56 protein-coding genes and 1 pseudogene (2 of these 57 running past the window's edge) are annotated in these 55105 nt (G+C 60.6%); 25 read left to right on the top strand and 32 right to left on the bottom strand.

Features of this window, described 5'->3' with window-relative positions:
• Positions 1-703, top strand: partial view of a CCA tRNA nucleotidyltransferase gene (locus AC25BC_RS15440; protein WP_012758468.1) — the 3' portion only. It extends 551 nt beyond the left edge of the window; only the last 703 of its 1254 coding nucleotides appear in the window; the start codon falls outside the window, past its left edge; its stop codon occupies positions 701-703.
• On the opposite strand, the gene AC25BC_RS15435 is transcribed toward AC25BC_RS15440, so the two are convergent.
• The 3 genes from AC25BC_RS15435 to hemF form a co-directional block, all read right to left on the bottom strand.
• Positions 704-889: a DUF1059 domain-containing protein gene (locus tag AC25BC_RS15435; protein ID WP_012758467.1), complete on the bottom strand. Its 186-nt coding sequence runs from the start codon at positions 887-889 to the stop codon at positions 704-706. It lies immediately after the preceding gene.
• Positions 890-1003: 114 nt separating this feature from the next.
• Positions 1004-1273: a hypothetical protein gene (locus AC25BC_RS15430; protein WP_012758466.1), complete on the bottom strand. Its 270-nt coding sequence runs from the start codon at positions 1271-1273 to the stop codon at positions 1004-1006.
• 103 nt (positions 1274-1376) lie between these two features.
• Complete coding sequence (hemF, locus tag AC25BC_RS15425) at positions 1377-2288, bottom strand: oxygen-dependent coproporphyrinogen oxidase (protein ID WP_012758465.1); 912 nt, start codon at positions 2286-2288, stop codon at positions 1377-1379.
• Between the two features lie 173 nt (positions 2289-2461).
• Here hemF and AC25BC_RS15420 point away from each other — a divergent pair, with 173 nt between their 5' ends.
• On the top strand, positions 2462-2722 hold the full coding sequence (locus tag AC25BC_RS15420; RefSeq protein WP_012758464.1) for a hypothetical protein: 261 nt from the start codon (positions 2462-2464) through the stop codon (positions 2720-2722).
• Positions 2723-2725: 3 nt separating this feature from the next.
• On the opposite strand, the gene AC25BC_RS15415 is transcribed toward AC25BC_RS15420, so the two are convergent.
• Positions 2726-4372, bottom strand: coding sequence for a Na/Pi cotransporter family protein (locus AC25BC_RS15415; RefSeq protein WP_012758463.1), 1647 nt, complete (start codon positions 4370-4372; stop codon positions 2726-2728).
• Between the two features lie 218 nt (positions 4373-4590).
• Positions 4591-5052: a tRNA (cytidine(34)-2'-O)-methyltransferase gene (locus AC25BC_RS15410; RefSeq protein ID WP_012758462.1), complete on the bottom strand. Its 462-nt coding sequence runs from the start codon at positions 5050-5052 to the stop codon at positions 4591-4593.
• A gap of 385 nt (positions 5053-5437) precedes the next feature.
• Here AC25BC_RS15410 and AC25BC_RS15405 point away from each other — a divergent pair, with 385 nt between their 5' ends.
• On the top strand, positions 5438-7294 hold the full coding sequence (locus AC25BC_RS15405) for an ABC transporter ATP-binding protein (RefSeq protein WP_012758461.1): 1857 nt from the start codon (positions 5438-5440) through the stop codon (positions 7292-7294).
• A gap of 112 nt (positions 7295-7406) precedes the next feature.
• Here AC25BC_RS15405 and AC25BC_RS15400 read toward each other — a convergent pair whose 3' ends face one another.
• Positions 7407-7637 (bottom strand): CopG family ribbon-helix-helix protein, encoded by a 231-nt coding sequence (locus tag AC25BC_RS15400; RefSeq protein WP_012758460.1) that lies wholly within the window; start codon positions 7635-7637, stop codon positions 7407-7409.
• A gap of 162 nt (positions 7638-7799) precedes the next feature.
• Between AC25BC_RS15400 and AC25BC_RS15395 the strand changes: the two genes are divergently transcribed.
• Positions 7800-9713, top strand: coding sequence for an ABC transporter ATP-binding protein (locus AC25BC_RS15395; RefSeq protein WP_012758459.1), 1914 nt, complete (start codon positions 7800-7802; stop codon positions 9711-9713).
• Here AC25BC_RS15395 and AC25BC_RS15390 read toward each other — a convergent pair.
• The gene (locus AC25BC_RS15390) at positions 9669-10601 is read right to left on the bottom strand and encodes an endonuclease/exonuclease/phosphatase family protein (RefSeq protein ID WP_012758458.1); all 933 of its coding nucleotides are present in this window, start codon (positions 10599-10601) and stop codon (positions 9669-9671) included. The two genes, AC25BC_RS15395 and AC25BC_RS15390, sit on opposite strands and share 45 nt — an antisense overlap.
• Before the next feature lie 284 nt (positions 10602-10885).
• Here AC25BC_RS15390 and petA point away from each other — a divergent pair, with 284 nt between their 5' ends.
• From petA to AC25BC_RS15370, 4 genes are all read left to right on the top strand, one after another.
• Positions 10886-11464, top strand: coding sequence for a ubiquinol-cytochrome c reductase iron-sulfur subunit (gene petA / locus AC25BC_RS15385; protein ID WP_012758457.1), 579 nt, complete (start codon positions 10886-10888; stop codon positions 11462-11464).
• A gap of 14 nt (positions 11465-11478) precedes the next feature.
• Complete coding sequence (locus tag AC25BC_RS15380) at positions 11479-12747, top strand: cytochrome b (RefSeq protein WP_012758456.1); 1269 nt, start codon at positions 11479-11481, stop codon at positions 12745-12747.
• A 25-nt stretch (positions 12748-12772) separates the two neighbouring features.
• Complete coding sequence (locus tag AC25BC_RS15375) at positions 12773-13657, top strand: cytochrome c1 (protein WP_012758455.1); 885 nt, start codon at positions 12773-12775, stop codon at positions 13655-13657.
• A gap of 115 nt (positions 13658-13772) precedes the next feature.
• A complete protein-coding gene (locus tag AC25BC_RS15370) occupies positions 13773-14315 on the top strand; it encodes an adenine phosphoribosyltransferase (protein WP_003561340.1) in 543 nt (180 codons plus the stop codon).
• 24 nt (positions 14316-14339) lie between these two features.
• On the opposite strand, the gene AC25BC_RS15365 is transcribed toward AC25BC_RS15370, so the two are convergent.
• Together AC25BC_RS15365 and AC25BC_RS15360 are read right to left on the bottom strand one after the other, a co-directional pair.
• Positions 14340-14807 (bottom strand): MaoC family dehydratase, encoded by a 468-nt coding sequence (locus AC25BC_RS15365; RefSeq protein ID WP_012758454.1) that lies wholly within the window; start codon positions 14805-14807, stop codon positions 14340-14342.
• A complete protein-coding gene (locus AC25BC_RS15360) occupies positions 14804-15295 on the bottom strand; it encodes a MaoC family dehydratase (RefSeq protein ID WP_012758453.1) in 492 nt (163 codons plus the stop codon). The genes AC25BC_RS15365 and AC25BC_RS15360 overlap by 4 nt, the downstream gene beginning before the upstream one ends.
• Before the next feature lie 81 nt (positions 15296-15376).
• Here AC25BC_RS15360 and AC25BC_RS15355 point away from each other — a divergent pair, with 81 nt between their 5' ends.
• On the top strand, positions 15377-16489 hold the full coding sequence (locus AC25BC_RS15355; RefSeq protein WP_128438224.1) for a hypothetical protein: 1113 nt from the start codon (positions 15377-15379) through the stop codon (positions 16487-16489).
• A gap of 72 nt (positions 16490-16561) precedes the next feature.
• Here AC25BC_RS15355 and ychF read toward each other — a convergent pair whose 3' ends face one another.
• Complete coding sequence (gene ychF / locus AC25BC_RS15350) at positions 16562-17665, bottom strand: redox-regulated ATPase YchF (RefSeq protein ID WP_012758451.1); 1104 nt, start codon at positions 17663-17665, stop codon at positions 16562-16564.
• 342 nt (positions 17666-18007) lie between these two features.
• Here ychF and clpS point away from each other — a divergent pair, with 342 nt between their 5' ends.
• Positions 18008-18319: an ATP-dependent Clp protease adapter ClpS gene (gene clpS / locus AC25BC_RS15345; RefSeq protein ID WP_012758450.1), complete on the top strand. Its 312-nt coding sequence runs from the start codon at positions 18008-18010 to the stop codon at positions 18317-18319.
• 11 nt (positions 18320-18330) lie between these two features.
• Here clpS and AC25BC_RS15340 read toward each other — a convergent pair whose 3' ends face one another.
• From AC25BC_RS15340 to AC25BC_RS15320, 5 genes are all read right to left on the bottom strand, one after another.
• Positions 18331-18792 (bottom strand): GNAT family N-acetyltransferase, encoded by a 462-nt coding sequence (locus AC25BC_RS15340; RefSeq protein ID WP_128438223.1) that lies wholly within the window; start codon positions 18790-18792, stop codon positions 18331-18333.
• Entirely contained in the window at positions 18789-19520 is a 732-nt protein-coding gene (pth, locus tag AC25BC_RS15335; protein WP_128438222.1) for an aminoacyl-tRNA hydrolase, read from the bottom strand. The genes AC25BC_RS15340 and pth overlap by 4 nt, the downstream gene beginning before the upstream one ends.
• A 191-nt stretch (positions 19521-19711) precedes the next feature.
• The gene (locus tag AC25BC_RS15330; RefSeq protein WP_012758447.1) at positions 19712-20425 is read right to left on the bottom strand and encodes a substrate-binding periplasmic protein; all 714 of its coding nucleotides are present in this window, start codon (positions 20423-20425) and stop codon (positions 19712-19714) included.
• 25 nt (positions 20426-20450) lie between these two features.
• Positions 20451-22802, bottom strand: a complete 2352-nt coding sequence (locus tag AC25BC_RS15325; protein WP_012758446.1) for an EAL domain-containing protein — start codon at positions 22800-22802, stop codon at positions 20451-20453.
• A 185-nt stretch (positions 22803-22987) separates the two neighbouring features.
• Positions 22988-23596, bottom strand: coding sequence for a 50S ribosomal protein L25/general stress protein Ctc (locus tag AC25BC_RS15320; RefSeq protein WP_012758445.1), 609 nt, complete (start codon positions 23594-23596; stop codon positions 22988-22990).
• Between the two features lie 296 nt (positions 23597-23892).
• Between AC25BC_RS15320 and AC25BC_RS15315 the strand changes: the two genes are divergently transcribed.
• Positions 23893-25977: a putative bifunctional diguanylate cyclase/phosphodiesterase gene (locus tag AC25BC_RS15315; RefSeq protein ID WP_128438221.1), complete on the top strand. Its 2085-nt coding sequence runs from the start codon at positions 23893-23895 to the stop codon at positions 25975-25977.
• A 102-nt stretch (positions 25978-26079) separates the two neighbouring features.
• A complete protein-coding gene (locus tag AC25BC_RS15310) occupies positions 26080-27630 on the top strand; it encodes a hypothetical protein (RefSeq protein ID WP_012758443.1) in 1551 nt (516 codons plus the stop codon).
• A 221-nt stretch (positions 27631-27851) separates the two neighbouring features.
• Here AC25BC_RS15310 and AC25BC_RS15305 read toward each other — a convergent pair whose 3' ends face one another.
• From AC25BC_RS15305 to lgt, 6 genes are all read right to left on the bottom strand, one after another.
• Positions 27852-28784 carry a ribose-phosphate pyrophosphokinase gene (locus AC25BC_RS15305; protein WP_011652946.1) on the bottom strand — a complete coding sequence of 311 codons (933 nt, stop codon included), beginning with the start codon at positions 28782-28784 and terminating at the stop codon, positions 27852-27854.
• 105 nt (positions 28785-28889) lie between these two features.
• A complete protein-coding gene (locus AC25BC_RS15300; RefSeq protein WP_012758442.1) occupies positions 28890-29711 on the bottom strand; it encodes a hypothetical protein in 822 nt (273 codons plus the stop codon).
• A gap of 91 nt (positions 29712-29802) precedes the next feature.
• Positions 29803-30954, bottom strand: a complete 1152-nt coding sequence (locus AC25BC_RS15295) for a M24 family metallopeptidase (protein WP_128405960.1) — start codon at positions 30952-30954, stop codon at positions 29803-29805.
• Positions 30955-30959: 5 nt separating this feature from the next.
• Complete coding sequence (gene pgeF, locus AC25BC_RS15290; RefSeq protein WP_012758440.1) at positions 30960-31754, bottom strand: peptidoglycan editing factor PgeF; 795 nt, start codon at positions 31752-31754, stop codon at positions 30960-30962.
• A 111-nt stretch (positions 31755-31865) separates the two neighbouring features.
• Complete coding sequence (locus AC25BC_RS15285; RefSeq protein ID WP_012758439.1) at positions 31866-32966, bottom strand: class I SAM-dependent methyltransferase; 1101 nt, start codon at positions 32964-32966, stop codon at positions 31866-31868.
• A gap of 16 nt (positions 32967-32982) precedes the next feature.
• On the bottom strand, positions 32983-33831 hold the full coding sequence (gene lgt, locus AC25BC_RS15280) for a prolipoprotein diacylglyceryl transferase (RefSeq protein WP_012758438.1): 849 nt from the start codon (positions 33829-33831) through the stop codon (positions 32983-32985).
• Positions 33832-34032: 201 nt separating this feature from the next.
• Here lgt and AC25BC_RS15275 point away from each other — a divergent pair, with 201 nt between their 5' ends.
• The 4 genes from AC25BC_RS15275 (at position 34033) to AC25BC_RS15260 (ending at position 36364) form a co-directional block, all read left to right on the top strand.
• On the top strand, positions 34033-34293 hold the full coding sequence (locus tag AC25BC_RS15275; protein WP_012758437.1) for an accessory factor UbiK family protein: 261 nt from the start codon (positions 34033-34035) through the stop codon (positions 34291-34293).
• A gap of 389 nt (positions 34294-34682) precedes the next feature.
• Positions 34683-35183, top strand: a complete 501-nt coding sequence (locus tag AC25BC_RS15270; protein WP_003541709.1) for a type III secretion system chaperone family protein — start codon at positions 34683-34685, stop codon at positions 35181-35183.
• A gap of 1 nt (position 35184) precedes the next feature.
• Positions 35185-36012: a pyrroline-5-carboxylate reductase gene (proC, locus tag AC25BC_RS15265; protein ID WP_017994808.1), complete on the top strand. Its 828-nt coding sequence runs from the start codon at positions 35185-35187 to the stop codon at positions 36010-36012.
• A gap of 10 nt (positions 36013-36022) precedes the next feature.
• Positions 36023-36364 (top strand): tRNA-binding protein, encoded by a 342-nt coding sequence (locus AC25BC_RS15260; RefSeq protein WP_012758435.1) that lies wholly within the window; start codon positions 36023-36025, stop codon positions 36362-36364.
• Between the two features lie 13 nt (positions 36365-36377).
• Here the strand turns inward: AC25BC_RS15260 and AC25BC_RS15255 are convergent, their stop codons facing one another.
• Positions 36378-37037: an MBL fold metallo-hydrolase gene (locus AC25BC_RS15255; RefSeq protein WP_012758434.1), complete on the bottom strand. Its 660-nt coding sequence runs from the start codon at positions 37035-37037 to the stop codon at positions 36378-36380.
• Positions 37038-37324: 287 nt separating this feature from the next.
• Here AC25BC_RS15255 and AC25BC_RS15250 point away from each other — a divergent pair, with 287 nt between their 5' ends.
• Together AC25BC_RS15250 and AC25BC_RS15245 are read left to right on the top strand one after the other, a co-directional pair.
• A complete protein-coding gene (locus tag AC25BC_RS15250; protein ID WP_026157437.1) occupies positions 37325-37942 on the top strand; it encodes a DUF1236 domain-containing protein in 618 nt (205 codons plus the stop codon).
• A 183-nt stretch (positions 37943-38125) separates the two neighbouring features.
• Positions 38126-38395 carry a hypothetical protein gene (locus AC25BC_RS15245; RefSeq protein ID WP_003541697.1) on the top strand — a complete coding sequence of 90 codons (270 nt, stop codon included), beginning with the start codon at positions 38126-38128 and terminating at the stop codon, positions 38393-38395.
• 222 nt (positions 38396-38617) lie between these two features.
• On the opposite strand, the pseudogene AC25BC_RS15240 reads toward AC25BC_RS15245, so the two are convergent.
• Positions 38618-38833 (bottom strand): annotated as a pseudogene (locus AC25BC_RS15240) (branched-chain amino acid aminotransferase); the annotation flags it as partial.
• Positions 38834-39117: 284 nt separating this feature from the next.
• On the opposite strand from AC25BC_RS15240, the gene AC25BC_RS15235 reads away from it, so the two are divergent.
• Genes AC25BC_RS15235 through AC25BC_RS15225 form a run of 3 tightly spaced genes read left to right on the top strand, consistent with a single transcriptional unit; the run spans position 39118 to position 41712 of the window.
• Positions 39118-39609, top strand: coding sequence for a MarR family winged helix-turn-helix transcriptional regulator (locus AC25BC_RS15235; protein WP_012758431.1), 492 nt, complete (start codon positions 39118-39120; stop codon positions 39607-39609).
• Positions 39610-40311, top strand: a complete 702-nt coding sequence (locus AC25BC_RS15230) for a response regulator (protein WP_003581129.1) — start codon at positions 39610-39612, stop codon at positions 40309-40311.
• A gap of 24 nt (positions 40312-40335) precedes the next feature.
• Entirely contained in the window at positions 40336-41712 is a 1377-nt protein-coding gene (locus tag AC25BC_RS15225; protein WP_017994806.1) for an ATP-binding protein, read from the top strand.
• A gap of 28 nt (positions 41713-41740) precedes the next feature.
• On the opposite strand, the gene AC25BC_RS15220 is transcribed toward AC25BC_RS15225, so the two are convergent.
• Genes AC25BC_RS15220 through AC25BC_RS15210 form a run of 3 tightly spaced genes read right to left on the bottom strand, consistent with a single transcriptional unit; the run spans position 41741 to position 44313 of the window.
• Positions 41741-42478 (bottom strand): ABC transporter ATP-binding protein, encoded by a 738-nt coding sequence (locus AC25BC_RS15220; RefSeq protein ID WP_128405959.1) that lies wholly within the window; start codon positions 42476-42478, stop codon positions 41741-41743.
• A 4-nt stretch (positions 42479-42482) separates the two neighbouring features.
• Positions 42483-43325 carry an ABC transporter permease gene (locus tag AC25BC_RS15215; RefSeq protein WP_012758428.1) on the bottom strand — a complete coding sequence of 281 codons (843 nt, stop codon included), beginning with the start codon at positions 43323-43325 and terminating at the stop codon, positions 42483-42485.
• A gap of 19 nt (positions 43326-43344) precedes the next feature.
• Entirely contained in the window at positions 43345-44313 is a 969-nt protein-coding gene (locus tag AC25BC_RS15210; RefSeq protein WP_128405958.1) for an aliphatic sulfonate ABC transporter substrate-binding protein, read from the bottom strand.
• A gap of 295 nt (positions 44314-44608) precedes the next feature.
• Between AC25BC_RS15210 and AC25BC_RS15205 the strand changes: the two genes are divergently transcribed.
• The 3 genes from AC25BC_RS15205 (at position 44609) to AC25BC_RS15195 (ending at position 48114) form a co-directional block, all read left to right on the top strand.
• Entirely contained in the window at positions 44609-45382 is a 774-nt protein-coding gene (locus AC25BC_RS15205; RefSeq protein WP_164902982.1) for a cupin domain-containing protein, read from the top strand.
• Positions 45285-45578, top strand: coding sequence for a helix-turn-helix transcriptional regulator (locus AC25BC_RS15200; RefSeq protein WP_409565983.1), 294 nt, complete (start codon positions 45285-45287; stop codon positions 45576-45578). The genes AC25BC_RS15205 and AC25BC_RS15200 overlap by 98 nt, the downstream gene beginning before the upstream one ends.
• Positions 45579-46194: 616 nt before the next feature.
• Positions 46195-48114, top strand: a complete 1920-nt coding sequence (locus tag AC25BC_RS15195) for a HAMP domain-containing methyl-accepting chemotaxis protein (RefSeq protein ID WP_128438219.1) — start codon at positions 46195-46197, stop codon at positions 48112-48114.
• A 281-nt stretch (positions 48115-48395) separates the two neighbouring features.
• Here AC25BC_RS15195 and AC25BC_RS15190 read toward each other — a convergent pair whose 3' ends face one another.
• The 3 genes from AC25BC_RS15190 to AC25BC_RS15180 all read right to left on the bottom strand — a co-directional run bounded on the left by AC25BC_RS15190 (position 48396) and on the right by AC25BC_RS15180 (position 50584).
• Positions 48396-48851: a BA14K family protein gene (locus AC25BC_RS15190; protein WP_017994798.1), complete on the bottom strand. Its 456-nt coding sequence runs from the start codon at positions 48849-48851 to the stop codon at positions 48396-48398.
• 140 nt (positions 48852-48991) lie between these two features.
• Positions 48992-49207, bottom strand: a complete 216-nt coding sequence (locus tag AC25BC_RS15185; RefSeq protein ID WP_003561293.1) for a cold-shock protein — start codon at positions 49205-49207, stop codon at positions 48992-48994.
• A gap of 486 nt (positions 49208-49693) precedes the next feature.
• Positions 49694-50584: a DMT family transporter gene (locus AC25BC_RS15180; protein ID WP_128438218.1), complete on the bottom strand. Its 891-nt coding sequence runs from the start codon at positions 50582-50584 to the stop codon at positions 49694-49696.
• 99 nt (positions 50585-50683) lie between these two features.
• Between AC25BC_RS15180 and AC25BC_RS15175 the strand changes: the two genes are divergently transcribed.
• On the top strand, positions 50684-51154 hold the full coding sequence (locus AC25BC_RS15175) for a hypothetical protein (RefSeq protein ID WP_012758423.1): 471 nt from the start codon (positions 50684-50686) through the stop codon (positions 51152-51154).
• Positions 51155-51158: 4 nt separating this feature from the next.
• Here AC25BC_RS15175 and AC25BC_RS15170 read toward each other — a convergent pair whose 3' ends face one another.
• The 3 genes in view from AC25BC_RS15170 to AC25BC_RS15160 are tightly spaced (at most 59 nt apart) and all read right to left on the bottom strand, a layout consistent with a single transcriptional unit that may run on beyond the window.
• Positions 51159-52301: a PQQ-dependent sugar dehydrogenase gene (locus tag AC25BC_RS15170; RefSeq protein ID WP_128438217.1), complete on the bottom strand. Its 1143-nt coding sequence runs from the start codon at positions 52299-52301 to the stop codon at positions 51159-51161.
• A 59-nt stretch (positions 52302-52360) separates the two neighbouring features.
• Positions 52361-53134, bottom strand: a complete 774-nt coding sequence (locus AC25BC_RS15165) for a class GN sortase (protein ID WP_128438216.1) — start codon at positions 53132-53134, stop codon at positions 52361-52363.
• Positions 53124-55105, bottom strand: partial view of a marine proteobacterial sortase target protein gene (locus tag AC25BC_RS15160; RefSeq protein ID WP_128438215.1) — the 3' portion only. It continues 394 nt past the right edge of the window; the window shows 1982 of its 2376 coding nt (coding positions 395-2376); the start codon falls outside the window, past its right edge; the stop codon is at positions 53124-53126. The genes AC25BC_RS15165 and AC25BC_RS15160 overlap by 11 nt, the downstream gene beginning before the upstream one ends.

Below are 55105 nucleotides of genomic sequence, written 5' to 3'. Positions count from 1 at the left end.
CGAGGGGCTGAAGGCGTGTTCCCTCGCGCGTTCGAAACTGACGACGCTTTCGGCAGAACGCGTCTGGTCTGAGTTGCGAAAGCTGCTTGGCGCCGACGATCCTGGTCGCGCGCTGCTCTGGATGCGGCAGGTGGCGGTGTTGACGGAAATCCTGCCGGAATCGGAACGATGGGGGATCGATGCGATCCCTTCGCTGATCGCCACCGAAAAGGCGCTCGGCTGGACACCCGATCCTTTGCTGCGCCTTGCGGCGATCGTGCCGCCCGATGCCGCGCGCATGGAGGCGCTCGCAGCCCGGCTCAAGCTCTCGAATGCGGAAGCGGCCACTCTCAAGGCCTGGGCCATGGCAGCGCCAGTCAATGACGACATGTCATCGGCGGCTTTCGAACGGTTGCTTTATCGCAACAGCACCGACGGCATCACGACACGGCTGAAGCTGGCACTTGCGGTTGCGCGCGGCAAGGCTGAAAGCGATTTCGACGAAATGGCGCGGTCTGCGCGGCTCAACAAGCTGCTGGATAAGGCAACGCACTGGAAGAAACCACAGTTTCCGCTGAACGGCGGCGACGTGATTTCGGCAGGAATCGCGTCTGGCCCGCGCGTCGGCGAGCTGCTTGCCGGTCTGGAAAACCAGTGGGTGGAGGAAAACTTCGTTACCGACCGGGCGGCGCTGCTCGCCCGGCTCCAGGAACGCGTGCAATAATCAGGCTGCGTTCACCTCGTCGCGGATTCGAGCCTTGATATTATCCACCATGTTCTCGCGGATCGTGGTTTCACCGTGAGCGTCTTTCATGTGTTCAACGGCACGGCGGACCACCTCGGCGTCGCTATCTGCCCGTGTATGCCAGGCGCAGCCCGGAACGAGAGTGCCGCATTCGAAAAGTCGCATGGTCTTCTCCTCTGTTCGAAACACAACGAAGATCGCGATCTTACGCGATTCATGAATGTGCGGGGGGAGGGAAGGTTCCGGCCGGCATCGACATGCCGGCCAGTAAAGGCCGTGTCAGTCGGGCATCGCCCAGGCTTTGTAGGTATCCAAAAGGTGGCCGGGCATGTTGCTGTTGGCGGCCGCTGCTTCGTTCTGCAGCTGTTCCGGCGACTTTCCGCCGGCCAGTTGCAGCTTGACCTGCTCGATGAAGCAGGACAGCGGCAGATCCGAGCCGCTCTTGGTCCGCAGTTTCTCGGCAATGCGCGTCAGAAACTCGGATGTGTCGATCGTGCGGGATGTTTCCTGGACATCCGCGGACGCTGGCGAGCTACTTTGTATCGTCATGACAATCCTCCTCCGATTGTTACGCACATACATATAAAGTTAGGACGCACTGAGTTTTCGTGAAGGTCTATCACCTCGAATTTATCGATGAGATATCACAGTTTCATGGCCAGCGGACGACGGGGGGCAACGAAGAGAGAATGGATTCAACGTTGCCGCCGGTCTTCAGGCCGAAGATCGTGCCGCGATCATACAGCAGATTAAATTCGACGTAGCGGCCCCGGCGGATCAATTGTTCGTCGCGATCGGCCTCTGTCCACAATTTATTGAAGTTGGAGCGGACGATTTTTGGATAGACCATGGCGAAAGCCCGGCCGACATCACGCGTGAAGGCGAAATCGGCGTCCCAGCCGCCGGCTTCCTCGCTTGAATGCAGCCAGTCGTAGAAGATGCCGCCGATGCCGCGGGCCTCGTTGCGGTGTTTCAGGAAGAAATATTCGTCGCACCAGGCTTTGTACGCATCATAATCGGCGACGGCATGATTGCGGCACGCGATCTCCATGGCTTTGTGGAAGAGCTGGCTGTCCTCGTCCTCCTGCGTGCGGCGGCGCGACAGCACCGGCGTCAGGTCGGCCCCGCCGCCGAACCAGCGGCTGGTGGTGACGACCATGCGGGTGTTCATGTGCACCGCCGGAACGTGTGGGTTCACGGGATGGGCGATCAGCGAGATGCCGGAGGCCCAGAAACGCGGATCGTCCTTGGCGCCGGGTATCTGGGCGCGGAAATCCGGGGCGAATTCGCCGTAGACAGTGGAGGTATGGACGCCGACCTTTTCGAAGACGCGGCCTTCCATCATCGACATCCGGCCACCGCCGCCAGCACCATTTTCGCGTGACCAGTCCTTGGCGACGAAGCGGCCGGGCTCCTGGTCGGATAGCGGCCCTTCCAACTCGTCCTCGAGGGCCTCGAAGGAGGCGCAGATCGTATCGCGCAATCCCTCGAACCAATTGCGGGCTGCGGCCTTCTTCTCTTCGATATCGTCAGGCAAGCCGATCGGCAGTTCCGGTCTTTCCATTTACGCCTCCGACGGTCGGCATCTCCATCGGAGGCGACTCGCTCATTCTTCATTCACGCCATGATTAGCAGTTGGTGCTGCATCTCGCCAAGCCGAGGCAAGCACCCGGCGCCTCCAAGATTCGACTCGCAAATCGAGAATTTCGATATTACCTTTTCCGAGGAGGTAGATTGATGAAAAAAGTTCCAGGGCCTCCGTCCTTCGACGGCCTGAAGCGCAGGATAGCGAGACATCGGGCGGAAAATCCCCCGAGCAAGAAAGACCATTTCGTGCGTGAGACATATTGCCTCGGCCTCACGGACGCACGCGCCAAGGCGCGCGAATGGTTCGACGAATATCCGAAAGCCGCTTACTGGACCGAGGTGGAAAGCTGGCGCCAGCTCGACGGCGACCAGATCGAATTCACCATGCGCCGTCTGCCCTCGGCAGACTGACCGTCACTTCGCAGTGGCGCGCACGCGGCTTTCGATCAGCAGGCCGTTTTCATCCATGATCGGATGCGCCACCGAGACGATGTGGGCGTTGAGGCGCTTCAGATCGCGCAGCATGTCGAGATGCAGCGAACTCGTTTGCAGGCTGTCGGCGCGACCATCACGCAGGCGTTCGAGGTGGCGCTCGGCAGACTGCTTCTCCATCCGGCGCACCTCGACCTTCACCTCCATCATCTGGCGCGCCAGATTGAAATCGCGGGTGACGAAGATTGTCTGGGCGACGCGCAGATTGTCGATCGTCAAATCGAACAGCTTGCGCAGTTCCTGATGACCGTCATCGGAAAATTTCAGGCCAAGAGAGATCTTCTTTGCCACCTGCTCCAGCAGGCCCTTCTCGATGATATCGCCCATATGTTCGAGGTTGATCGCATAATCGATGACGACGATCGAGCGGCGGGCGTTCTCGTCGCTGAGACCCTCGCGGCCGAGCTTCGAGAGATAGACCTTCACCGCCTGCTGCAGCCGGTCGACGCGCTCTTCGAGGGTGGATATCTCGGCAAGCTTCGATGCGTCGTTACGCTCGAAAGCTTCGGAGACCCGGATCAGCATCCGCTCGATCAGATCGCCGACGCCGAGCACTTCGCGGGTAGCGCTGGCGAGGGCCACGACCGGCGTCGCAAGCTCCTGCGCATCCAGATATTTCGGCGCGCTATCGGGCTCGGCTTGATCAGGCACCAGCCGGGCCATCAGGGCAGCGAGCGGCCGGGAGAATGGCCAGGCCAGCGCCGCCAGCAGAAGGTTGAAGGCAAGATGCGCGTCGACCGGCAGCTTGGCAGGACCGAAGGGCAGCATTTGGATGAATTCCGCGCCATAACCCGCCAGCGGCAGGGCGATAAGGCAGCCGAGCGTGCGGACGGCGAGATTGCCGAGGGTGACGCGCCGTGCCGAAACCGGGCCGGACAATGTCGCGACGACCGGCGGTATCGCCCCGCCGAGATTGGCGCCGAGTACGAGCACGATGACGAGTTCGGCGGAGACGACGCCGGCCGAGGCGAGCGAGAGGATGAGCACCACCACCGCAAGGCTCGACGAGGACGCGAAGGCAAGTGCTGCCGAGATGATCATCGCCACGGGCAGGGCGTTATCCAGCAGGCCGATGAAGGCGGCGAGTGCGGGGGAAGCGCGCATCGGTTCCGTCGCAAGGCCAAGGAGGTGCAGCGACAACAGCATCAGCCCGATGCCGATCAGCGCCGTGCCGCCGCCCTGGCTGGCGCTGGAACGGCCGCGGTAGAGCACGATGCCGGCAAGAATCAGGAGCGGAGAGAGCCATTCGATGCCCGTTGCGACGATCCAGGCGGTGATTGCCGTGCCGACATTGGCGCCGAGCAGGACGATCTGCGCCATGCGCGGCTTGATCAGGTCACGCTCGACGAAGGAGGCCGTCATCAGCGCCGTCGCTGTGGAGCTTTGCAGCGCGATTGTCGCGACGAGGCCCGACAGGAAAGAACGAAGACCGCCGCGCGTGCCGGTCGCCAGGCCTGTTCTCAGGCGGGCGCCGAAGGCTCTGGATACGCCATCCTTTACCTGCGCGAGGCCGAACAGCAGCAGAGCCACGGCGCCGAACAGGTTGATCATGATGATTGTAGAGTCCATTTTATTGTTTTTATTCTTCTTTCACAGATCTGGAGAAGTGCTGTTTTCCTCACATGACCGTTCCAAACTTATTGGAATCATGGAGGCCAATGCTGAATTTTTGATTGCCCGGCTAATAAATATACGCCGGTTTGACGGATAGACAACGTTATTTTGCGACATATTCCGGAGCGGATCGGCAATTTCGCGGGCTTTTGCTCTGCCAGCGCCGGTGTCCGTCAGGCCCAGACGGTTTGGCGCATCGCCTCGCCGACGATCATCGCGGCGGAGACGGCGACGTTGATCGAGCGCTGGCCTTCGACCATCGGGATCAGTACGCGCGCATCGGCCCTCTCATGCACCTGATCCGGCACGCCGGCGCTTTCGCGGCCGAAGAGCAGGACATCGTCGGGGCGGAAGGCAAGATCGGTGTAGCGCTCCGCAGCCTTGGTCGAGGCGAGGATCAGGCGGCGGCCAGTGGTCAGACGCCACGCCTCGAAGCGGTCCCAGTTGACATGGCGGGTGAGGGCGGCGGCGGCGATATAGTCCATGCCGGCCCGTTTCAGGTTACGGTCGGAGATGTCGAAGCCGGCGGGCTCGATCAGATCGACCGCAAAGCCAAGGCAGGCGGCAAGACGCAGGATCGTGCCGGTATTGCCGGGAATATCCGGCTGATAGAGTGCCAGTCTGAGTGAAGTCATGATGCGCTATCTTTCCGCTTTCACCGCAAAGGGCCTAATGCAACTGTGATTTCGACGCAACAGGGCGCGTTTGGACCCGAAAAGATGAAATATGTGGCAGAACAGGGCTGGAAAATTCCTCATTTTCGCGTTATCGGTGCATATCTTTAATCGCCAGCAAGGAGCGCCAGAATGAATATTTTGCTGTATGTGCGCCTCCTGGCCGTGATGCCAAGCGGTGCGATTTTCCGCCGATAGTGCGGATTTCTTCCCTGAATTTCCTTTTTGATCCATTGTGCGGCTGTTTCAGCCTCGCCCCTTGAACGTTCGGTTCCCATATGTGCTTGCATAGCGCTGGGATGGCGCGAAGCCGGGAGCCGGAACGCTGACGTTTCGGAGCAATTTCATGTTTGGCTGGTTCGAACAGCGACTCAATCCCTTTCCAAGCGAGGACCCCGTCGTCCCGCCGAAAGGTCTCTTTGCCTTTTGCTGGCATTACAGCAAGCCGGCTGCGCCCTGGCTCGGCCTGATGGCCGTGCTGACCGCGCTGATCGCGATCGGCGAAGTGGCGCTCTTCCAGTTCCTCGGCGACATCGTCGACTGGCTGACCAATGCCGACCGCGCCACATTCCTGGAGAGAGAAGGCCACAAGCTTTTCTGGATGGCGGCGCTGGTGCTGATCGGCCTGCCTTTGGTAGCTGGGCTCGATTCGCTCATCATGCATCAGATGATGCTCGGCAATTATCCGATGATCGCACGCTGGCAGATGCACCGCTTCCTGCTGCGTCACAGCATGTCGTTCTTCGCCAACGAGTTTGCCGGGCGTGTCGCCACCAAGGTGATGCAGACCTCGCTTGCGGTGCGCGAAACGGTGATGAAGATCCTCGACGTCTTCGTCTATGTCGTCACCTACTTTCTGACGATGATCATCGTGATTGCGGCAGCCGACTGGCGGCTGATGATCCCGATCCTCGTCTGGCTCGCGGTCTATATCAGCATCGTCGCCTATTTCGTGCCGCGGCTTCGCAAGATCGCGGCGGCGCAGGCGGATGCGCGTTCGATGATGACGGGGCGCGTGGTCGACAGCTATACGAATATCGCGACGGTCAAGCTGTTTTCGCATGCGGGCCGCGAGGAGGTCTATGCCAAGGAAGGCATGGACGAGTTCCTGCAGACCGTGCACAAGCAGATGCGCAAGGTGACGCTCTTCCACATCTTCGTCTACGTGAACAACTGCGTTGCGCTCTTCGTCATCTCGGGCATGTCGATCTGGTTCTGGCTGAACGGGGCGATCTCAGTCGGCGCCATCGCCATCGCCATCGGTCTTGCCATGCGCGTCAACGGCATGTCGCAATGGATCATGTGGGAAGTCTCGGCGCTGTTCGAGAATATCGGCACGGTCTATGACGGCATGGAGATGATGAGCAAACAGCACGACATCGTCGACAAGCCGGGCGCACCCACCCTGACGGCGAAGAAGGGCGCGATCCACTATGACCGCATCCGCTTCCACTACGGCAAGAGCAAGGGCGTCATCGACAACCTGTCGCTCGACATCAAGGCCGGCGAGAAGGTTGGTCTGGTCGGCCGCTCCGGCGCCGGCAAGACGACGCTGATGAACCTGTTGCTGCGCTTCTACGACCTGGAGGCCGGCCGCATCACCATCGATGGGCAGGACATCGCCGGCGTTTCGCAGGAAAGCCTGCGTTCGCTGATCGGCGTGGTGACGCAGGACACTTCGCTGTTGCATCGCTCGATCCGCGACAACATCGCCTATGGGCGCCCCGAAGCAACGGACGACGAGGTGATCGAGGCCGCCAAACGCGCCAATGCCTGGGAGTTCATCGAAGGCCTGGTCGACATGCAGGGCCGCGCGGGGCTCGACGCGCAGGTCGGCGAACGCGGCGTCAAGCTCTCCGGCGGCCAGCGGCAGCGCGTCGCGATCGCCCGCGTCTTCCTGAAGGACGCGCCGATCCTGGTGCTCGACGAGGCAACCTCGGCACTCGATTCGGAAGTCGAGGCGGCGATCCAGGAAAACCTCTTCGCCCTGATGGAGGGCAAGACGGTGATCGCCATCGCCCACCGGCTGTCGACGCTGACGGAGATGGACCAGCTGATCGTGCTCGACAAGGGCCGGATCATCGAGGCCGGCTCGCACAGTGAGCTGATCGCAGGAGGCGGCATCTATGCCGACCTCTGGAACCGTCAGTCCGGCGGCTTCCTCTCCGATCACGCCGACGAAGCGGAAGTGGCGGCGGAATAATAAGAGTAATGAGGCCCTCCCTGCGAAAGCGGAGAGGGCCTCGTGAATTCTTAGGGGGGTTCCAGCTTGCCGACCGTTGCTGAAGATCTGAGCGCGTTTGCGTCCTATCCGATCAAAGGCTGTCGGCCCAATCGATCACGCGGTGAGTTTCGACGACGACCATTGTGTGGGCGGCGGCGATCGTGCGAAGCGCGACGAGGCGGCGGTGCTCCTCCTGATCGATCCAGGTGGTAATGGCCTCGGCGACGATCTCGTCGCGCGGCAACCCCAGGGCGAATGCCAGGGCATCCAGCCTTTCTGCAAGCGGAAGCGGAACATGCACATCGAGCATTTTCGTTTCCATGGATATGGTCTCCGGTAAAGCGCGATCGTAACGTGAGATTGTGACCGGTTCGGGGGCATTCAATGGGTATGCCGCCGATGTTACCGATAATTACCAAAATATAACATTCTGTCCGCTTTTCATTCCCTTTGCCGGCACGGCTAATCCGCCTATATCGCTTCTATGTTGCTGCACCCCATCCTCCGCCGGTTCGAAACCTGGATCGATCCGTTCCGCCCACGCGCCAATCTGCAGCCGCCGCGCTCGACGCTCGGATTCATCTGGTTCTATATCGGCCAGGCGAGGATGCCGTTCATCGCCATGCTCGTTCTCGGCGGCACGTCGGCGGCGATAGAGGCCGCACTCTTCTGGTTCGTCGGGCGGTTGGTCGATATCCTCGGCAGCATCACGCCGGGGGCCGGCTGGAGCGGCCTTCTCGCTGCCCATGGCGGCGAATTGTTCGGGATGCTCGCCCTCATCGGGCTGGTGCGCTTCGTCATCGCCTTCCTGATCGCGCTCGTCGACCAGCAGGTGATCACGCCTGGCTTCTACAATCTCGCACGCTGGCAATCCTATCTCCATGTCTCCAGGCAGTCATTGTCGTTCTTCCAGAGCGATTTTTCCGGGCGCATCGTCACCAAGGTCTGGTCGGCCGGACAGGCCACCGGCGATCTCGTCACCTCGCTGATGGAAAGCGTCTGGTTCGTCGGCATCTATGCCGTAACGACGCTCGTGCTCGTCGCCCGGCTGGACTTTTCCCTTGCCGCCGTCGTGCTGTTCTGGCTTGGCGCCTTCAGCCTGCTTGCCCGCCACTTCGTTCCGCGGATCCGCCAGCATTCCCGCGAGACGGCGGAAGCCGGATCGATGCTGAACGGCCGGATGGTCGACTCCTACAGCAACATGCAGACGCTGAAGCTGTTTGCCCGCGACGAGGAGAGCGACCGCTACATGCGTCAGGGCTTTGATATCTATCAGGATACGGTGTTGCGCTTCACGCGGTTCATCACCGGCGTCCGGGCCTCGATGGCGCTGCTCTCCGGCCTGATGATCGTAACGATGGCGGGGCTGAGCGTCGATCTCTGGCTGCGCGGCCTGGTGAGTTCCGGCGCCGTGGCGTTTTCGCTGGCGCTGGTGCTCAGGCTGAATTTCCTGCTCGGACGGCTGATGACGCAGTTCAACGGCATCATGCGCAATCTCGGTACCATCCAGAACGCCGCCGAGCTGATCTCCCAGCCTCTGGGGCTCGTCGATCGGCCGGATGCGAAGTCCCTGGTGATCCGACAGCCCGGCATCCGCTTCGACGATGTTTCGTTCCGTTACGGCAAGGGTCATCAGCCGGTCGTCGAGAATTTCTCCCTGACCATCCGCCCGGGCGAAAAGGTCGGGATCGTCGGCCGTTCGGGTGCCGGGAAATCGACGCTGATGAACCTGCTGCTGCGCCTCTACGATATTCAGGACGGCCGCATTCTCATCGACGGCCAGGATATTGCAGCGGTGACGCAGGAATCTCTCAGGATGCAGATCGGCGTCGTCAGCCAGGACACCTCGCTGCTGCATCGTTCCGTGCGCGACAATATCCTGTTCGGACGGCCCGATGCCGGCGAGGAGGGGCTGGTGGAGGCGGCAAGGCGCGCCGAAGCCATCGACTTCATCGAACGTCTGCAGGATCAGCAGGGTCGTAGAGGTTTCGATGCGCATGTCGGCGAACGCGGCGTCAAACTGTCAGGCGGGCAGCGGCAGCGTATCGCTATTGCCCGGGTCATGCTGAAGGACGCGCCGATCCTCGTTCTCGACGAAGCGACGTCGGCGCTCGATTCGGAAGTGGAAGAGGCGATCCAGTCCAATCTCCATCGGATCATGGAAGGCAAGACAGTGCTTGCGATCGCCCATCGGCTGTCGACGATCGCCGCGCTCGACCGGCTGATCGTCATCGATCTCGGGCGGATCATCGAGGAAGGCAGCCATGACCAACTGCTTCGCCACGGCGGGCTCTATGCCGAACTTTGGGCGCGCCAGTCCGGCGGCTTCCTTGCTACAGACGAGGATGCGGGCTCAAGGGTCGATGACGAATTCCGCCATGAGGCCAAAATGATTTGACCCGAAGCCATTCTCGATGCGGCGAACCGATTTCAGCCGCAGCGGCGCCCGGGTAAAGATATGATCGATCGGAATGCCGAAGGCGCCGGCGCGGATCGGCCATGTCGCGGGTTCCAGCGATACCGTGCCCAGGGCTTGAGTGCGCATGAGATACTGCACGTCGGGCGCGAGAATCGACGTATTGAAATCACCGGCGAGAACGAGTGGTCCCGAAAGGGTAGGGATGATCTCCGCGAGATCCCAGATTTCGAGGCCGTGGAATTCGTCGTAATAAGGTTTGGTCAGGTGCGCGGCGAGGAAATTGACCTTCTGGCCATCGAAATCGATCGTCGAGATCGTCAGCCGGTTGCGCCAGAGCAGGCCGAGATTGCGGATGCGGGGTTCGATCAGCGGACGTTTCGACAGCACCAGCGTGTCGCATTGCTCCATGCCGACGCCGCAGCCGACGTAATAGGGATAGGTCTTCAGCAACCGTGGCAGTTCCGACAGCAGCGGTTCAGCCTCCAGGATGTTGACGGCGTCCGCACCCGAGCCAATGACCATGTCGGCGATGTCAGGGCCGTTTGCAAAATTATCGTTCTCGATATTGAAGGACATCAGCCTGAACAGGGCCGGGCGGCTCTCCTCGACGGATGGTTCGACGAATTCGCGCATCATCACGACACCGTGGACGGCAAGGACCACCGATATTGCGAGGGTCAGCAGGCCATACCAGTGCCGCTTGACGAGAAGGGCAGCGACCGAGGCCACAGTGCCGGCCACCGCCAGATGGACCTGGAAGCTGTAAAAGAAAGATAGCAGATAGAAATCGGTGACGTATCGCAGGGAGATAATGGCGAGAACGAGGGTCGTGAGAACGCTGAATACGCAAAAAATCGTGTCTCTCATCCGCTCCGGTCCGGCTCACTGGCATGGCTTGGACTGCGCCTATCACGAGGGCGTTTTTGTTGCAATGCAACATAATGGCAAGCGCGTGTTTGCCTTAAAAAATTCATCCGAAATTTCCCGCGACATTGTGCCCTCATCCCCTTGCCAAGGCTGGACATAATTTGCGATCAAGCATAGAACGCGCCGGATTGCCGGGGAATCTATGGCCGAATTGTGTCCAGAGAGATTCGCCGGTAGAGGGGGCAGGGCGGAATTCCGCGAAAATTGCGCAGAGGATGTTAGCCGTGAGCGAACACGAAACGACAAGCGAGGGCATGGGCGAACCCACTCGCCGTGATTTCCTTTATCTCACCACTGGTATGGCAGGCGCCGTCGGCGCCGTCGCGGTCGCTTGGCCGTTCATTGATCAGATGCGTCCTGACGCTTCGACGCTTGCTCTCGCCTCCATCGAAGTCGACGTTGCCAGCCTCGAGCCCGGCATGTCCCTGACGGTTAAATGGCGCGGCAAGCCGATCTTCATCCGCAACCGCACGCCTGAGGAAGTGGAAGCGGCAAATGCCGTCCAGCTTGCTGATCTGAAGGACCCGGTCGCGCGCAATGCAAACCTTCCTGTCGACGCTCAGGCAACGGGTGTTGACCGTTCGGGCGGCAAGGGCAAGGAAAACTGGATCGTCATGATCGGCACCTGCACGCATCTCGGTTGCGTGCCGCTCGGCCAGGCCGGCGAATACAATGGTTGGTTCTGTCCCTGTCATGGCTCGGTCTACGACACGGCCGGCCGCATCCGCAAAGGCCCGGCGCCGCAGAACCTGGCGATTCCGACCTTTTCATTTTTGTCCGATACCAAGATCAAGATCGGTTGAGGGGAGACTGATTAATGAGTGGCCATTCCAGCTACGAGCCATCAACCGGCCTCGAGAAATGGGTCGATGCGCGCCTTCCGCTGCCGCGCATGGTCTATGACAGCTTCGTCGCCTATCCGGTTCCGCGTAACCTGAACTACGCCTACACCTTCGGCGCCATGCTCGCCGTTATGCTGGTGGTGCAGATCCTGACGGGTGTTACGCTCGCCATGCACTATGCGGCCGAATCGTCGGTTGCCTTCAACTCCGTCGAAAAGATCATGCGTGACGTGAACCACGGTTGGCTGCTGCGCTATATGCATGCCAACGGCGCATCCTTCTTCTTCGTCGCGGTCTACCTGCACATCGCCCGAGGCCTCTATTACGGCTCCTACAAGGCGCCCCGCGAAATCCTCTGGATCCTCGGCGTGGTCATCTACCTCCTGATGATGGCGACCGGCTTCATGGGCTATGTTCTGCCCTGGGGCCAGATGTCCTTCTGGGGCGCCACCGTCATCACCGGCTTCTTCTCCGCCTTTCCGCTGGTCGGCGAATGGGTGCAGCAGTTCCTACTCGGCGGCTTTGCGGTCGAAAACCCGACGCTGAACCGCTTCTTCTCGCTGCACTACCTGCTGCCCTTCATGATCGCCGGCGTCGTCATCCTGCACATTTGGGCGCTGCACGTCGTCGGCCAGACGAACCCGACGGGCGTCGAGGTCAAGACGAAGACGGACACGGTGCGCTTCACGCCTTATGCGACGATGAAGGATGCGCTCGGCGTCTCAATCTTCCTGATGGTCTATGCCTATTTCGTCTTCTACCTGCCGAACTTCCTAGGCCATGCCGACAACTACATCCCGGCCGACCCGCTGAAGACGCCGGCCCACATCGTTCCGGAATGGTACTTCCTGCCGTTCTACGCGATGCTGCGCTCGATCACCTTCAACGTCGGCCCGATCGACTCCAAGCTCGGCGGCGTGCTCGTGATGTTCGGCGCGATCATCGTGCTGTTCTTCCTGCCCTGGCTCGATACCTCAAAGGTCCGTTCCGCCGTCTACCGCCCCTGGTACAAGCTGTTCTACTGGCTGTTCGTGATCAACGCGATCATCCTCGGCTGGCTCGGTTCGCAGCCGGCGGAAGGCTTGTTCACCACGATCTCGCAGATCTGCACGCTCCTCTACTTCGCTTTCTTCCTGGTCGCGATGCCGGTTCTCGGCTTGGTGGAAACACCGCGTCGCATCCCGAACTCGATCACCGAAGCGGTGCTCGAAAAGCGCAACAAGACCGTAGCGGTCAAGGCATAAGCGAGCGACGGAAGGGAATAGAAATATGAAAACGCTTGTTACAAGCATTCTCTCGCTCGCATTTGCCGCCGGTCTCGGCAGTGCGGTGCTGGCCCAGGAGGCGACGCCCGCCAACGGTGCGGCTCCGGCCCATCACGCGGAAAGTGAGACGCCGCACTATCCGCTGAAGGAGCCGAAGGAGGAGGAATGGACTTTTGCCGGTCCGTTCGGCCACTACGACAAGGGTCAGCTTCAGCGCGGCCTCAAGGTTTACACCGAAGTCTGTTCCGCCTGCCATTCGATGAACCTCGTGCCCTTCCGCATGCTTGATGAGCTCGGTTATTCCGAGGCGCAGGTGAAGGCTTTCGCCGCGAACTACGAGGTCCAGGACGGCCCGAACGCCACCGGCGAGATGTTTACCCGCAAGGCGGTCCCCTCCGACCACTTCCCGGCGCCTTTCGCCAATGCGGAGGCCGCTGCTGCCTCCAACAACGGTGCGGCTCCGCCTGACTTTTCGCTGATTGCAAAGGCTCGCGAGGTCGAGCGCGGCTTCCCGCAATTCGTCTTCGACATCTTCACGCAGTATCAGGAAGGTGGCCCGGATTACATCCACGCGCTGCTGACCGGCTATGAAGAGCCGCCGGCCGGCTTCCAGGTGGCGCAGGGTTCACATTACAATCCTTATTTTCACGCTGCCGCCGTCCTTGCCATGCCGAAGCCGCTCTCCGACGGTCAGGTGACCTATGACGATGGCGCGCCGGCGACGGTCGACCAGTATTCGAGGGACGTCTCCGCCTTCCTGATGTGGGCCGCCGAGCCGCATCTCGAGGAGCGCAAGCGCACGGGCTTCATGGTCATGATCTTCCTGGCGATCTTCACGGTGCTGATCTACCTGACGAAGCGCTCGATCTACGCCAATAAGGAACACTGAGCGGTTCCCCGCCAGATTTCGAAAGGCGGCCTGCGGGCCGCCTTTTTTGTTGGTTCCGCCCCTGGCAATTGATAAAGTCCGGCCAGTTTCATGCCTTCGCAGATATGGATTTTCCATGAACAATACGACTTCGGAGCTTGCAGCCAGCATCCGCTCCATTCCCGACTACCCCAAACCCGGCATCATTTTCCGCGACATCACCACACTGCTCGGCAACCCACGCGCTTTCCGCCGGGCGGTCGATGAGCTCGTGCAGCCCTATGCAGGCACGAAGATCGACAAGATCGCCGGCATGGAGGCGCGCGGCTTCATCCTCGGCGGCGCGGTGGCGCACCAGCTCTCCTCAGGCTTCGTGCCGATCCGCAAGAAGGGCAAGCTGCCGCACGAGACCGTGCGCATCGCCTACAGCCTGGAATATGGCGTCGACGAGATGGAGATGCATCGCGATGCTGTCCAGCCCGGCGAGAAGGTGATCCTGGTCGACGACCTGATCGCCACCGGCGGCACGGCGGTCGGCGCGACGAAGCTGCTGCGCCAGATCGGCGCGGAAGTGGTCGGCGCTTGCTTCGTCATCGATCTGCCGGACCTCGGCGGACGCAAGAAGCTGGAAGAGCTCGGCGTCGTCGTGCACACGCTGGTCGAATTTTCCGGCCACTGAGCCCTCGTCCTCGTGCCTGCAGCGTCAGTCGAATTCGAGCACGCCGCTTTCGAAGCGGATAACGGTATCGCCGTTTTGATTGACGCCCTCGCAGAGGATGGTGTTGAGGTGCCATCCCGGCCGCGACGCGAGCGCCCGGCTGGAGAGGAAGGCGACGGAATAGGTCACGACGTCGCCTGCGAAAACCGGCCGCAGCCATTGCAGTTTCTGGAAACCGGGTGAGGGGCCGAGGTTCGGTGACGTCTGGCCCTTTTGCGCGAGTGCGGCGCTTTGCCTTTCCCAAAAGGCGAGGAAGGTCCGCATCCAGGCGGCGGCGGTGTGCCAGCCCGAGGCGCAGAGATCGCCGAAGAGGGTGTCTTTGGCGGCTTCTTTGTCGACGTGGAAACGCTGCGGATCGTAGCGCGTCGCGAAACGGATGATGTTTTCCTCGGTAAAAGTGTACTTGCCGATCTCGGCCTTCTCGCCAACCGCGTAAAGCTCGGACATCCTCATGCTGATGTCTCCGGGCTTATGCCGATATCCGCGGGCCGGGCACGCATGCCGAACATGACTGAATTCTCCGAGACGCAGACGAGTTCGCCGCGCTGGTTTTCTACCTCGTGGCGAAACTTGACGATGCCTATGCCAGGGCGCGAGCGCATCGGCCGGGCTTCAAGCACGGTCGAATGGCCAGATAGCGTGTCGCCGGCAAGCACCGGCTTTCGCCATTCCATCAGATCGACGCCCGGCGCACCTTCGCAGAGCGAATGCAGCACATAACTGTCGGCCATCATGCGCATGAACATAGAAGAGGTATGCCATCCGGAAGCGGCAAGGCCGCCGAGAATGCTGGCGCGGCCGGCAGCCTCATCGATATGCATCGGTTGCGGGTCGAATTCGCTTGCGAACTCAATGATTTCCTCGGTGGTCACCAGCTTCGGGCCAAGCGCGAAGCGGCGGTCGAGCTGGAAATCCTCGAAGGAAAGCTTTTCTGCCGACATTCGTTCCTCCCGCCATATGCAGCGCACAATGCTTACAATAGCATCCGCCCGGGCTCAATGATTCCGGGGAGATAAACCGGCATGACTGAACTAAGGTCGATACTTGACGAGGCCGTGCGCCAGGAGCTGATTTCGCCGGAGGCGGGCGGGCGGCTTTTGCCGTTCCTGATGGAGCGCGGGGTCGCCGTCGTCGGGGGCGGCGTCGCTGAGGCACAGCCGGCAATGGCGGCGGAGGGGCAGGCCTGGTCGGATACAGAGACGCCAAGCTTCGTGCGCGGCTTCCACGACGTGCTGATCACCATCGGCGTCGTGGTGGCGCTCGGCGGCCTCTGGGGGCTTGCCGCACGTTATGCCGTACTGCCTACGATCATCGTGCTTTCGGAAATCCTGGTGCGCCGCCAGCGGCTTGCCCTGCCGGCCGTCAGCCTGACGATCGCGCTGTTCTGCTGGACATTCCTGCTGATGTCCTTCTTCTTCAAACCGGGAACATCAGCCTTCAATAATATTGGGGCGGAGGCGACGCAGTTCGTCGCCGGCTTCCCGATCGTTCTCGGCCTCTATTATGCCCGGTACCGCGTGCCGCTGTCGCTGGCGCTCTGCATCACCTCGGCCCTTGCACTGGTGTTCACCTTGCTATTGCGCCTCATGCAATGGGCGAGTGGCGATCCGCAATTCTTCTCCAACCATCCCCTCCTGTTCGCGGTGGTCTTCCTCGTTTGCGCGCTCGGGCTGTTTGCAACGGCGCTCTATTTCGACCTCGGCGACCGGTTGCGCCGGACGATACGCTCCGATATCGCCTTCTGGCTTCATCTGGGTGCGGCACCGGCACTGCTCTTCAGCGTAAGGCTGCTGATGTCGTTCGACGGCAATTTGCTGGATGTTGCCCGGGCCGTGTCGATCAAGACGCCCATCATTGTCATCAGCGTGGCGGTGTTGATGCTGATCGGCCTTGTCATCGACCGGCGCGCCTTCGTCACGTCAGGCCTGCTGTCGCTCGGTTTTGCGATCTACGGCATTTTCCGCCAAGGGAGTGCGACTGTTGATACCTATATCTTCACGACGCTGATCGTCGTTGGAGCGATCGTGCTCATCATCGGAACAGGCTGGATGCCGCTGCGCCGTATCGTGCTGCGGGCGCTGCCGCTGGTAATCTCGCAGAGATTGCCGCCTGCCGTCGCGGGGGCGGTATCGTAGACCTTATGATTTCGCCCAAACCGCCGAGCAGTTTGGGCGAGATGCATTGGTCGAGACAGCAGCGGTCTGCGATCAGGTGTTGAAGCGGAAATGGATGACGTCGCCGTCTTGGACGACGTATTCCTTGCCTTCGTCGCGCGCCTTGCCGGCATCCTTGGCGCCGACTTCGCCGTTGTATTTGATGTAGTCGTCATAGGCGATGGTGTTTGCGCGGATGAAGCCACGCTCGAAATCCGAATGGATGACGCCGGCGGCCTGTGGCGCCTTGGTGCCGCGCTCGATCGTCCAGGCGCGCGTTTCCTTCGGGCCGACAGTGAAATAGGTGATGAGGTGGAGCAGCTTGTAGCCGGCCCGGATCAGCCGGTCGAGGCCGGCCTCGTCAAGGTCGAGGGCGGAGAGGAATTCCTTGGCTTCTTCTTCGGGAAGCTGGGCAACCTCCGATTCGATCGCCGCCGAGATGACGACGGTTTCGGCACCCTGTTCCTTCGCCATGACGGCAACAGCCTCGGTGAATTCGTTGCCGGTCGAAGCATCGCCTTCGGCGACGTTGCAGACGTAGAGCACCGGATGCGAGGTCAGAAGATTGAGGCTCTTGAGGATGACGATTTCTTCCGCATCGAGCGTCGACAGCAGCGTGCGAACCGGCTTGCCTTCGTTGAGCAGCTTCAGCGAGGCATCCATGATCGGCAGCATCGCCACCGATTCCTTGTCCTTGCCGGTGGCGCGCTTGCGCGTCTGCTCGGTGCGGCGCTCCAGGCTTTCGAGGTCGGCAAGCATCAGCTCGGTCTCGATCGTCTCGGCATCGGCGACCGGGTTGATGCGCCCCTCGACATGCGTGATGTCGCTGTCTTCGAAGCAGCGTAGCACATGGACGATGGCGTCGACTTCGCGGATATTGGCGAGGAACTGGTTGCCGAGGCCTTCACCCTTCGAGGCGCCGCGCACCAGGCCGGCAATGTCGACGAAGGAGATGCGGGTCGGGATTAGTTCCTTGGACTTGGCGATGTCGGCAAGCTTGCGCATGCGCGGATCGGGAACGGCGACTTCGCCGGTGTTCGGCTCGATGGTGCAGAAGGGATAATTCGCCGCCTGTGCCGCCGCCGTCTTGGTGAGCGCGTTGAAGAGGGTCGATTTGCCGACATTCGGCAGCCCGACGATACCGCATTTGAAGCCCATCGCTAAAACCTGCTGTTCTTGAATTCCTTGCTGGTGCCTATGGGATAAAGGAGCATTATGGTCAAGTCTTAGAGAGCTTTTAACGTCGCTCACTTGCCGATGGATCGGTGCTGGCCTATTCTTGAAAGCGATGGAGATTTCGACATATTGCTGATTTCATCAGAATGCCGGTCGCTGTTCGCATGGACGCAGTTGCCCCTCTCAGTATCGAAGCCGGCGACCTGCCCCTGCCTGTTTGAGGCCGGGAGCCGCGCCGGTTGACCGTCGAAAATTCGTCATCGACAATGATTAGCTGGTTTTGAAGATTACCAACTCCATGTCATCAACGGGTGGATTTTTCCGATGAGTGACAATGACATTGCCCTGAAACCGAAGACCAAGGTGAAGCCGAAGCTGGATAAGCCGAAGCTCTACAAGGTCATCCTCGTCAATGACGATTATACGCCGCGCGAATTGGTGATCATGATCCTGAAGGCCGTCTTCCGCATGAGCGAGGAGACCGGCTACCGGGTGATGATGACGGCGCACAAGCTCGGTTCATGCGTGGTCGTGGTCTGCGCCAAGGACATCGCGGAGACCAAGGCCAAGGAGGGCATCGACCTTGCCAAGGGCATGGGCTATCCGCTGATGTTCACCGCGGAGCCGGAGGAATAGGCATTTCGGGTTCAGGGCCGGCGGATCTGATAGCCGGTCTTGTCCTGAACGAAGCCGCAATTCTCGTAGAAGCGCAGCGTCGCCGGGCTCTTCGAGCCGGTGAGCAGCATCACCTTGTAGCAGCCGGCCTTCCAAGCCTGCGTCACTGCATGGCCGATGACGGCGCCGGCATAACCGCGCTGGCGGTGATCGGCGTGGGTGACGACGTTTTCAATCAGCGCATAGGAGGCGCCGTTGCGCGTCATGTTCGGCACGACGATCAGGGTGGCGGTTGCAACGGCGAGATCGCCGGCGAAGCCGATGAAAACGGTCATGCCGGGCTGGGCGAGGATGGTGGAGAAGCGCTCTTCAGCCAGGGCCCTGTCGAGAACCGGATCGGTCTGGTTCAAGTGCTGGTAGAGGATGGTCAGCCCGGGAAGGTCGCCGGCGGCTGCGGCACGGATGGCGAAATCTTCGTGCGGCACCGGTCTCATTCCCCCTTGTTGCCGAACATCTTCTTCAACATGTCGGCCATCGGGCCGGAGGCCGGCAGCTTCGGCTGATTGTGGTTGCGGGCCTGATGGATATGCGACTGGCCGGCCGGCTTCTTCTCGGCGTCCTTCTTTTCCTTCGCCGGTTTCTCCTCCTCGGCCTTGCCGCCGAGCGCCAGCGCGATCTTGTTCATCAGCTGCGAATCCTCGTTTCGCACCAGCATGTCGGCATTGTCGGCGAGCGTGTCGAGAAGCGGCTCCAGCCAGGCCTTGTCGGCCTTGGCGAAATCGCCGAGCACATGGTTCTGCACCATTTCCTTGATGCCGGGATGGCCGATACCGAGGCGCAGCCGGCGGTATTCCCTGCCGCAATGCGCATCGAGCGACTTGATGCCATTGTGGCCGTTATGGCCGCCGCCGGTCTTCAGCCGCGCCTTGCCCTGGGGAAGGTCGAGTTCGTCGTAGATCGCTACAAGATCGGTGGGCTGGAGCTTATAGAAGCGCATCGCCTCGCCGACGGACTCACCGGAGAGGTTCATGAAGGTTTGCGGCTTGATCAGCAGCACCTTCTCGCCGGCGACCTCGCCCTCGGCGATCTCGGCCCGGAACTTCTTCGACCAGGGCGAGAAGCCGTAGCGCCGATGGATGGCGTCGACGGCCATGAAGCCGATATTGTGGCGGTTGCCGGCGTATTTGCCGCCGGGATTGCCGAGACCCGCGATGATCAGCATGGCCTGTCTTTCCTCGCTAAAGCATGTCGTGCAAAAGTGTGCAGCGGTTTTGCGACAACGACATGCGTAAAAACAAAGACCTAAGGCGCGATAAGCGAATCTGAAAGATCCCGACGCGCTTTAGAACTTACCGCCGTTCACCACCGCGAAATGAAAGCAAAGTCAAGCGGAAAGGGCAGTTGTCGCCAGGGTCATTCCGACAGGTTCATGCCGTATTTTAGGAAGATCTGCTTCTGGTCGCCATCGGCGATCAGCTTGTCGAGGGCAGCCTGCATCCTGGTGAGCAGATCGTCTGGAAAGTTCTTCTCGCAGGCGATGCCCATCGGCTGGGAGGAGAGCACGGTCACTATCTCCACCGGCTGGTCGACCCGCAACTTCTCGAAATAGAGTTCGGAGATCGGCATCATGTCGATGCGCCCGCCAAGCAGTTTGCGCAGCGTCGCGTTGAAGTCGCTGGCGACATCGAGCTTGGTGAAGCCTTTCTCTTTCAGGATCGTCTCGGTGTAATCCTCGCGCTGCGTGCCGACCGTATATTTCTTCGCCTTGTCCAGATTGTCGGCGGTGACGCCCGAGCCCTTGCGGGTGATCAGGATGTTGCGGTCGATGAGCAGCGGCTCGACCCATTTGAACAACGGGTCGCGTGCGCCATTGTGGGCGGTCGCGAAGACACAGGTCATCGGCGCCGTGCGGGCAAGGCTAAAAGCGCGCGCCCAGGGCATGATCTCGATCGTGTAATCGACGCCGATCGCGGCCATCACCTTTTCGACTTGCTCGACGGTCGCGCCTTTGATCTCCTTGCCTTCGCGATAGTTGAAAGGGGCATAGTCCTCGGTCGTGAACGTCACCGTTTGCGCATGGGCGGTGCAGGGCAGCGCCAGACATGCGAGAAGCAGGAGCTTTTTCATCTGTATCATCTCCTTGGTTCGTCGTTTACGAGGCGCGTGCGACGGCCGACTGCAAGGCCATCAGTTGCTCGATCAGCGTGGCTGCGTGCTGTGGACGATGGAAGAGATAGCCCTGACCATAGTCAAGCCCCATCTGGTGGAGCGTGCGGCATTCCTCTTCGGTCTCGATGCCCTCGGCAATGACGGTGCAGTTCATCTTGTGGGAAAGCGTGGTGATGCCTTCGATCAGCATGCGGCTCTTCTGGCGCACGTCGTCGTCGCCGTCGTTGATCGCGCGGGTGAAGGACTGGTCGATCTTGATGATGTCGACGGGGAAGCGGTTGAGGTAGCTCAGCGACGAATAGCCGGTGCCGAAATCGTCAAGCGCGATGCGGCAACCGAAGCGACGAAGCTCCGTGACGATCATGCGGATCTGCGGGTTGTCGTGCATCAGCACGGCTTCGGTGATCTCGACGACGATGCGCTCGGGGCGGATGCCGTGGCGACCGACGATGGCGGCAAGACGGGCCGGCAGCGCCGGCTCGAACTGCAACGGCGAGAAGTTGATGGCGAGATAGGTATCCTGCATGCCTGATATGCGGGAAATCTCCGCGAGGTTGGCGATCGCCTTTTCCATGATGACGTTGCCGACGCGGACGATCTTTGCCGTTTCCTCGGCGACGCTGATGATCTCGGCCGGCGGCATCAAGCCCTTCTGCGGATGGTTGAGGCGCATCAGCGCCTCGAAACCGGCAATGCCTCGGCCGTTCAGGGTAACGATCGGCTGCAGAAAGGCTTCGAACCAGTTGTCGACGAGGCCGGCTTCGATATTGGCCTCGATTTCGGCGCGGCTGCGGGCACGGTCGAGCATGGCATTGTCGAAGAGCTGCGCGCCGTTCTTGCCGTCGCGTTTCTTGGCATACATCGCCATGTCGGATTTCTGGAGCAGTTCGGCCGCGGTTGCGGCATGATGCGGATAGATGGCGATGCCGACGGAAGCGCTCAGATGCATGTCGGGGGCGAACGGCGTTTCGAAGATCGAGGCAATCTGCTCGCACATCACCTTGGCGCGTTTTTCGGCGTCCTTCGCCGGCAGCAGGATGGCAAATTCGTCGCCGCCGAGACGGGCGGCCTCGTCGGAGGGGGCAAGATGGGTCTTCAGGCGCTCGACGAGCTCGATCAGCGCCATGTCGCCGGCGGCGTGGCCCATATTGTCGTTGATCCACTTGAAGCGGTCGAGATCGACGAAGAGGCAGGCGAGTTCGTGGCCGGCAGCGTCGGCGGCGGCGATCTTGTTGTCGAGTACGGCTTCGAAGCCCTGGCGATTGAGAAGACCGGTCAGGTGATCGGTGATTGCCTGGCGGTGGTTGCGGTCCTCGGAGGCCTTGAGTTCGGTCACATCGGCCATGACCGATAGCGAGAGGCGGTCTTGAGCGCCAGCGCCCGCCTCCGATTCCATAATAAGGACGTCCATGGTGCGGCCATCCAGGCAGATGAACTTGACGGTGACGGTCATGCCGCTTTCGCCCTGGCGGCGCTTGACGAATTTGTCGCGGGTCGGGGGAGTGACGAGATCGGCGAAGTTGCGGCCGATGATGGCGGCGCGGTTGTAACCCGTGGCAAGCAGCCAATAATCGCTGACGGCGGTGATGCGGTCTTCCTCGTCGAGCGAGAAGAGCATGGCGGGCGTCAGATTGTAGATGTCGGTGGCGCGGCGGTGGGCAAGCTTCAGCTCCTTTTCCTCGCTTTCGAGCTTGGTCTGCATCTCGTTGAAGCTATGGGCAAGCCGCCCCATCTCGTCGTTCGACTGCCAGTCGACATGGTGGCGGGAGCCCAGCTGGCGGGTGGCCTCGATCGCCGCCGTCAGCCGCATCAACGGCTGGATGACGAAGAAGCGGTTGCCGATCAGCGCCGTGCCGAAAACGGTCAGCACCGCGAAGATGAAGATCGAGATGAAGACAACCTCTTCCTGCTTCAGGCCGGAAAACAGGCCGAGCGCAGGATAATAGACGCTGATGCTGCCGAGGTTCTTCGGACCGTCGACGGTGTTGTAGATGATGGCGCGCGACACCTGCACCAGCTTGCCGTCGAAGGAGCGCGGAATGGTGGACTGGCTGACGTCGAGCTGGCCTGACTGGTCACGCACTTCGACCTTGACGATGGCGCCCTGGGAAACGACCGTCGCGCTGATCTGAGTGACGCTCTCCTCATCGAGATCCCACAGCGGTTTGGCCAGCGCCTGGGCATTGGCGACAAGAAGAACGGAGATATGGTCGCGTATTTCCTTGTCGGCCCGTTCCGAGGAAAGAAATAGGAAGAGAACAAAGAGGGGAGCGACAAAGACGAGCAGCGCTCCGCAAACTATCGCAAAAAATCTGTTCTCAACGGAATTGTTCATGGTTCCGTCTACTCCCCCAGGCCGGCCATATTTGCTGTCGCGCGTTGAGGCGGGCTTCTTCGCAGCTGACGAAACATGCTTTCACGAATTTGTTAAATGTTGCTGAAACGGGGCGTTTCCGGACAATGAAAAGCCCGCTTTCCAGGGGAAAGCGGGCCATATGCTTTACAAATTGGTCGAAGCGATCAGGCTTCGGCTCCACCTTCCGCAGCACTCTCGTCAATGCCGCCAGCCGGGGCAATGATGGTCGCGATCGTGAAGTCGCGGTCGATCACAGGAGTGACACCCTTCGGCAGGGTGACTTCCGCGATATGGATGCTGTCACCGATCTTCTTGCCGCTGAGGTCGATGTTGAAGAACTCAGGGATTGCATCGGCCGGGCAATGAACTTCGACTTCATGGCGAACGATGTTCAGAACACCGCCGACCTTGAGGCCCGGGGACTTCTCTTCGTTGATGAAGTGCACGGGGATTTCGACGGTCACCTGGGTGTTGCCGGAGACGCGCAGGAAATCGACATGCATGGTGAAGTCACGGACCGGATCGAGCTGGTAGTCCTTCGGCAGAACCTTGTGCTTCTTGCCGTCGACGTCGATCGTCGCCACGGTGGTCATGAAACCACCGGCGTGAATGCGCTTCGTCACCTCATTGGTGTTGAGAGCGATGGCAATGGGGGCCTGCTTGTCACCATAGATGACAGCGGGAATCAAACCGTTGCGGCGAAGTTCACGGGCGGACCCCTTACCAACCCGTTCGCGCGCCTCGGCCTTGAGCTCGTAAGTTTCCTGGCTCATGGCTATTCCTTTCGAGGTTATTTGGAGAGTTCGGCGGCGGGCAAAAGCCTTGTTCCGACGAACCGGAGGCGGTATGACCCGACCTCATCCGCGTTGCCTCCAAGGGTGTCTACACGGACCGGTGGCCTATATTATAAGTCGATCGGAAACGCAAGTTGCGGATTTGGGTTGTTTTTCGCCCATATACACGCTTTCGCCAAGGTTTAACCATCGAAAACGAAATCGGCGGCGATTAATAGATCCTGCGTTTGCCGGCCAATATAAGCAGGGCCGTCTCAATTTGCCGGTTGCCTCTCATGTTGCGTGTCCTTTCCTGCATCACCGTCGAACACAGCCTTCCGCATCTGATCTTCGCCACCGTTATTTGTGTGCTCGGATCGATGCTGTCGATGCGCCTCTTCACCCGGGTGCGCCGATCGCAGGGGTTGCAGAAAACCAACTGGTTGTTTCTCTCTGGTTTTGTTGGCGGCTCGACCATCTGGACGACGCATTTCATCGCCATGCTCGGTTACCAGACGCCGGTGGCGAACGGCTATGAGCCGACGTTGACGCTGCTGTCGCTGTTTGCCGCCGTCGCGACGACGATGACCGGCTTTACCATCGCGTCAATCGCGCAGAAGAGCCCGCTTATCGAGGCAGGCGGCGTTATCGTCGGCCTCGGCATCGCGGTAATGCACTATGTCGGGATCGCCGGTTACGAGATCGAGGGTCGTCTCGAATGGCAGACCTCTTATGTCGTCGCCTCGCTGGTCTTCGCCGGCTTGTTCGGCGCAGTCGCCACCAATCGCGTCTGCCGGCCGATCACGCGTTTCTGCCGCCACGGGGCTGCCCTTTCGCTGATCCTTGCGATCGTGCTCACGCATTTCACCGGCATGGCGGGGCTGACGATCCTGCCGGATGCCACTGTTGCGGCACCCACCGAGATCATCTCGGACGGCATCATGACCGGTCTCGTCAGCGCCGTCATGATCATCATCCTGGTGCTGGGCGCCTCCACCTATATTATCGACATGCAGTCGACGCAGGCAGCCGTCGAGCGTTATCGCCATCTGTCGCTGCATGACCCGCTGACCAATCTTGCCAATCGCGCCGCCTTCAACGAGCATCTGTCGGCGCTGGTCAACAAGCCGAAGGACATGACGGCCAATATTGCCGTGCTCTCCTTCGACCTCGACCGTTTCAAGGAAATCAACGACGTTCACGGCCACGCCGCCGGCGATGCCGTGCTGCGCGCCGTCGCCGAACGGCTGTCCAAGATCATGCTGAACGGCCAGTTCGTGGCGCGGGTCGGCGGCGACGAGTTCGTCGCCGTCATGTGCGATTATTTCGTCCGTTCGGACGCCAAGGGACTGGCACAACGCATGCTCGACGAGATCGCCCGGCCGATCGAATGGAACGGCCATGCGCTGACCGTCGGCTCCAGTATCGGTATCTCCACCTATCCCGGACAGGCGGACACTTTGGACGACCTGCTGTCACAGGCCGATATCGCCATGTATCGGGCAAAATCGACAGCGACCAACAGCATATGCTTCTACGAGCCCTCGATGGATCAGGCAGCGCGCGAACGCAACGCGTTGGCGAGCGAGATGCGGGAGGGATTGGCGCGCGGCGAATTCGAGCTGTTCTACCAGCAGCAGAATGACACGGTGACGCGCGACATCGTTGGCCTGGAAGTGCTCCTGCGCTGGAGACATCCTGTGCGCGGCTACATCTCACCCGTCGAATTCATTCCGATCGCGGAGAAGACCGGCTTTATCATTGAGCTTGGTGAATGGGTGCTGCGGGCCGCTTGCGCGGAAGCGGCGACATGGAAGAACCCGTTACGCATCGCCGTCAACGTCGCGCCGCAGCAGCTCGGCGACAACCGCCTACCGCAGATCGTGCATCAGATCCTGCTTGAGACCGGCCTGCCGGCGGCGCGACTCGAGATCGAGATCACCGAATCCGGCATCATCGCCGATCATCAACATGCGCTTCAGGCCATCCGCCGGCTGAAGGCGCTCGGCGTCAAGGTGGCGATGGACGATTACGGCACCGGTTATTCGTCACTGTCGACACTGCAGAGCTTCCCGTTCGACAAGATCAAGATCGACCGCGCCTTCGTCGACGGCGTCGTCACCAACAAGCAGTCTGCGGCAATCGTGCGTTCGACGCTTATTCTTGCAGCAAGCCTCGACATACCGGTGCTTGCTGAAGGCGTCGAAAACGAAGACCATATCGACTTCCTGCGACGGGAAGGCTGCCTGCAGGTGCAGGGCTTCCTCTTCGGTAAGCCGGGACCGCGCTCGGGCATCGAGGCGATCGTCAACGGCGAGGTGCCGGCCGCACAGCAGGAAACGGTTCTTGCGCCGGGCGTGAAAAAATCCGCGGCCGCGTGAGCGGCAAATTGCCATTCTCTGCCGCAGCTGAGGTTGACATCGGCGCGCTTCGCATCTTTGGATGGCCCGCATTCAAAAAAGCGGCTGAGGAGAAATCGGACTATGCGTCTCAAACTTGTCACGGCAACGAGCTTGCTGGCACTTTGCCTTGTCACCACGGCCCAGGGTGTCGAGATCAATCAGGATGGCGCCAATGCGGTCAAGGACACGCTGACGAAGCTGCTTCCCGAGGATCTGGCCAAGAGCGGCCTGATCACCGTCAATCCGGCGGGGGCGCGATACGAGATCATTTACGATCTGGCGAAGCTGCTTGCCAAAGCCGATCCGGCGACATTCGCGATCAACGGGCTGACGCCGTTCTCGATGTTCGCCACGCCGCTCGATAGCGGGCTCTGGAACATCGAGGGTGACAACAACCTCAACGTTTCCGGCCATTTCAAAGGCCCCGACCAGAAGCCGACGGATTTTTCCTACTCCATCGCTTCGCTTGTCTATACCGGCGTCTTCGACCCGGCGATCAGCTATCTGCGCTCCGGCACCTTCACCGGCAAGGACATCAAGGTCACCAGCAAGTCCGACACCGAGGAAGTCCATGCCAGCATCGCCGCGATCGACCAAAAGCTGAGTTCGACGGACAGCGCAGGCGGCAACGGGCGTATCGATTTTGCGGGCAGCGGCTCGATGTCGACTTTCGTCGAGCAGGTTTCCGGCCTGCAAATGCCGCCTGTCGAAATCCGTGCCGATTCGATCGATTTCGATGCGAAGGTGAACGGCCTGCCGGCCAAACAAATCCGCGAGATCGTCCTTTTCGTTCTCGACCATCTCGAGGAGAAGGAACTAGGCCCGGAGAATAGCGGCAAGATTAAGGGAATGCTGAAGGAAGCCTTCCCGATTCTTGCCTCGTTCAGCGAGACGATCGGGGTCAATAATCTGACCATCAGCAGCCAGATGGGCAATGGCGGCGTCAAGGCGTTCGGTTACAACCTGGCCATCGATGGGCCGAGCGACGCCATGCGTTTCGGCTTCGGCATCAATGCGCAGGACATCAGCCTCGACAGCCCGCTGATTCCGCCAAGCTATTCGCCTTTCATGCCGACCAGCTTCGAGCTGCAACTCGCCATGCCGAATCTGGATTTCGCCACCTTCGGCGAAGCCCTCATGGCGATGGATTTCAATGACAAGGCGCCGGAGACGAGCGGCGAGGAGATGAGCAAGAAGCTCTTCCGCGACGGCCGGCTCGCCGTCGAGTTTCCGAAGGTCAGCGCCAAATCCGACGTCTACGACCTCGATATGACCGGCAAGATCGAGGGGCGGGTCGACACCGAAAAGGACTATTCCATGGAGGCGACGATCCTTGCCCGTGATCTCGACAAGACGATTGCCGCGGTTCAGGAGCTTGCCAAGACGGATCCCGATCTCAACCAGGTCTCCTTCGGCATCATGATGGTGAAGGGTTTCGCGAAGACCGATGCAGATGGTCGTTCGCGCTGGGACATCAGCGTCGGCCGCGACGGCGCGATCGCCGTCAACGGCCAGGTGGTCAAGGGGCCGGATGGTCCGGATCAAAATCAAGATCAGGGGCTGGAGCCAGACCAGGAGCAGGAACCGGATCAGGGTCAGGACACGGTACCTGCGCCGCCGCAGCAGCCTTGAGCCTTATCAATTGGGATCAGAAATGAAAGGAAGCCGGCCTTGTGCCGGCTTTTTTGTGCCCAACGATCGCAACGGCGGTTTATTCTGGGCTTTCGTTGTCACCGAACGCGGCTCGGCGACAATCAACGGGCCAGCAATTCATGCGGCTTGGAGAAATGCCCGGTAATAGCTTGGTCCATCTGATGCAGAAATTGAAAGAGCCGGTCGAATGCCGGCTCTTTTTAATCGAACAGGCTAGAGACGGACTCTTCCTGAGCCGTTCGGCTGATGGCTTCGCCGATCAGAGGGGCCGTGGTCACGATGCGGATATTGTGCGCCGAGAGAACCGCCGTGGTCGGCTGGATCGAATCCGTGATGACGAGTTCGCGAAGCTTCGAGGAAGTGACGCGGGTGACTGCGCCGCCCGAGAGAACGCCGTGGGTGATATAGGCGGTGACACTGGATGCGCCCTTGGCCAACATCGCGTCGGCCGCGTTGCAGAGCGTGCCGCCGGAATCGACAATGTCGTCGATCAGCAGACAATCTTTGCCGGTGATGTCACCGATGATGTTCATGACTTCGGATTCACCCGGCCGCTCGCGACGCTTGTCGACGATGGCCAGAAGACAGTCCAGCCGCTTGGCCAGCGCGCGGGCGCGAACCACACCACCGACGTCAGGCGAGACGACCACGACGTTGCTGAGGTCATAATGGCTCTTGATGTCGCGCGTCAGCACGGGCATGGCGAAGAGATTGTCGGTCGGGATATCGAAGAAGCCCTGGATCTGCCCGGCATGGAGATCGAGCGTCATGACACGGTCGGCGCCGGCTTCGGTAATGAGGTTTGCAACCAGCTTGGCGGAGATCGGTGTGCGGCCTGAAGCACGACGGTCCTGACGGGCATAGCCGAAATAGGGTAGGACGGCGGTGATGCGGCGGGCCGATGAACGACGCATCGCGTCGATCATGATCAGCAATTCCATCAGGTGGTCGTTGGCAGGAAAGGCGGTGGGCTGTACGAGGAAAACGTCCTCGCCGCGCACATTTTCCTGGATTTCCACGAAGATTTCCTGATCGGCAAACCTCCGGACACTGGCTTTCCCCAAGGGAACATTGAGATAGTTGCAGATCGCTTCGGCGAGTTGCCGGTTCGAATTGCCTGCGAAAACCTTCATTTTGGTCCGCCTGTTACGCGCTGATAGCCGCGCTTTTTAGTCAGCTTCCCCGTGAATGCAAGGGCAAAGGCGCCACAGGCTTCCATATTTGCAAAAAGTTTGTGACTAACCGCCCTTTGTCTGCCGCCAGGAGGAGAATTCCGCGATGGTTTTTGAGCCGATTTGCTGCATCACCGAGGCTGGAACACCCGCCCAGGGATCGGCCGCGGCCGTCGGCACGCTTTCCTGGCCCTGGATGCGGTGCAGGCGGGCGCCGCCGCTGTCGAGAACGTCCCAGACATAGACCACGGTAACCTTGCCGGCATCGCTGAAGGCGGAGAGATAGCCTTTGAGGATGTAATCGCTGCTCCCATCGGTCGAGCTCTTGATGGAAAGGCCATGCGAGCGCGCCTCGGCGCCGAGCTGGCGCGAGAGTGGTGTCACGGCCTGCACCGGCGCGCCGATGATCGGCAGGAAGCGTACGGTATTGCCGCGGGCGGTGGAGGAATTGGGGGGGAGAGCGGCGGTCTGCTGCGGCTGTTGCGCCTCGGCCGGCGGAGCCGGCTGTGCGGCAAGCTCACCACTGGCCGCCGACGGGGGCAGCGATTGTCCGTCGATCGGGGCAGAGGCGGCCGGTGAGGAGCCGCTTCTCGACAGGGCGTCTGCCTGTTCCTGCATCGTCGTCGGCGCCGCGCCGGTGCCGGGCCGATAGGCCCGCTGCGACTGATCATAGGCTGGATGGTAGCCGCCCTGCTGCGAGCTTCCCGAGAAACGCGGCTGGCGGGTGCCTGCCAAACTCTCGGCTTCGCTCTGCGTCACCGGGCTCGACGGGGCGTCCCCGGAGGAATTGCCGATATCGACCTGCGGCGTAAGCGCATCGGTCGTGTTGCAGGCTGTCAATAGAGCCATGACGAACAGGAGCGTGGGCACAATCGCAGCTCGCGTCATCCCTTGGTCCGTCCTTCCCGCAATCGCAATCAGCCCCACCCGAATTTATGCGGGTGGGGACGGTCGTCTGTCAATTCCGGATTCTCACCGGTCAGAGCCCGATGAAATCGAGCGGATGGCGGGATAGCGCGCGCGGCGCATCCGCTGTCGTCAGATAGGTCTGGCCGAGCGTCATCGCCGTGCCCGTATCTGAGTCGGCGATGATCATGTGCACGAAGAGCGACATGTTCGGCTCGATCGGCTGCGGATTGCCGACATGGAACATCTGATGCTCCATCCAGGAGGGCGAGAAGCGGGCGCCGAGCGAATAACCGCAGGCATTCAGCCGGTGGCGAGCCAGGCCGCGCTCGTCGATGATCCTGGCATGCATGTCGAAGACATCGCCAAAGGTCTGGCCGGGCTTCAGCACGGTTTCGATCGCCTCGATGGTTTCGCGGCAGGCGTTGTAAAGCTCGCGGTGGCGATGCGTCGGCTCGCCGATGACGATCGTGCGCATCATGGCGGCATGGTAATGCGCATAGGCGCCAGCCCATTCGAGCGTCAACTGGTCGTTGGCGTCGAGCTTGCGGCGGCCGGCCTTGTAGCGGCAGAGCAGCGCGTCGGCGCCGGAGCCGATGATAAACTCGTTGGCGGGATAGTCGCCGCCGCCGGAAAAGATCGCACCCTGCATGGCAGCGAGGATATCCGCCTCGTCGGCGCCGGGCTTTGTCAACCGGATCGCGGCATCGAGCGCATCGTCGGCGAGAGCGGCGGCGCGCTCGACATAGGCGACCTCCGTCGGGCTCTTGATCAGGCGCAGCCGGCTGACGAGGTAGGAGGCGTCGACGATCTGGCCGAAGGTGGTCAATTGCGCGTCGAGCAGCCGGGCGACGCGGCCGGTCATGCCGTGGGTATCATATTCGATGCCGATGCGGGCGCCGAGCAGGTCCAGCTCAACCAGCAGGTTCTTCAGGTCGAGCGTCGGGTCGGCATTGACCCGGTCGACCCAGATATGGATGTCCTCGAGGATCGAGGTATGCCTGGCCTGGCGAAGATCAGCCGAGCGGGTGATCAGCGCCATGGTGCCGTCGCTCTTGACGACCAGCGTCTGGAAGAAGCAATAGCCGAAGGTGTCGTAGCCGGTCAGCCAGTACATGCTTTCCTGGGCGAAGAGCAGCAAGGCGTCGAGCTTTTCTTCCTTCATCTTCTCGGTGAGGCGCGCAAGCCGGCTTGCGAATTCGGCCTTTTCGAAATGCAGTGCCATTCTGCTCAAGTCTCCCTGATTGATATCGCGGAAATCTGGCGGCCGTAATCCGGCTCCTTGCGATGTGTCGTCCTGCGGTAGGAAAAGAAGCGCTCGTTGTCCGGATAAGTGCAGAGGCCGAGGCTTTCGGCACGCACGCCGGCTTTCGTCAGCCGGTCGACGGTCAGTGCCGGCAGGTCGAACATGGCGCGGCCAGGCGTTGTGGAAGGCACGAAAAAGCGCTCGTCGTCCGGGTTTTCGGCGACGAAACGCTCGACGAATTCGGGACCGACCTCATAGCTTGTCTGGCTGATCGAGGGGCCAAGGCAGGCGACGATGCTGGCGCGGTCAGCACCCAGCGCCTCCATGGCAGCGACGGTATTTTCGAGCACGCCCGTCAACGCGCCCTTCCAGCCGGCGTGGGCGGCACCGATGACGCGATTGTCCGGGTCGGCAAACAGGATGGGTCCGCAATCGGCGGCGAGCACGCCAAGCGCAATGCCAGGGGTGCGCGTTACCATCGCATCCGCGTCGGGGCGGGCGCCGTCGTAATCGGCGCCAATAGTCACGACATCGGGGGAATGGACCTGATGCACGGTTGCCAGCCGCTCGACCGGCAAGCCGAACCAGGCGGCGACGCGACGGCGGTTTTCCAAGACCTTGTCGCGTTCGTCGCCGGAGCCGAGGCCGACGTTAAGGCCACGATACAGCCCTTCGGAAACGCCGCCGGTCCGAGTGAAATAACCGTGCCGGATCGTGGCGCCCGCCGCTTCGTTCAGCAGCGCGCTTTCGATCGGTGCGGGAGAGGCCGCGTCCTGCATCTGTGATTCCGGGGTTTTCGAGGGGTTTGTTGTTATCCCAAGCGCATCGCATATGCGGCGCGCTTCAAGTTCTTGTTTCGGGCGGATGTTGAACCAGCCGCGTGCGCCCTGTCAATCCACCGGACGAAAGGGCATGAGATCGATGGCGGGATAAGAGACCGCCATCACCTTGAAGAGTTCGCCCATCCGGCCTTCACCGGCGCCGGCAAGCCTTTCGACCGCCGCCTGGATGACCTGCTGGGTGTGCGGCTCGCGATCACGGCCGAGAGCGGTTGCGCGCTCGAGGATGCCGAGGCCGGTCAGAAAATCACCTTGGTGCAGGGCGCCGTTCAGATAGAGGCCAGCCGCAAGCGCTGTTTCGGCGAGTTGCTGGAAGTCGACATGGCTCGTCAGATCGGCTTCGCCTGGATGCGCGAGCGGCGGGTCGAATTCATGCATGCGCACGGCCTGCAGCGTATCGCCGAAGCCGGTGACGAGATGGCCGTAGTCGATCGCAAGCGCCGTGCCGCCGAAGGCGCGCAACCGCTCGCAGATCGCCATCATCACCGCCTGGCGGGCAGGCGAGATCTCGAAGAGTGTGCCGACCGGCACGTTCTGCACCGGTTCGGGAAGAAGCGTGGGATCGATGCCGGCGACGCCGGGGGCGAAGGTCAGCTCGCCGTCGGCGTCGATGCCGACCATGCGCTCGCGAAAACCCGTCGCCATGCGAACGAACTGGCGGATCGGGATGGCGTCGAAGAGTTCGTTGGCGGCAATCAGCGTGAAGCCGGGAGGTACTTCGTCGAAGCCATTATGCCAGGTGATCTTCTCGCCGTGGGGTTCGAGCGTCTGGCTCTGGACATCGCGCAGCCGCTCGCTGGTTTCGACAAGATGCACGGTCATGACGTCGAAAAGCGGTGGAGCGATGCGGGAGATGACGCGCAGCATGTCTGATATCATGGTGCCGCGGCCGGGGCCGATCTCGACGAGGCGGACGTCTGTCGGTGTGCCATGGCGCTGCCACGCATGGACGATGAAGACGCCGATCATCTCGCCGAAGATCTGGCTGACCTCGGGCGCGGTGACGAAATCACCGGAACGGCCGAAGGGCTCGCGGGTGCGGTAATAGCCGTGTTCGGGGTCCGCGAGGCAGAGCGAGAAATAATCGGTGACGCTGATCGGGCCGTTGGCCTGGATAATCGCCTTGATCTTTTCGCCTAGAGCGGTGGTCATGTCGCGTCCTGCCGTTTCAGAGCTGCAGCGCAGCCTGGCGGCGAGCCCGCAGCATCGCCCAGAGGCCAAGCAGGATCATCGGGGAGGAGAGCACCATGCCCATGGTCAGCCAGTTCGTGCCGAGGAGGTAACCGAGCTGGGCGTCAGGCTCGCGGAAGAATTCGACGAAGATGCGCGACAGCGCATAACCGCAAACGAAGACGCCTGTAATGAAGCCGGGGCTTTTCAGTGCGCGCATGCCAAAGATGAAAGCGGCCAGCCCCAGGAGCAGAACGATGCCTTCGAGGCCGGCTTCGTAGAGCTGGCTTGGGTGGCGGGCGAAGGGGCCGCCGGTCGGGAAGACCACGGCCCAGGGCACGTCGGTCAAACGGCCCCAGAGCTCGCCATTGATGAAATTGGCGATGCGGCCGAAGAAGAGGCCGAAGGGAACGACCGCGGCGACGATGTCGAACAGGCTCCAGATCGGGATGGCGTTGCGGCGGGCAAAGAGGATCATGGCGATCGTCGTGCCGGTCAGGCCGCCATGGAAGGACATGCCACCGTTCCAGATCTCGAGCGCACGGACGGGACTGCGCAGGACAGCGGGGAGATCATAAAAGAAAATATAGCCGAGACGACCGCCGAGGACGACACCAAGCGCTGCCCAGACGATGAAATCGTCGAGCTGCACCTTTGTTATCGGCGAGACGTTGCCGGGCCAGAGACTTTCATTGGCGGCGAGGCGGCGCGCATAGGCCCAGCCGAGCAGGATGCCGGCAACATAGGCGAGACCATACCAATGAATCGCCAGCGGACCGATCGAAAAGGCGATCGGATCGATATCCGGGAAAGGCATGATGGCAAGGAGATCGGCTGCTGTCGGCAAGGTTTTCCACCTGTTGAGTTGCGCGGAACATGCCGTTGCGATCCCGGACGGTCAAGTCCATTGTTCGTGATGGCCCATTCCCGGCCTGTTCCGGCAAGCTTATCCCGTGCAAAGCGCTTGCATCGTCGATGGCGAAGCCCTACCTCAATCCTCGAGGCCCCGAAGGGCTGAATTCACCTCATGCGAAGGGAGAAAAACGCCATGACGACCGGAACGAACCGCATCATGGACGAATTCGCCAAGCTGATGACCGATGCGGCCGGTGCCGCCCAGGGCGTCCGCAAGGAGATCGAGACCGCCTTCAACGCCCAGGCCGAGCGTTGGCTGAACAGCATGGACATCGTCAAGCGAGAGGAGTTCGAGGCCGTGCGCGAGATGGCGATCAAGGCACGCGACGAGAACGAGGCACTTGCCGCCCGCATCGCAGCACTCGAGGCAAAGCTTGCCGGCGAGGGCACTTAAGTCCCGATACGACACAGATGCGGCGTGGCCTTCATGCCACACGCCGCATCTTCCGTAAAAAAACCAGGTGAGTTTTCCACCTGTGGACACTGCCAAAAAAGCCAATTCGCAGAGTCGCTTATTCTCCCTTCTGAATTGAATTTCGAAGAGCCTTTCCACAGTGGCCGGTCCTATTTTCCGTTCAGGGGGCTGGCAGGGGACCAGGGGCGCTATACACTGATTTTAAATGATGATTCGAAGCGACGTGGTAAGCTCCGGGCAGGTTATCTGCGTTAAGTCTGGCAGCGGTTCAACGATCATCCGAGTGGTGGTTCCGGTATTTTGCGTGTGTCTTGCTTGTGTTCGTACACCAAGTTAGGTCGCATTCGTTCCGGTCAAGAAGGTGCTGCATGAACCTGATGGAATTGGAAGTCGAGCGTCAGTCGAACCCGGTCGATATGATCGAGTATGTTGCCTCCAACAACGACTGGTCGTTCGAACGGTCCGGCGAGGACGAGATCGCAATGACGGTCGAGGGCCGCTGGACGGACTACCACGTCTCCTTCTCCTGGATGGAGGAATTCGAGGCGCTGCATCTTGGCTGCGCCTTCGATATCAAAGTTCCCGACATCAGGGTCAACGAGGTGGTCAAGCTGCTCTCGGCGATCAACGGGCAGGTGCTGATGGGTCATTTCGACCTCTGGCGCCAGGAAGATGTCGTCATTTTCCGTCAATCGCTGCTGCTTGCCGGCGGCGCGGAGCCTACCAATCGCCAGGTGGAGGTGCTGCTTTCCAGCGCGCTCGACACCTGCGAAGCCTATTTTCAGGCATTCCAGTTCGTCGTCTGGTCCGGCATGGAAGCGACGAAGGCGATGGAAGCCGTGCTGTTTGAAACGGTTGGCGAGGCATAAGATGCCGACGGCCGCTTTCTCCTCGATACATCCCGTCGTTCTGATCGGTGCCGGAAACATGGGCGGGGCGATGCTCTCCGGCTGGCTGAAAAGCGGCGTTCCGGGCTCGGCCGTCATCGTTGTCGATCCCGGTCCGTCGCCTGCGATGCTTTCGACGATCAGCGAGGCTGGCGCGACCCATCTGACCGCGCTTCCCACGGATTTGAAGGCAAGCGTGCTTTTCCTCGCGGTCAAGCCGCAGGTGATGGAGGCGGTGCTGCCGGCGGTGAAGAGTGCCGTCGGGCCGGAGACGGTCGTCGTCTCGGTCGCGGCCGGCAAGACGCTCGGTTTCCTCGAGAGACATTTCGGCAAGGCCGCCATGGTGCGTGCCATGCCGAACACGCCGGCCATGGTCGGGCGCGGTGTGACCGGCGCTTTTGCCAATTCGGGGGTCAGCGATGCGCAACGCGAACGCGTCCATTCCCTACTGCGCGTCTCCGGCCCGGTCGAATGGGTGCCGGCGGAAGCCGATATCGATGCCGTGACGGCGCTTTCGGGCAGCGGTCCGGCTTATGTATTCTATCTCGTCGAATGTATGGCGGAGGCAGGCCGTAAACTCGGCCTGCAGGCGGACCTCGCCATGCGTCTTGCGCGGGAAACAGTCGCGGGGGCTGGTGAACTCATGCACCAGTCCCCCGACGACGCTTCGCGGCTGCGGGAGAATGTGACCTCTCCCGGCGGCACGACGGCGGCGGCGCTCGCCGTGCTGATGGCCGAAGACGGCATGCAGCCCTTGTTCGACGCAGCCCTTGCGGCGGCGCGCAAGCGGGCCGAGGAACTGGCCGGCTGACGGAGACCATATGGCAGAAGAGATCACCTACCTCGATTTCGAGCGTGTCGATATTCGTGTCGGCACGATCATCGAGGCCGGTCCCTTTCCGGAGGCACGCAAGCCGGCGTTTAAACTCCTGATCGATTTCGGTCCTGAGATCGGCACGAAAAAATCCTCAGCGCAGATCACCGTGCATTATACGCCGGAAAGCCTGATCGGCCGGCAGGTGCTCGGCGTCGTCAACTTCCCGCCGCGCCAGATCGGGCCATTCCGCTCGGAAGTGCTGACGTTGGGTTTCGAGGACGAGAACGGCGCGATCGTGCTTGCTGCGGTCGAACAGCCGGTGCCGAACGGCCGAAAGATGATGTGAGCGTGAGCTCGCATCAGATACTCCGAGGTTTGATCTCCTGCAGGAATGGATTGCTTCGCCGCTCGTCGCCGATGCGGCTGCCGGGGCCGTGGCCGCAGATGAAGCCGACGTCGTCGCCGAGCGGCAATACCTTGTCGCGGATCGAATCGAGAAGCTGCTGATGATCGCCGCCGGGCAGGTCGGTGCGGCCGATCGAGCCGTTGAAAAGCACATCGCCGAGATGAGCGAAATTCTGCGCGCGGTTGAAATAGATGACGTGGCCGGGGGCATGGCCGGGCGTGTGATGGACCTCGAATTCATGGGCGCCGAAAGAAATCTTGTCGCCGTCTTTCAGCCAGCGGTCGGGCACGACGTTACGCAATCCTGACATGCCGTATTTTTCAGCCTGGGTTTCGATCCGCTGCAGCAGCGGCAGGTCGTCCTGATGTGGGCCGATCACGTCGATGCCGAGAGCTTCCTTCAATTCACTGGCGCCGCCGGCATGGTCGAGATGGCCGTGTGTCAGCCAGATTTCCTTGATGGTCAGGCCGTTCTGGGCAATCGCCTGCAGGATGAGTGGCACGTCGCCGCCGGGATCGACGACGACGCCTTCCTTGGTGTCGGGATCGAAGAAGATCGTGCAGTTTTGCTGGAAGGGTGTCACCGGAATGATGCCGGCCTGGAGCATGCCCATAAGTGCCTCGCTTGGTGTCTCTGCTGCTTCGGGTATAGTCCGAAACCGCGGCAAGGACAGCCGGAATCTTGTGACATTGGCGGTGTGCCTCACGGTAAAAAGACGGACTGCAACAAGAATTTATGCCCTCTTCGCCATCGTCGCAGGGCGAGAAAATCGAGCTTTTCTCAATTCTTCCAAACGTTTGCATGAAGTCCCCCGCAAGTAGTGTTTCGCTGGGCGGCGCGCATGGGAACATCGTGGAAGCCCGCGCGTTGTCAGCCCATCGAAACCAAGGAGACGCTCACATGACCTTGAAGAGAAACATACTGTTGGCTGGAGCCGTGCTCCTGGCGAGCGGCGGTCTTGCGCAGGCGGAGATGATGGCGACGACGGTCAACGATCTCAACGTCCGTGCTGGCCCCGGCCCACAATATCCCTCGGTCGGTCTTGCCACCCGCGGTTCCACCGCAGTGCTCGACGGTTGCATCGAAGGCAGCCGCTGGTGCCGTGTCGACGTCAACGGCATGCGCGGCTGGGTCTATGCCGATTATCTGCAGGTCGATCACGGCGGCAGCTCTGTTATCGTCGAGCAGCACCGCGCCGAGATCGGCGTTCCCAGCGTGACTTACGAGTCGACCGCGAGTGTCGTTCCGGTCGATCCGCAGCCGGCGCCGGGGGACGAGTTGCTCGGCCCCGTCGGGTCGGTCGAGACTATCACCCCGCCGGAGACGGTGCGCACCTATATCGACACCAATCCGGGTGAGACGGTGCAGCTTGGCGGCGATGTCGTCGTCGGCGCAGAGGTGCCTGCTGACGTCACCTTCCAGACGATTCCCGACTACGAATACCGTTATACGAGGATCAACGATCGGCCGGTGCTGGTCGATCCCGGTACACGCCGGATCGTCTACGTCTATCAATGACGTGATCGATAGAAACTGAGGTCGAGGCGGACGTTGGGCCGCCTCGTTCCGGGGCGCTTCTCGCTGCCTTAATCCCGCATCGGTTGATTTTTCTTAACGCTTTCCTCCAAAATATGATAAAATACTAATATGCCGAAGGTCGGCATGGATCGGCGATCGGGGAGATCGCCAGAGGAGGAAATCATGGAAGCGCTACTTCCGCTCATCACACAATTGATTGCCGGTGCAATCGGCGGCAACGCCGCGAGCGCCGCTTTGAAGCAGCAGGCGATCAATGTCGTCGCTCGGACGATCGCCGGTGCGATCGGCGGCGTCGCCGGCGGTATGCTGCTCAGCATGGTCGGTGGAGAAGCGGCTATGACCGGCCTGATCGCCGACGGCATCGGCGGCCTGATCGGCGGCGGCATCCTCTCGACGCTCGCCGGACTGGTCATGGCACGGGCGCATAGATAAACGGCCCCACGGGTCTGTATCTACAGCGTCGCGCGTCTTTTGAGACGCGCAAAGGACGCTGTAGCACTTTGAACTACTGCATAATTTTAGCCTTAAATAGATTCCGATTTAAGGAATTATGCAGTGGCCAGACCGATTGCGTGAGGACTTTATTCGGCGGCGATTGCCGCCGGATAGACTTCCTTCATGTAGTCGTTCATCGAACATCATCGCATCGGCTTAGCTCTCGGCTTCGGCGGCGTGCTTGGAAATGGTGCAGATCATGTAGAGACCGGCAGCCTTGGAGGCGCAGGGCGCCGTCTTCGGATCGGGACGGCGGCATTCGGCGATATCGAGGCGGATGCCCTTCAGCTTTTCGGTCGGGTTGAAATAGCTGCCCTTTTGCCAGATGGCGATGGCGACATTGATGCGGTTGGCCTGCGCCCCCGTCCAACTGATCCAAAGGGATCGAAGCCATTCCCAAAATCCTCCGGCGCTTCAAGCGCCATGCCTGTTGATTGTTGTCCCCATTACGTTTTATCCACAGACGCAAGGGAAAACGCGTATTGCGTCGGAGTGCCGGACGGGTCTTGGTTTCCCGGGAAGTGCCAGGGAAATGAGAGACCGTGCGGGGCTCCCGCAGAGTTCGCGGAAGCTGATAGCGACGCAAATTTATATCAATAAAGCTGGCATATTTTCGCGAAAGTTTCCCGCCGCGCGCGGACAAAGAAAGGAAATGCCGAGTGTCACGACAGACCGGCCCGAAAGCAGGCAAGCCAGAGCCGCTGGCCACGCCGATGGAAGATACTGATATCATCGATTTCGAGATCATCGAGCTGTTCTTCTTCGCCTATCGCGACTTCGTTTCCGATCCTGACGCCATCCTCGAAAAGAGCGGCTTCGGCCGGGCGCATCACCGCGTCGTGCATTTTGTCAACCGCAATCCCGGCATGACGGTGGCCGATCTTCTCGATACGCTGAAGATCACCAAGCAGAGCCTTGCAAGGGTGCTGAAACAGCTGATCGATTCAGGCTATATTCGCCAGGTGGCAGGTCCCGAGGACCGGCGGCAACGCAAGCTTTATCCAACGAAATCGGGACGAGAGCTGGCGCTTGCCCTTGCTGAGCCGCAATCGCGCCGCATTGAGCGGGCATTCGAAGGGGCTTCTGCGGAGGTGCGGGAGGGCGTAAAAGCTTTCCTCAGCGGAATGCGGGACAGACAGAGGGCGGATTGAATGGCGGTCAAGACAGGTATTTCCGACGATGCGGCGCACTTGCTGGTGGTCGATGACGACTCCCGCATCCGCGCGCTGCTCAATCGTTATCTCGCCGAGAACGGCTTCCGCGTTACCGTCGCCGCCGACGGCGCCGAGGCGCAGCGCAAGCTTGCGGGTCTCGATTTCGACCTCATCATCATGGACGTGATGATGCCTGGCGAATCCGGCATCGACGTCACCCGCGGACTTCGCGCCATCAAGAACGTGCCGATCATCATGCTGACGGCGTTGGCAGAATCGGGCAACCGCATCGAGGGCCTCGAGGCAGGCGCCGACGACTATCTTTCCAAGCCCTTCGACCCGCGCGAACTGGTGCTGCGCATCAACAACATCCTGCGTCGCAACGCCGGCGGCGAGGGACCGAAGATCGAACAGGTGATGTTCGGCCCCTACACCTTCTCGCTGACCCGCAAGGAACTGAAGAAAGCCAGTGAGGTGATCCGGCTCACCGACCGCGAGCAGGAGATCATGCTGCTCTTTGCGCGCCGTGCCGGCGACACGATCCCGCGCCATGAACTGATCGGCAACGATACCGAAGTCGGCGAGCGGACGATCGACGTGCAGATCAATCGGCTACGGCGTAAGATCGAGGATGATCCCGCCAATCCGGTCTGGCTGCAGACCGTGCGCGGTATCGGATACAGGCTGAGCATCGACTAAACTCAAGGTTCGGGACCGGCGCTGATGGTGACGATCGACAGTTTGCGGCGGGAAGACCGCACTTCTGCGCCGGGCTGGCGTTCGATCGTCCGCTGGCTGCGCCGGCGGCTGCCGACCGGACTTTACGCACGCTCGCTGCTGATCATCATCATTCCGATGGTGCTCTTGCAATCCGTCGTCGCCGCCGTCTTCATGGAGCGCCACTGGCAAATGGTAACGGAGCGGCTGTCGCTTGCGGTCACCCGTGACATCGCCGCGATCATCGAGATCATCGAGACCTATCCGCAGAATTCGGACTATAGCGAAATCATCCGCATCGCTCGCGACCAGCTCAGCCTGCAGATCTCGATCGAGCCGGATGGCGACCTGCCGCCGCCGCGCGTCAAACCGTTCTTCTCGATCCTCGATGGCATCCTCAGTGACGAGATCACCGACGAGATCCATCGGCCTTTCTGGATCGACACGGTCGGCAACTCGAACCTCGTCGAGATCCGCATTAAACTCGACAACAAGATCCTGCGGGTGCTGACCAAGCGCAGCCAGACCTATGCCTCGAACACGCATATCTTTATCGTCTGGATGGTCGGCACCTCGCTGGTGCTGATCGGCATCTCTATCCTCTTCCTGCGCGGGCAGATCCGGCCGATCCTCACCTTGGCGCGCGCCGCCGAAAGCTTCGGCAAGGGGCAGAAGCCCGATAATTTCTATCCGCGCGGGGCTGACGAGGTCAGGCGCGCCGGTCTTGCCTTCATCCTAATGCGCGAGCGAATCGAACGGCAGATCGAGCAGCGTACCGCGATGCTCTCCGGCGTCAGCCATGATTTGCGCACCATCCTCACCCGCTTCAAGCTGCAGCTGGCACTGGCCGGCGACAATCCCGACCTGCATGGCCTCAACGATGACGTCAACGACATGCAGACCATGCTGGAGGCCTACATGGCCTTTGCACGCGGCGAGGTCGAAGAGGGTGTCGGCGAGCTGAAACTCAGCGAGATCTTCGCAAAGCTGGAATCCGATTTCGCCCTGTACGGTAAAAAATTCAGCTATTCGATCGAAGGCGATGACGATATTTCCGTCAGACCGAACGCCTTCATGCGTCTCGTCACTAACCTTGCCTCGAACGCGCGCCGGTATGCCGATAGTCTCGACATTGAGGCCAAGCACAATGCCAAATGGCTGACCGTCATCTTCGACGATGACGGGCCCGGCATTCCCGAAAAGAACCGTGAGGACGTGTTCAAGCCGTTCTTCCGGCTGGATACGGCGCGCAACCTCGATGCATCAGGGACCGGGCTCGGCCTTGCGATCGCCCGCGACATTGCCCGCAGCCACGGCGGCAACGTCACGCTCAGTGACAGCCCGCTCGGTGGGCTGAGGGCAACGATCCGCATCCCGGCTTAGGCAGGGGCTGCGCCAAATCGGCGGCATATCAGGTGGACCGCAGCGATACATTGAGCGACATGAGAAACTGTCTTTTCGCGGCCTCGAACGATGCCGATGCCCGATCACGCTTTCTCGGCAGGTCAATGCCGATCTCCTCGAGAATGCGACCGGGCCATGGTCGCATCACGATAATTCGGTCGGCGAGGACAAGCGCCTCGTCAATATCATGCGTCACCAGCACGAGCGTTGGGCGCGTTTCGGCCCATATGTCGAGCAGGTGATCCTGCAGATCGGCGCGCGTGAAGGCATCGAGGGCCGAAAAGGGCTCATCCAGCAGCAGCACTTCCGGTCGGGTAATCAGCGCGCGGGCGATTGCTACTCTCTGGGCTTGGCCACCTGACAACTCCTTCGGCCACCGTCCGCCCAATTTCCCGAGGCCCACCTTTTCCAATGCAGCCTCTATCTGCTGCCTGCGATTATCGCCTTCGAGTTCGGCGAGGCCGAAGCCAACATTGTTTGCGACACTTAGCCATGGAAATAGGCGCGGCTCCTGAAAGATTAGATTGATCAGCGGATGCGGCTTGGTAACCTTTTCGCCGTTCAGCTCGACTGTTCCTTGCGTGGGAATGTCGAGGCCGCTGATCAAGCGCAGCAACGTGCTCTTGCCGCAGCCGGATCCGCCGATGACGGCGACGATTTCTCCCGGAGCCAGCCTGAGCGAGAAACCCTCCAGAGCACGAACCCCATTTGCATAGGTTTTTTCCAAATTTCGCAGCGTCAGCATCAACTCATCCCTCACGCCTGTAACTGTCCTGCCAGGTCAGGAAAGGTGTCGTCGCCGCAAGCAGCAGACTGTCCGTCAACTTGCCGACGACCGCGAAGGCGATGATGGCAGCCATGATCTGGTCCGGCTTGCCCATTTGCTGGCCATCGACGAGAAGATAGCCGAGGCCCTCCGAAGCGCCCATGAATTCCGCTGCGACGACGAACATCCAACCGAGACCGAGGCCGGATCGCAAGGCAGTCACATAGGCCGGGAAGACCGCAGGCAGCATGACCCGCCGCACCAGCGTGAAGCCGGAAAGCCTGAAGATGCGCCCGACCTCGACAATCTTGCGATCAACCGAGAGGATTGCGCCCGAGATGCCGAGATAGACCGGAAAAAAGACTCCCACGGCGATCAAGGCCACTTTCGATGTCTCGAAGATCCCGAACCAGAGAATGAAGAGCGGTACCCAGGCGATTGACGGAATGGAGCGGAGCGCCTGAAGCGATGGATCGATCAGTCGACGGGCGAGCCCAAAATATCCAGTTATAGCGCCGGCGATCGTGGCCGTGACGGCGCCGATCGCAAATCCGAAAAACACCCGTACCGTGGTGATGCCGATATGATTGAGCAGTTCACCAGACTTCAAGAGCACCCATAGCGTCGCGGCGACCCTGGATGGCGGTGGCATGAGACGGCCTGAGAACCAGCCGGCCGCAATGGCAATCTCCCAGAACAAGAGCCCGAGCGCCGGTAGCAGAACAGCCACTGCCACCTTGTTGCTCACTCCATAAAAGATAGACGCCGCGACCAAGCGCAGCGTCCTCGTTTCCGTCTTGATACCGGTTTCGGTCAAGTCCGTCATCGCGATGATCTATGCTCTGTTATTGGGTTTTCCCGACCGCAAAACGATCGTCGATCAGCTCGTTCGTGACTTTGGGAATGTCGACGTCTGCTGGCAGGACACCGGCGCTTTGCAGGGCGATGCCCGCTTTCGAGATCGTATCGCGCTGCAGATCGCCGATCGTCGATTGCGATATGTCCGTCCGCTCCAGTTGCTTGGCGATCACGTCGTCCGGCAGCTTTGCCGCTTCCACCAGTGCCGCCTTGAGTGCCGCAGGATCGGCGAGCGCCTCCGCCCGTGCCTGCTCATAGACGGCGATGACGCGCTTGATGATATCGGGATGGTCCGCGGCAAAGGTCTCGGTCGTATTGAGCACGCCCCAGCTGTTGTTTTCCGGCTTGCGATAGAAGAGCTTTGCCTTGTCGTCCACTTCGGCGGCCGCCATCAGCGGATCGAGCCCGGCCCACGCATCGACATCGCCGCGCAGAAGCGCCAGCTTGCCATCGGCATGCTGCAGCAGGACCAGCTTCACGTCCGATTGTTTCAGGCCGGCATCGGCCAGGGCACGGACGAGAAAGACATGCGGATCGGTGCCGCGGGTCACCGCGATCGTCTTGCCCTTCAGATCCTGAACGGTGGAAATCGGACTGTCGGCGCGGGTGACCAGAGCCGTCCATTCGGGGCGCGAATACACATAGATGGATTTGATCGGATTGCCGTTGACCCGCGCGATCAGTGCCGCCGCACCCGCCGTCGAGCCGAAATCGATCGATCCGGCGTTCAGGAATTCCAGCGCCTTGTTCGAGCCGGCGGACTGCACCCAGCGAATGCTGATATTGTCCTTGGCGAATTCCTTTTCGAGCAGGCCTTCCTTTTTCAGAAGAACGCTGACGGGATTATACGTCGCCCAGTCGATCCTGATTTCCGAAAGATCGGCAGCCTCAGCCGATGACAGCCCCAGTCCCAAGGCAACCGCGGCACCGATTATCGCCGAACGAAACACGCCCATAACTTATTCCTCTCCCTACGATTGCCATCGATACGTTCTACGGGCACTGGTGACGGGCGAGAAACTTATAACTTCTATTTCTATGGAATTTGTAGAAATATTTTTCCTCGGCCGCGGGGACGCGTGGTGCGGTGCGCAATGTCGAGAAAGCGGAGGGTCGGGAGAGGCCAATTGACGGTTCGACAGAAAGAAAGCGGCGGTCCGCAGGCCGTCCTTGGGCTCTTTGCGGTTCTTGTTCAAAGAGTGAAAGCGCGCTTACGTGATGTTACAAAATTGACACGGAAGGCAGATCCCATTGAAGAAAAATAGTCCGACGATTATCCGGGCCGCCGAAAGCGGCAACGACCCGGATAGACTAGCGCACTTCCTTTCGACTTCGGCATCGTCGGTGACGGTCGAGCCCTTGGATCAAGGAAAGCTGTCTTTTCGTTGTGACATGGTCAGCCTTGGACCGATGACTCTGATAAAAGCCGCCTATGAAGGGCGCATGCGCAACACCAGACATGCGGAGGGGGATAAACTGCTTGTCGTTCTCCCGGACGAAGGCACTGCAAATATACGGGGTCTTTCCGAGGACTTCGCATCAGCTCCGGGAAAAGGAGTTATAATTGACGCGGTGCATAATAGAGGCTTTGACATCGCCGAGCGGCGCAGGCACCTGACCGTAGCTGTCGATCGAACCGAAATGCAACGTCGGCTTTCTGTCATCCTGGAGACATCAGTGGGAGACAATTTCGCGTTTCATCCCGAGATCGACCTAAGCAATGGTGCCGGGTGTCTGCTCGGCCAATTGGCCAATTTCATCTTCGAGGGTGGGTCAAATATTGCGTCGCTGCCACCAAGCGTGTTCGCCAACCTTTCGGACGCATTCTTCAACCTCGCGCTCGGCTCGCTACAACACTCCTTCTCCGATCGATTGCATGCGGGGGGCGACCGCGTCACCTCGCCAAGTAAAAAGGGCAATCGAGTTTATGCGCGCTCACCTGCACGAGGTCCTTACTTTGGAGCAAATCGTGCAGGCATCAGGGGGCAGCACGCGTGCATTACAACTAGGTTTCCAACAATTTAAGTTCACGAGTCCAATGCGTTATCTTAAGGATCTCCGACTGGAAGCCGTTCACAAAGAACTCCTGACGGGTGACAATGTGAGAACGATTGCTCAGGTTGCCCAAACGTGGCAATTTTTCCAATTGGGTCGTTTCGCAGCAGACTATCATTCCCGATTTGGCGAATTGCCTTCTCAAACCTTTTCCAAGAGAGGCTAGCGCATCGATCCGAAAATCGGCATCGATTTTCGGAAGACGCGATGCGAGGATTGAAAGAGTTGGAACGTCCTTTGTTTGTCCGAAAGGACGCACGGCGCTCTAAGGACATTTCGGGAGCGTGGGCGATCCCCTCACGTCTGGTTTTACGAGATCGCTTTCAAGGTGAACCGGCCCGCCATGTCGGCCTGATCAAGCATCACCCAACCGGCCTGCATTATCTCTCGAGTGAGCTGCCTTTGTCCCGTTTAAGATTGTGATCTCTTCCCGGTCAGTGACGAGCGCTCGAAGCGCCGACTGCACAAGTTTCTGCGCTTCAAGTTCTACGCAAAGAGTTATTTGAGGGATTAGTTGTCGCGCTGGTCCAGCTGTTCACTCGCGTATGACGAAACGAGCGCAACGCATGTCTATTCGACAGACGCAGGCTCTGTCCGCTAAGCGCATCTTTCGTTTCAATCATAGATTCTGCGCGCAGTCGTTAACCGTGAGGAGCGAGTTAATCGGCTTTCGTTCGAGATCACCAGCGGCGGTGCCACCACCTTGAGAGAACCCGCAGCGGAAGCGAACTGCAAAAGCATAGAGAGGCTAGATCGTGCAAAGACCGAGTATCAAAGTGGCCATGGTTGGCATCTTCTTCTTATTAGGATGTCTCGTCGCGGCATTCGGATACGCCGCCATCAGCGGCATGCGGATACTCAACGAGCAGACCGAGGAGTTTAGCGAGAGCTACCTTCCAAGCGTGCATCAGGCTCATCAAATTGCTCAGGCGAGATTCGAGCTAGGCATCTTGGCGGCCAACCATCTGTTGCAGGCAACGCAAGACCAGAAGAAATTTGCAGAAACGCTCGTCTCCTCCCAGAAGACGAAACTGAACGAAGAGATCAAGGCATACGAGCCCCTAATTACGACGCCGCACGAGAGAGAAATCTTTGAAAAAATGCAAGCAGTCGCGAAGGACTATGACAAACCTCTGCGGGAAATGATGGATTATTCTTATGAAGGCAACGGACAAGCCGCCACAGGCGTCTTTGCGACCGATGTTAAGAATATCGCTGATAAAATGACTGCGTTAGCCAATGATCTGGTGAAATCCGCCATGGAAAGAGGTCAGCAGGCTCACCAGACCAGCCTTCAGGTTTATGGCTCGACCCTGAATTTCACTTTCATCATTCTTTTGGTCAGCCTGATCTTGGTCGCAGCCGCCGCGGCTTTTGCCGTGTACGCCATCGCCGACCCGGCCACGAAGATAACGGCCGCGATGCGCAAGCTCGCATCCGGCGACACCAGCATGAAGATTCCCTTCGCGGGGCGCGCCGACGAGATTGGCGCCATGGCCGCGGCGGTCGAAGTATTCCGCCAGGCCGCGATCACCAATGCTCGCTTGGAAGAAGAAGCTGAGACTGGCCGCAATCTCCAGGAAGCAAATCGCATCGCTGTTCAGCAGTCGGCCGAAGCGGCAGCCAATGAACGTCTCAGGGCGGCAACTTCGGGCATTGGCGGGGGCTTAAAGCGGTTGGCCGCGGGGGATCTCGCCTTCCAGTTGGAGGAAGCATTCGCTCCTGATTTCGAGCCGTTGCGTCACGATTTCAATCAATCGGTGCAGCAGCTCGGGACCGCTCTTTCAGCAATCGTAGACAGCATTTCAACGATGGATAGCGGGACGTCGGAAATTGCGTCAGGCGCTCATGATCTCGCAAAAAGAACCGAACAACAGGCCGCCTCCTTGGAGGAGACCGCAGCAGCCCTGGATGAGATCACGGTCAACGTCGGCTCATCTGCCAAGCTCACGGAGGAAGCACGTCGGGTCGCAACGCAAGCCAATCACAGCGCTGCGAAATCTGCCGAGGTCGTCTCCGACGCTGAGGATGCCATGCGTCGGATCGAGGAAAGCTCGCAACAGATCTCCAACATAATTGGGGTGATCGACGAAATCGCGTTCCAAACGAACCTACTGGCGCTCAACGCCGGCGTGGAAGCCGCGCGCGCGGGCGATGCGGGGAAGGGGTTTGCGGTGGTTGCACAAGAGGTGCGAGAACTCGCCCAGCGCGCTGCACGAGCCGCCAAGGAGATCAAAGGCCTGATTCAGAATTCATCCACGGAAGTTCAAAGCGGCGTTAAACTCGTCCGCGATACGCGTCAGTCGCTTGACTCGATCGGCGGGCTCATCGGCCAGATCAATACTCATATGGACGCAATCACTGTCGCGGCAAAGGAGCAATCCGTCGGGCTGTCTGAGGTCAACACCGCGGTTAATACGATGGATCAGGTGACGCAGCAGAACGCCGCCATGGTGGAAGAGTCCACAGCAGCTGCCGCTACTCTTGCCCAGGAATCAGCGAAGCTGAAGCAACTGGTCGCGCCCTTCAAGGTCGCTGCGGTTATTCGGCAGGGGTCAACGGGTCCGCGCGTCTATGTTGCGGAGGCGCGGAGCCCGCAGGTTGATTCTCCCGCCAGAGTGTTGGGAAGCAGGGTCGCGAAGGCATTCGGAGGTGGGAGCCAAGCGTCAAGCGTGGCATTGAACGACTGGCAAGAGTTCTGACGTTTGCCTCGTTTCGCGATGGTTGCGGTGCTTCCATCGCGAAAGTGTTTCTTTGAACCGCTCCATAAACACCACCAAATCAGGCCCGATGCCTTGCTGGTATCGATCGTTTGAGCATTGAGCATTGCGACGCGGACACGCTCTATTCCTTCGAATTGCGCATATTGCTTTCCGAAGTCGATTCGATTTTCGGTGTCATGGGCTGGAAAACATCAGCCGACGGGTAGACAAAAAGAACGCGCCGCTGAGAAGCGGCGCTTGGCATTGAGGATATCGGGAGATCAGCCGGCGGTGCAGAAGTGGCTGCGGCCGTCATTGCCGATATAGGTGCCGCTGCGCGGATCGAAGGAGCGGTAGCGGTAGGAGCAGTAACGCTGCCATTGCGGCGACCAGGGCTCTACCGCCGTGCGGACCGGCGCGTAATATTCCGGCTGATCGACATAGACGCGGCGCGGCGCGCGATAGACCGGAGCGGGCTCGTAGTAATCCGGCTCGTAGGCTGGGTCGATGTAACGGCGCTCTTCGTAAACCGGACCGTTATTGGCATTGGCGATGGCCGAACCGACGATCAGCCCGGTGGCAAGGCCGACGGCGCCGCCGACCCACGCATCGTTGTTGCCGTGATTGCCATGGCGCCAGTGGCGGTCGCGGGCCGACGCTTCACCGATGGCGGAAAGCGTGAGTGCGGCAGCGGTTGCCGTCAGCAGAAGGGTCTTGGCGAGCCTGTTCATCATCATAATCCTAATCCCGGGAACCGAACGCCGGTTCCTTTCTCGATGGTCACAGTCGTAGAGATTTGTAGCTGAACCAAGGCTGAACGACAAAACCCGGCATTGCTGCCGGGCTTCAACTCGAATTCGCCAGCCTTGTTAAGGGTTCAGCCCGCAATCTGCAGATTGACGGCCTTCGGGCCCTTGCCGCGGCGATCCGGCTCCGTGTCGAAGCTTACCTTCTGGTTTTCCGTCAGACCGGCCAGGCCGGAGGCCTGAACGGCAGAAATGTGAACGAAGATATCGGCGCCGCCCCGGTCCGGCTTGATGAAGCCGAAGCCTTTGTCGGTATTGAAGAATTTTACAGTGCCAGTCTCTGCCATGCCTCAGGTCCTTTTCTCTCTGCCCGCCATCCACACGGGCAGCATCATAGCATTGCCCTCCTTGCGGGAGGTGTTGGCAGGCAATTCTTGAAATTTGAGAAAAAGGTCCCCTCTACCTCGACCTGTTCCAGGCAGGACTTTCGCCCGCCATTTTCGGAACCGGCTGACCGGGATATTAGCGTTCCCGGCGCGCAAATACTTAAGGACTTCCCATGCTCGCAAAATGCCCGAACACGCTGAGAGTGCTGCGTTTAAAGGACTTTGGCAAGCAAAAGTTTTTTAACGTGTCGTTCCTGGCACATCCCTGCCGATATCCAATTTGCGCAAAAACGCAAAATTTCCTTCGCCGATAGGGAATGATTAACGTTTTATATTGTCTGCAATATAAATTCCGAGCAGATTTTCCCAAAAATGCAACGTGAACGCGTCTCCCGCATCCGATAATTTTTTTTCCGATGTGTGACTCACCCATATTTGGACGCGTGTTCACGTGGCTGGCAGGCGTCGGCGGGTCAATCCGGGCACGAGCTCGACCACAAGCATAGCGATAAACATTAGTGCGCAACCTGCATAACCTGTTACCGGCATCGTCTCGCCGAGCAGAAGTGCGGCAAGCGAGGCACCGAAGAGTGCTTCGGAAGAAAGAAAGATCGCGGCTTGCGAGGGCGTGGTGTAGCGCTGGCCGATCACCTGCAGCACGAAAGCCACGCCCGAGGAGAAGATGCCGACATAAAGGATCTCCGGCGCAGCGGCCCGTATCGCCGAAAGGCTGACAGGTTCGACGGCTGCGGCAACGGCCAGCGCACAGACTGCGGTGACGGCAAATTGCGTGGCGGAGAGCGCAAGCGGCCTTCCTGTCTCCGAAACGGTGGTGCCGGCAAGGGTGATCTGGATCGCCCAGAAGACGGCACAGACGACGGTCAGCAGATCGCCAGGTGTCAGCGCCGAGAGATGGCCGCCGGACAGGAGATAGATGCCGCTGACCGCCATCAGCGCCCCCGGCCAGATGATCCAATGCGGGGCACGGCGAAGGAAGAAGACGGCGATAACAGGTACGAAGACGACATAGAGGCCGGTGATGAAGCTGGAATTCGTCACCGTCGTCGTCTGCAGGCCGACCTGTTGCGTGGCTGCGCCGCCGAAAAGGGCAAGGCCGATCAGGATATAGAGCTTGGCATGGCGTGCGCTGGTCTTTTCCTTTGCCTTGCGCGCTTCAAAAAGGACGAAGGGCAGTACGGCCAGCGTGGCGACGGCAAACCGCAGGCCGATGAACCAGAAGGGGCCGATCGCCTTCATCGCCGTCGACTGCGCGACGAAGCCGCCGCCCCAGATGGCGGCTGCAAGCAATAGGAGGAGGTTCGCCTGAACGCGCGTCATGTCGTCCTCGAGGGGAAGGGAGATGTGCCCAAGCGGTTAGCAGTTGCGTTTCCTTTCGGCAAGGGTGAAGACTTCGTGGCGGTTGACGGAGGTGAAGACATGCGAGGCGAAGAACGGAAGCCGGCCGGCGGTGCGGTGGCGCCTGGGACGGTAGGCTATTCCGGCACGCCGCTCGCCAGGAAACTCGGTCTTGCAGAGGGGCAGGCAGCCGCACTTCTCGGTATTCCCGAAACGATCGGCGACATCAATGGTTTCGACGGTTTTGCTTCGGTCGTCCACACGCTTCCCGAGATGCCTCACCGTGCATTCGACTATGTGCATCTGTTTACGACAGAACGGGCGGCACTGGAGGCCATCGCGCCCGCGCTTTTTCTCGTCCTCAGACCGGACGGGATGGTCTGGATATCCTGGCCGAAGAAGAGTTCACGGGTTTCGACCGATATCACCGAGGACGTGCTGCGGGAGGTTCTGCTCCCAACTGGCCTGGTCGACGTCAAGGTCTGCGCCGTCGACGAGATCTGGTCTGGGTTGAAATTCGTCATCCGCAAGGAACTGCGCGGCTCGTTATGACGTCTCAGCCGTTGCGGGCTTGCGCTCGGGATATCCTGAGCAGCGCGCCGTTGTCCTCATCCGTCACCATCAGCAGGGCGCCGTCGGGGGCGACGACGACGTCGCGGATGCGGCCGTATTCGCCCTCGAACAGGCGCTCTTCGGTGACGAAGGCGCCGCCGTCGTCGCGCTGCATGCGCGAGAGCAGTTGGAACTTCAGCGCCGCGACGAGGAAATTGCCGTCCCATTCCGGGAACATGGCGCCACGATAGACGACGAGGGCGCCTGGTGCGATCGAAGGATCCCAGTAATGGAGCGGCTGTTCCAGCCCGTCCTTGGCGGTGCCTTCACCGATCTCGGCACCCGAATAGTCGCGGCCATAGGTGATGATCGGCCAGCCGTAATTCTTGCCGGCCTCGGGCTGGTTGATCTCGTCGCCGCCGCGCGCGCCGTGTTCGACAGTATAGAGCTTGCCATCCTTGGCGTCGAAGGTGATGCCCTGCGGGTTGCGGTGACCTTTCGACCAGATTTCCGGCAGCGCCTTGCCGCCGTCCTTGAATGGATTGTCGGCAGGGATGCTGCCATCGGTATTGATGTGGATGATCGAGCCGGCATCGTCCTGCCAGTTCTGCGAGCGGTCGCGGTTGCCGCGATCGCCGACGCTGATGAACAGCGTACCGTCTGAGGCAATCGCGATGCGCGAGCCGTACTGGATATTGCCCGAGGTGAAGCGCCGCATGCTGAAGATAGGCCTCACGGCGTCGAGTGTCTTCTCGTCAGTGGAAAGCGCGGCGCTGAAGGCTTCGGTGCCGGAGCCCTGGCTGTTGGCGATGGCGGCGGTGAAATAGAGTTTGCGAGATGTCGCAAAGTCCGGCGCGAGCGCCACGTCCATCAGGCCGCCCTGACCACGAGCGCTGACCTTGGGTACGCCGCCGATCGGCTCGGAAACCCTGCCGTCGCGGACGATGCGCATGCGGCCCGGCCGCTCGGTGACGAGATAGGCCCCGTCGGGCAACACTTCGACCGCCCAGGGATGTTGGAGGCCGTCGGCGAGCTTGTCGACACGGACGGCGAGATCCTGCGTGTTGACGATGTCGGCCGCATCCGCGGACATGGCGCCGATCAGGACCAGCGCTGCGGCGAAATGGAAGGCGGATATTCTCTTCATCTTGCTCCCCGTCGTTTCTCCATGTGGAACGTGGAGCGTGCAGGGAAGGGCTTCAACCCTCATTCGACCTGCAATAACGGCTTTGTGTTTACCGGTTGAACCGAGCCCGTCGCCTGGTCGTCGACCAATTCTGCCTCAAGGATGTAGCGTAGCGGCCCGCGTTCGGTGGCATTGAAGGGCCAGCAGGTGGTCAGCACCAGGCGGTGGCCATCGGAGGAGGGATCGATGCCGTTGGCATCCCACGGGGCGATGCGGCCCTCGCCGGCCTTGAAGGTCAATAGTTTTCCGTCGCGGCGGGTGACCTCGATCGTATCGCCGGGCTTTATGTATTGCAGCCAGCGGAAATGCGTGTCGCGATGGGCGGCAATGACGGAGGTGCCTTCCTCGCCGGGCTGCGGGGTGTTGACGAGCCAGGCCGGACCGAAGGCCAGAGCCTCGCCAGAGGCGCCGGAGAGCACGATCGCCTCCTTGCCGAGGCGCGGCGCGCGCACCTTGGCCTCCGTGGTGAAATCCGCCCAGGGCCAGGGTTTTGTCTCCTTCCCCTGCAACTCCGCGGCGAAGGCGCGTTTCAGTAGGATCTGGGAGAGCTCCGCTTTCGCCTTCAGCAGGAAACCGTCGCCGATCAGTGCCAAGCCATAAAAGGCAAGGCCGGCGATGGCAAAGGCGATCGTCTTTTCGATCGAGGAAAGACGCCAGAGGAAGAACCCCTTCCGCTTGCGAGGCTTCGGCCTGTCATAGGCCGTGGCGGCGGCCATGGCGAGTTCCAGATAGGTCGGAAGCGGCTCGAATTCGGCCGCCTCCTCGTTCTGGCTTGCAGAGAGTCTAGAGACCATTTCGCTTGGCTCCGACCGCGATAATGCGCTTGAGGCGACGCCGCCAGACGGCCAAACCGCTTGCCGCCGTCAGCGCCAGGAGCAGCATGGTAAGCCCGCGGATGATCTGCTCGTCGGCGCGCGTCGCCGTCTGCGGCAGGGTCACGGTCGAGCTCTTCTGCGCGATCATGGTGGCCGCCTTGGCAGTCGGGGCTGCGGCCATCATGTTTGCGATCTCAGGCGAGGCGACAAGTGCCTGTGTTTCGGCCTGCTCCGGTCCGGCGTTTCCTGCCGGCGTAGCCGAGCCATGGCGCTCCGCGCCGCCAAGAGGGGCAGGGTTTTCGCCGGAGACTTTATCGAAGTCCCAACCATCCGGCAGGTTGAGCGGCAGCTTGGCCGAGCCGAGCGGCTGATCGGCCGGGCGCGACGGAGTGACATCGACGGCGACCAGGCTGGTGACGCGGGAGACGAGGTGATGGGCGAGCGCCACCGTCTCGATATCCTTGTCGAGCGCGGCCGGATCCTGACGCTCATAGGCGCGGGCCTCGAAATCGTCGATCTTGCGGCGCGCCCAGAGCTTGGAAATGCCGCTGCCGTCGGCGGCGTTGGCGATATCCATCTCGACGCGCCAGGGCTGGTCGCCTGTCTTGCCGATGATCTGCAGCTTGCCGGCATTGTTCTCGGGCAACTGCGCGGTCAGCACGACGGGCTCACCGCTATAGAGGTCCGGCATCGGGTTCGGCGTGATATCTTCGGCTTTGATGCCTTCGAAGGTGGCAGCGATATCGGTCATGGCTGGGTTCTGCAGCTTGGCGAAAAGCTCGCCCATGCGGCTTGCCACCTGATCGGTCGAGCCGATCGCCGTGAAGGTGCCGCGGCCCATCTCGGCGGCCTTGGTCATGAAATAGGTGTTCGGCGCCGAACCGATGCCGACGGTGAAGACCCGGGCATCGCCGCGATTTGCGGTGATTTCCTGGAAAAGCTGCTGTTCGTTGCCGATCGCGCCATCCGTCAGGAACACGACCTGGCGCAGCGCTCCGCTTGCGACCGGTCCCTGGTTGCGCAGCGCAGCCTGCAAGGCAGGCAGCATTTCCGTGCCGCCGTCGGCGGTCAGGCCTCTGACATAGCCGATCGCCTTTTCGCGATTGTCAGGGGTGGCAGTGACGAGACCCTTGAAATAGTCAGTCATCGTATCGTCGAAACGGATGACGTTGAAGCGGTCGTCGGGGTTCAGCTTGGAGATGGCAAGCGCCAGGCTCTGGCGGGCCTGCTCGATCGACGGGCCGGACATGGAGCCGGAATTGTCGATGACAAAGACCACCTCGCGTTTTGCCGGCGGCACTGCCGTGTCCGGGGCCGTGGGCGGGGTGACGAAGGCAAGCAGATAGGTCTTACCATCAATCACTTCGCGGAAGAGGCCGGCACTCGGCATCTTGCCGGCGGCGGCCTTCCAGGTGAGCTCGAAATCCTTGTCGGCGGGAACGGTGTCCGCCTTCAGGCTGATCGTCCTCGCCTGGTCGCCATCCTGGCTGATATCGACCGCATGGAAGGACGATTTGACATCGCCGAGCGGGAAACCAGCCCGGAGGTCGACGGTCAGCGAAACCGGATTGATCCTGGCGTTCTCACGCGGATCAAGCACGGGGGCAGCGATCTTGTCGCGGTTTTCCACCGGGTCGCGCGGCGTGGCAAAACCGGCGCCGTTGTTGAACTCGACAGTCTGGACGATCGGCGCCGGATTGTACCGCGGGGCGACGACCATCGGGAAGCGCAGCGAGAACTCGCCACCCGACTGGTGGATGGTCTGCTGGTATTCGATCTGGACGACGATGGTTTCGCCGGGACCGATATTGGCGACCTGGTTGGTGAAGATGTTCGGCCGCTGCTGTTCGAGCAACGCCGTCTTTTTGCCTTCGGCCTTGGCCTGCTCGTAGATCTCGCGGGCTTCCTGGCGGGGCTTGATTTGGCCTTCGATGAAACGTTCGCCGATCT

The organism is Rhizobium sp. WSM409 (assembly GCF_057653825.1).
Note: the sequence above shows the minus strand (reverse complement) of the source record. Positions and strands in the feature narration are given on the sequence as shown.

Coding starts and splice junctions, on each gene's coding strand:
- pth (WP_128438222.1), bottom strand. CDS start 19,520: ATGCTGATCATCGCGGGTCTCGGCAATCCCGGCGGCAAATACGCCGGC.
- AC25BC_RS15405 (WP_012758461.1), top strand. CDS start 5,438: ATGTTTGGCTGGTTCGAACAGCGACTCAATCCCTTTCCAAGCGAGGAC.
- AC25BC_RS15410 (WP_012758462.1), bottom strand. CDS start 5,052: ATGACTTCACTCAGACTGGCACTCTATCAGCCGGATATTCCCGGCAAT.
- AC25BC_RS15255 (WP_012758434.1), bottom strand. CDS start 37,037: ATGGGCATGCTCCAGGCCGGCATCATTCCGGTGACACCCTTCCAGCAA.
- AC25BC_RS15415 (WP_012758463.1), bottom strand. CDS start 4,372: ATGGACTCTACAATCATCATGATCAACCTGTTCGGCGCCGTGGCTCTG.
- AC25BC_RS15305 (WP_011652946.1), bottom strand. CDS start 28,784: ATGAAGGTTTTCGCAGGCAATTCGAACCGGCAACTCGCCGAAGCGATC.
- AC25BC_RS15210 (WP_128405958.1), bottom strand. CDS start 44,313: ATGGGCGTGTTTCGTTCGGCGATAATCGGTGCCGCGGTTGCCTTGGGA.
- AC25BC_RS15375 (WP_012758455.1), top strand. CDS start 12,773: ATGAAAACGCTTGTTACAAGCATTCTCTCGCTCGCATTTGCCGCCGGT.
- AC25BC_RS15185 (WP_003561293.1), bottom strand. CDS start 49,207: ATGGCAGAGACTGGCACTGTAAAATTCTTCAATACCGACAAAGGCTTC.
- clpS (WP_012758450.1), top strand. CDS start 18,008: ATGAGTGACAATGACATTGCCCTGAAACCGAAGACCAAGGTGAAGCCG.
- AC25BC_RS15310 (WP_012758443.1), top strand. CDS start 26,080: ATGCGTCTCAAACTTGTCACGGCAACGAGCTTGCTGGCACTTTGCCTT.
- pgeF (WP_012758440.1), bottom strand. CDS start 31,754: ATGCAGGACGCGGCCTCTCCCGCACCGATCGAAAGCGCGCTGCTGAAC.
- AC25BC_RS15320 (WP_012758445.1), bottom strand. CDS start 23,596: ATGAGCCAGGAAACTTACGAGCTCAAGGCCGAGGCGCGCGAACGGGTT.
- AC25BC_RS15175 (WP_012758423.1), top strand. CDS start 50,684: ATGCGAGGCGAAGAACGGAAGCCGGCCGGCGGTGCGGTGGCGCCTGGG.
- hemF (WP_012758465.1), bottom strand. CDS start 2,288: ATGGAAAGACCGGAACTGCCGATCGGCTTGCCTGACGATATCGAAGAG.
- AC25BC_RS15340 (WP_128438223.1), bottom strand. CDS start 18,792: ATGAGACCGGTGCCGCACGAAGATTTCGCCATCCGTGCCGCAGCCGCC.
- AC25BC_RS15190 (WP_017994798.1), bottom strand. CDS start 48,851: ATGATGATGAACAGGCTCGCCAAGACCCTTCTGCTGACGGCAACCGCT.
- AC25BC_RS15435 (WP_012758467.1), bottom strand. CDS start 889: ATGCGACTTTTCGAATGCGGCACTCTCGTTCCGGGCTGCGCCTGGCAT.
- AC25BC_RS15325 (WP_012758446.1), bottom strand. CDS start 22,802: ATGAACAATTCCGTTGAGAACAGATTTTTTGCGATAGTTTGCGGAGCG.
- AC25BC_RS15300 (WP_012758442.1), bottom strand. CDS start 29,711: ATGACGCGAGCTGCGATTGTGCCCACGCTCCTGTTCGTCATGGCTCTA.
- AC25BC_RS15390 (WP_012758458.1), bottom strand. CDS start 10,601: ATGAGAGACACGATTTTTTGCGTATTCAGCGTTCTCACGACCCTCGTT.
- AC25BC_RS15275 (WP_012758437.1), top strand. CDS start 34,033: ATGACGACCGGAACGAACCGCATCATGGACGAATTCGCCAAGCTGATG.
- AC25BC_RS15200 (WP_409565983.1), top strand. CDS start 45,285: ATGCGCGCTCACCTGCACGAGGTCCTTACTTTGGAGCAAATCGTGCAG.
- AC25BC_RS15260 (WP_012758435.1), top strand. CDS start 36,023: ATGGCAGAAGAGATCACCTACCTCGATTTCGAGCGTGTCGATATTCGT.
- AC25BC_RS15395 (WP_012758459.1), top strand. CDS start 7,800: ATGTTGCTGCACCCCATCCTCCGCCGGTTCGAAACCTGGATCGATCCG.
- AC25BC_RS15230 (WP_003581129.1), top strand. CDS start 39,610: ATGGCGGTCAAGACAGGTATTTCCGACGATGCGGCGCACTTGCTGGTG.
- AC25BC_RS15400 (WP_012758460.1), bottom strand. CDS start 7,637: ATGGAAACGAAAATGCTCGATGTGCATGTTCCGCTTCCGCTTGCAGAA.
- AC25BC_RS15180 (WP_128438218.1), bottom strand. CDS start 50,584: ATGACGCGCGTTCAGGCGAACCTCCTCCTATTGCTTGCAGCCGCCATC.
- AC25BC_RS15225 (WP_017994806.1), top strand. CDS start 40,336: ATGGTGACGATCGACAGTTTGCGGCGGGAAGACCGCACTTCTGCGCCG.
- AC25BC_RS15355 (WP_128438224.1), top strand. CDS start 15,377: ATGACTGAACTAAGGTCGATACTTGACGAGGCCGTGCGCCAGGAGCTG.
- AC25BC_RS15215 (WP_012758428.1), bottom strand. CDS start 43,325: ATGACGGACTTGACCGAAACCGGTATCAAGACGGAAACGAGGACGCTG.
- AC25BC_RS15370 (WP_003561340.1), top strand. CDS start 13,773: ATGAACAATACGACTTCGGAGCTTGCAGCCAGCATCCGCTCCATTCCC.
- AC25BC_RS15380 (WP_012758456.1), top strand. CDS start 11,479: ATGAGTGGCCATTCCAGCTACGAGCCATCAACCGGCCTCGAGAAATGG.
- AC25BC_RS15430 (WP_012758466.1), bottom strand. CDS start 1,273: ATGACGATACAAAGTAGCTCGCCAGCGTCCGCGGATGTCCAGGAAACA.
- proC (WP_017994808.1), top strand. CDS start 35,185: ATGCCGACGGCCGCTTTCTCCTCGATACATCCCGTCGTTCTGATCGGT.
- AC25BC_RS15330 (WP_012758447.1), bottom strand. CDS start 20,425: ATGAAAAAGCTCCTGCTTCTCGCATGTCTGGCGCTGCCCTGCACCGCC.
- AC25BC_RS15220 (WP_128405959.1), bottom strand. CDS start 42,478: ATGCTGACGCTGCGAAATTTGGAAAAAACCTATGCAAATGGGGTTCGT.
- AC25BC_RS15360 (WP_012758453.1), bottom strand. CDS start 15,295: ATGTCGGCAGAAAAGCTTTCCTTCGAGGATTTCCAGCTCGACCGCCGC.
- AC25BC_RS15170 (WP_128438217.1), bottom strand. CDS start 52,301: ATGAAGAGAATATCCGCCTTCCATTTCGCCGCAGCGCTGGTCCTGATC.
- AC25BC_RS15315 (WP_128438221.1), top strand. CDS start 23,893: ATGTTGCGTGTCCTTTCCTGCATCACCGTCGAACACAGCCTTCCGCAT.
- ychF (WP_012758451.1), bottom strand. CDS start 17,665: ATGGGCTTCAAATGCGGTATCGTCGGGCTGCCGAATGTCGGCAAATCG.
- AC25BC_RS15250 (WP_026157437.1), top strand. CDS start 37,325: ATGACCTTGAAGAGAAACATACTGTTGGCTGGAGCCGTGCTCCTGGCG.
- AC25BC_RS15365 (WP_012758454.1), bottom strand. CDS start 14,807: ATGAGGATGTCCGAGCTTTACGCGGTTGGCGAGAAGGCCGAGATCGGC.
- AC25BC_RS15195 (WP_128438219.1), top strand. CDS start 46,195: ATGGTTGGCATCTTCTTCTTATTAGGATGTCTCGTCGCGGCATTCGGA.
- AC25BC_RS15270 (WP_003541709.1), top strand. CDS start 34,683: ATGAACCTGATGGAATTGGAAGTCGAGCGTCAGTCGAACCCGGTCGAT.
- AC25BC_RS15165 (WP_128438216.1), bottom strand. CDS start 53,134: ATGGTCTCTAGACTCTCTGCAAGCCAGAACGAGGAGGCGGCCGAATTC.
- AC25BC_RS15245 (WP_003541697.1), top strand. CDS start 38,126: ATGGAAGCGCTACTTCCGCTCATCACACAATTGATTGCCGGTGCAATC.
- AC25BC_RS15295 (WP_128405960.1), bottom strand. CDS start 30,954: ATGGCACTGCATTTCGAAAAGGCCGAATTCGCAAGCCGGCTTGCGCGC.
- AC25BC_RS15285 (WP_012758439.1), bottom strand. CDS start 32,966: ATGACCACCGCTCTAGGCGAAAAGATCAAGGCGATTATCCAGGCCAAC.
- AC25BC_RS15420 (WP_012758464.1), top strand. CDS start 2,462: ATGAAAAAAGTTCCAGGGCCTCCGTCCTTCGACGGCCTGAAGCGCAGG.